We start from the raw sequence: 55,770 nt of genomic DNA, 5'->3' as shown, positions 1-55,770 counted from the left end.
TTTGACGAAGCGTTTCCATAGAAACGTCACGTACCGGCCAGAGACAATAAACAGCTAATGAAATGTCGTTGCCTCTCTAAAGCTCTCCCATTGTTCACCGATTGAGGTCTTCCATGCCACATCTTCAGCCGCACGTTCACTACGCGAGATTTTCTTCCCACGTGTCCCCTGCGTGGGTATCTGGAACGCAGAAAGCCGCCCATGGGGCGGCTGAGTGTATGATATTGATTATTTCGGCTGGTTGCGGGGGCCTGCTTCCCCTGCTGTCATAAGCCGACCTTCCTTTTTGCCGCTGACGTCATTTGCAACGTCGAGAATACCCATCAGCTCGCCGCGTAATGTAATATGAACTTCTCCCCGCTTCTCGCCTGGGGTGAAAACAATTCCTCCGATAAGGGAGCGTAAAGCTTCGGTTGCTTCCTTGCCGCCGTCCGGATCGTCCAGCGCTTCGGTGAAGCGCTCCACGTTCCGCCGATAGTGACTGGCAATATCCGGATGCACATTGGGAACATCAGGCGGAGCTTCACCCAAGCGAGCCATTATGTCCACCTTCTGCCCCTCAAGGCTGACCAGTCGTGCCTTCATCGAAGACTGATACATACCGTCCTCAATTGCCGCCATGATTCCGGCAATGGCTCGCTCGACCTTCCCGAGCGCCTTACGATCAGCAGCACTCTGCACACGCCACGTCTGGTTCAGACGCTTCACTTCCTTTGCAAAAGCCTGAACGGCCTCGGCAACCACCTCGGAAGTCACCAGACGCTCTTGTAGCCCAGAAAGAACCCGAGCCTCGGCTTTCTCACGCATGATCGTCCGGTTATTCTCGCAAGTTCCCCGGCGAGAGTGATTCAAACACCCAAACCGGCCATTTACGATGATCCCAATCTTTCCACCGCAACACCCGCATGAGAGCAACCCTGACAGCAGCGACATCGGCCGGTTTGCCAGATGCAACCGCCGTGCTCGGCCTTCCCGTGTATTCGCAGGGCATAGACCGACTTTGGCAGCAATCTCCTTCTGGCGCGCCCGCACGGCTTGCCACAGATCGTCAGGGACTATCCTGAGTTCTGGCACTTCGGTCCTGATCCACAGATGTTCTGGATTGGGCCTGGAAACGCGTTTTTCGGTAATCGGGTCCTTGATAAATCGTTGCCGATTCCACACCAGTATTCCGGCATATAATTCGTTATTCAGGACCCCGGTTCCACGCGACACATGACCCCGGATGGTCGTGTCACTCCAGGCACGGCCTTTCGGACCAGGAACCCCCTCCCCATTTAATTCCACGGCAATAGACCGAGGGCTTTGTCCTGCCGCGAAAGCTCGAAAAATACGACAAATGACTTCAGATTCTTCAGTTATAATTTCCCGATCACCCCGGACGGGTTCGAAATTAGCATCAACCTTCTTGAGCGCCCGATAGCCATAGCACAGGCCTCCTCCAGACTTGCCTTTCATCACCCGGCCCAAAAGCCCACGGTGCGTGTTCCGGGCGATAGTTTTGATGTACAGAGCATTCATCGTTCCCTTGAGACCAACATGGAGTTCGTTGATTGCCCCCTCCGCCAAAGTGATGATGGCGATGCCTTCGAAGGAAAGACGCTTGAACAATGTTGCGACGTCCGCCTGGTCTCGCGAAATGCGATCCAGCGCCTCAGCCAGTACAACATCGAACGCTCCCGCCTGCGCATCGCGCAAGAGGGCCTGAATGCCGGGCCTTAAAGTCATCCCGGAGCCAGAAATAGCAGCATCATGATAACTACCGATCACCGCCCACTTCTCACGCGTCGCGAATTCCTCGCATAGCCGGAACTGATCTTCGATTGAACTGGCGCTTTGTTTATCAGTCGAATACCGCGCATAGTATACTACACGTGTCATTTTAGGGTTTCCTCGATTTTCTGGGAATTATCGGACAAAGCGCCGTTGTCGTTAGCTGCCCGATAAGAGGCGAAATACTCCCGTGCCATTCTCCGACCGATAAGGCTGGCAACTGCATAGACCGCTGCTTGAGCGGCTTTTTCGACACCTTCTGGTGTCAGATTGTCATTTGCGGATATCAGATCCGGTGTGGGATTTTCATGAGGCTGCGTCACTGTTTTTCCCCTGTCTGGAGCGCATGACGCCACTATTGCACACCGGACTTTGGGAGTTGCCTGAAGGCACGCTACCGCAATCTCATATGCCACGAAAAAGTGATCGAAAATTCTTAATATTTTTTGCATTTATTTTCAGCATATTGCGCGTTTTTTCGCGATCACGAGATGCTGTGAAACAGCCCTTCGAAGAATTGAAATTTAGGGCACACTCCGAACCTCCGCAGAGACGGACCGGCCATCATAGGCTGGCCCGTGTTACCGGATAAACGCTATCCGCTAATGCCTCTTTTTTTCTGTCGGTAATTCATTCTTAAATAAAAACGAGTTATGCATTCTTAGCACGTTCTATAGCCTGACGAACCCGCTCTGTTTGGAGGGACACATCGCAGACTTCATCAATATGGATCACCTCTACAGGTGCGACCCCCATGTAGCGCATCAGACGCTCCTCAATGCCCACCCGGAATTTTTCAGCATTTTTTGAGACCGACTGCCCGGCACTCGTAACTGTTCCGGCGACCTCAATGTACACTGTGGGATGTCCTTTGAAATACAGACCGAAATCCGCAAATCCTCTGTTTCCCAGTTCTCGAATGGGTGGCTGAACCATAATAGTGAGGCCACTCTCCTTTTCTTGCAGCAAACGCCGATAAACAGCCAGTTCCACAATCGAGCCGATCCGGTAGTTATTGACGCGCACCTGCTCCTGCCAGGCGGGGAGGTCCCGGTGATACACTGCCACACGCTGGCGAAAGGCGCGCCATAAGGCCTTGTCGCGGTTATATCGGTCGACCAGTTCGCGACCTCCATCACAGAATTCCAGCATCTGCGGCGTCGGCGTCACCAGCAGATCGTGAGAAAGCTGTGCGTACCGCTCAATGTCGTTCGGACGGAAAAACCCCCCGAACATCCAGCCTGGAAGAGCATTATTAAAACGATCATTATTCGGTAAAGCGAGTGTCATTTGAAGTGTCCGTAAGGTGGACGCACGTTCCCCATTGCTCAGCGAGCATTCTGAGAACATACGTGTATTATGAAAAGGGAAAGTTAAGCTGTAGCGGCTTACTGCTCATTCGCAGCATTGGCTTCAGTCATCGCGGAAAGAGGCATCACTCCCCAGCACCCTGTTGGCAACCAGCCTGACCTTCTGGCCAACCATACGCGTCAGAATGACCGTCCCTTCCAGGACACTGTCATCCACGTTACCAGCAAGAGCCTCACTGACAGCAAAATCAAGCAGCCGGTGCAGGGCGACAATTTGCATGAGGTCCACCTCGGTGGTGGACGAAATCGTAGTACGATCAGACATTGATTTTCTCGTTCAGGTTGTGAAGGAACGAGACGCCCCAACCCAATCCTCGCTCCCCAACGATACAGGGAACAAAATCCTCTGGGGAATTTAGGGTCGTGCGCCTCACAATGCCCACCCCGACAAAATGACACCGTCACACCCGTCATCAGGGCGCACCGCAGGTGCAAGAGCACTGGAAACAGAGAAAAAGAGCGGCTTTGATTTTTTGCGGAGCAAAAATGCCGCGATAGAGGAGAAAAAACGCAGCGATTTCATATGCTTGCACAGCATGCATATGAAATTGCGGTAGCGTGCCCTCACACGAGCAAAAGCCGGGACACGCCGGAAAAAGGAAAAATGGCTGTTTTCTGCCGTTTTTCAGGATTCATGACGCCAATGATACTTTGCATGACACCCGTCATGACGGCAGAGATGGCAGTTCCGGACAGTGTCACTGGATGCGTGACACCTTCCCGACTGATGTCATGACGCTGTCATTCCAGCCTCTCGGGGAGCGCAGGAAGTGCGATAGAAATGACGCCCGAGTGACACCGTCATGACGGTGTCATCACTCCATGAAGAGAAAATTTACGGGAAATTTCATGTACACTAAACACGCCTTGCTCAATGCGGCCTTCATCACCTTTTCCAAAACGCTGCTGCTCAAGGGCAGCGACACCGTCAGCCGCTTTGGCAAGATCATCCACTCCTACACCATGCAGCAGGCTGTCTCGGGCGACAAAGCCCTGCGTGATTTTATTGATTACGTTATCCTGGATGAACGGTGCCATCTGAAGAAGCATAAAATCATAGCCCAGCATTCTGGTCACTTCTGGAACGCGTGATGCCGTAATGAAAGCGCCATAAGGCAAGGCGGCACAGAATGGTGGAAGTGATGCTACAAAAATAGTGCGCTTTGACCGCGATGAGGGGGTAAGCGGAATGGATCCTTCCAGTAGAAGGTGCAGAGAAACGGACCTCCAGAATCTGAGAAATTACACCTGTAGCAGCGTTGCAGCTTGCCGGTTTTTCAGGAAATCGATGAAAACACGTAAAGGCAGGGGCATCTGTCTGCGACTGGGATAATACAGACAGAAGGGCTCTGCTCCGGGCACCGAGAGTGTCCGATCTTCTGTGTATGACTGATCTGGTCCATGCTTTCCCGAAAGGAAGCATGAATGACCATCTCGAGAGAAATCCTGGACGCACTGCTGACGGACGTGGAGCGTCCTGAAGACCTGCTCGGCGATGCCGGTCTGCTGAAGGAGCTGAAAATTCGGCTCATGGAGCGTATGCTGGGTGCGGAGTTGACCGCGCATCTGGGTTATGAGGAAGGCAAGGCTGCCCCGCCGGGCCAGTCGAACCGGCGGAATGGCTCCACGACCAAAGTGCTCAAAGGCCAGGACGGTGCCTTGCCTTTGACGGTGCCGCGCGACCGCGACAGCAGCTTCGAACCAGAGCTTGTAAAGAACGGCCAGACCCGAATTGACGGGATCGATGACAAGATCATCGGTCTCTATGCCGCCGGTCTGACTGTCCGGGACATTCAGACCCATCTGCTTGATCTTTATGGCCTGAAGGTCTCTCCTGACTTGATCAGTCGCGTCACCGATGCCGTGCTGGACGAGGTCCGGGAGTGGCAGGTCCGGGCGCTGGATCGGATGTATCCCATCGTGATCTTCGATGCCCTTCGGGTAAAGATCCGCGATGCTGACAGCCGGACCGTTAAAAACAAGGCGGTTTACGTCGCCCTCGGTGTCACCCGCGAGGGGGTGCGCGAGGTTCTGGGGCTCTGGATCGCCGAGAATGAAGGCGCCAAATTCTGGCTTTCGGTCATGAACGAGTTGAAGAACCGGGGCATCCAGGACATCCTGATCACGGTCGTGGACGGGCTGAAAGGCTTTCCCGAGGCCATCACCGCCGCCTTTCCCGAGGCGATGGTTCAGACCTGCATAGTCCATCTGGTCCGCCACAGCCTGAACTTCTGCTCATGGAAGGATCGCAAGGCCGTGGCTGCCGACCTGCGCCGGATCTACGGGGCCGCAACCGCTGACATGGCAGCCGCAGAGCTCGATGGGTTCGAGGAGAAATGGGCCGGGAAATACGCGTCAATCGCCCCGGCATGGCGCCGGGCATGGGCCGAAGTGATCCCGTTTTTTGGCTTCGATCCGGCGATCCGAAAGATCATATACACCACGAACGCCATCGAGAGCCTGAACCGGGTCATCCGCAAGTCGATCAAGACGCGTGGTTCGTTCCCGACTGACGATGCCGCAGCAAAGCTGATCTACCTGGCGATCCGCAACTTTGAGAAAGACGGGCGGAATGTGCGGGAATGGTTTGCAGCCCGCAACCAGTTCGCCATAATGTTCGGCGAGCGCTTCGCTGCTTGAGTATCTGAAAACCCATGGGCCAGATCAGATACACAGACTTCAGGACACTCCCCGGGCACCCAGTTCTGCAGGAGCGGCTGTAGTCTCTTCTGCCCGATGTCTTGCTCGACAAGGTTTTCATAAACATACGCGCAGCCAACACCCAGAAGGGCCGCTCTGATCATGCTATCGTCATCATCGAGTACGAGAGGCCCGCTGACAGCGACAGTGAACAGGGTCTCTTCATTTTCAAATTCCCAGTTATACCGTCGTCCACTGGGGAAGCGACGACCAATACATGCGTGACGCATCAGATCTTGGGGTTTCTCAGGTATCCTATGAAGAGAAAGATACTCAGGCGATGCGACAACGGCAAAGCGTTGGGGCGCACCGACAGGAACAGACACCATGTCTGCCGCTACGCTGTCACCAAACCGGATACCGGCATCGAAGCCTTCAGCAACGATGTCGACCAGCCGCTCTTCCGTCACGACTTCCAGACTGACCTTTGGATATTGAAGAACGAAGCGAGCCATACGATCAGCCAAGAGACGGGCAGCTGGACGGGGCATATTGATCCGCAGTGAACCCGTTGGTGTGTCTTGCATGGCCCTCAGATCTTGCAGGGCAAGACTGACATCATGGAACGCGGGTTCAAGGGTCTGAAGCAACCGCGCTCCTGCTTCGGTTGGCAGGATGCTCCGGGTCGTGCGGTTGAGCAGACGGACCCCCAGTTTTTCCTCCAGCGCCCGTAAGGCGTGGCTCAAGGCGGAGGGAGAGACGCCCCGTTCTTCTGCAGCCTTCCGAAAGCTCCTGTGCCGGGCAACGGCAGAAAATATTTCAAGATCATGAAAAGAAGGGTTCATTCATGAGTCATATTCAGTAACACATGAACGTATCAAGGTCTTATCGTCCTGAAAGGCGCTCTTCATAATTCCTTCCTGAAAAAGAAGGGAGCGCGTTTCATGAAACGGCATCAACTCGGGACATCAGATCTCGCCATTTCAACCATAGGGCTCGGCACCTGGGCCATTGCCGGTCCTGGCTGGGAGTTTGGCTGGGGCGCACAGGATGATTCCGATAGTCTGGCGACATTAGAATATGCCATTGATCAGGGTGTAAACTGGATCGATACGGCCGCCGTCTACGGCCTCGGCCATGCGGAAACAGTGGTCGGCCAGTTGCTCTGCCGCATCCCGACATCCCGTCGACCTCTGGTTTTTACCAAAGGCAGCCTGGTGTGGGATGAACAAAGTCGGGCAATCACACACTCGCTTGACCCGGCGTCCCTGGTTCGGGAAGTCGAAAGCAGTCTGAGGCGTCTTGGTACGGACGTCATCGATCTCTACCAGATCCACTGGCCGTCTTTTCCGCCCGGTGGTCCCGATAAGGGGCTGGAAGACGCTTTATATGCACTTGATCGTCTCAAGGTAGCCGGAAAGATCCGGGCTATCGGTGTATCGAACTTCAATGTTCCACAACTAAAACGCGCGCTGGCCGTCACGTCCATCGCCTCGCTTCAGCCCCCCTATTCCGCACTCATGCGGGATGTGGAACAGGAAATTTTGCCTTTCTGTCAGGAAAAGGCGATCGGGGTTATTCCTTATTCTGTCCTTCAGTCGGGATTGCTGAGTGGCAGGATGAGTCGCCAGCGTATCCACAATTTGCCAGAGGATGACTGGCGCAAGACACGCAGTCCCGACTTTCAGGAACCACGCCTGTCCGAGTGCCTTGCTCTGGTGGAGGTATTCCGCAAGATTGGAATGGCCCATCAGGTCACACCGGCAGCGATTGCTATTGCGTGGGTGCTGCGCAGACCTGAAATCACTGGAGCGATCCTGGGCGCACGCCATCCCGGACAGGTTGGCGATTTACTCAAGGCAGCGCAAATTCATCTGAATACGGCAGAGATAGAAGAAATCAGACCGTTTCTTCCGGAAGGCAAAGGAACAAACGTGCCAACTGCTGCGGCAAGCTAACAAGGCACCTCCTCGTCAACTCATACGTTTTTGACTGACAGTCAGGGGAGAAAGAGGATGTCTGCTCTTGGAAAATGCACACGAATGGGTTGAATGACCGAGATGTAGGCGGAAGCAGATCCATCACTCTTTGTCGTTCCTGAACGAGAGCCGGAAGGCTTGGAGACGGTCACCAGAGCGTTGTCAGCATCATGCGAATGAACAAAGCCGGTCAACTGCCAACCGGGGTTCATTACCCACCTGACCGGCTGCAATCCAATCTCGCTTGGCGCGCAGATATTTGGCCGCCGTCGCGAGATCCTGGACTTTTTGCTCGATTGCCTGAAGCTGGACGTCCATGATCTCGACGGTTCGCTCGCGCGACAGTCCATCCTCCTGCATCTCGTCATTGACCTTGGCGATATCGGCCAGAGACATTCCAAGCGACTGGCCCAGGCGGACCATGGCGGCGATCTGCACATCGCGTTCGGTGAAATGCGCGTATGGATTTTTTCCGCCCTTTCGTCCCGTTTCCGGTGAGAGCAGCCGCTTGCGGATATAAAACCGGATCGTCGCAATGCTGAGCCCGGTCTGCCGCGAAAACTCTCCAATAAGCATGACCTTGACGTCCTTGACCCTGAACCATGGTTCACACTTATAGACGATAGCTCCCCTTCGTGGAGCTTGCATATGAACAAAATTTCTTTGGTGGAAACACCCCTCGCATTCGTCACCGGTGCTACCGGTTTGCTGGGCAACAACCTTGTCCGCGCCTTGCTCACGGAGGGATTTCGCGTGCGGGCTCTGGTCCGCTCGTCGGAAAAGGCGAAGCGGCAATTTGACGATCTTTCGATCGAGATCGTGACCGGCGATATACTGGACATAGACGGTTTCGCCCCGGCGCTTGAAGGGGTCGACGTGATTTTTCACACGGCCGCCTATTTTCGCGACTCTTACGTCGGCGGCAACCACTGGCCCAAGCTGCATGCGGCCAACGTACTGGGCACCCGAGCACTGCTAGAGCGCGCCCATGCCGCAGGCGTGCGCCGTTTCGTACGCGCCAGCTCGATTGCCGTCCTGCGCGGTAAGCGCGGCGAAGTCGTGGACGAGACCATGCTGCGCAACGAGCGTGATGCCGACGATTATTATCGCAGCAAGATCCTGTCCGATCGCGAAGTGCTGTCATTCCTCGACAGGCATCGGGATTTCTGGGCCACCATGGTACTGCCGGGATGGATGCATGGGCCTGGCGACATGGGCCCGACATCTGCTGGGCAGATAATTCTCGACGTGGCGCGCGGTAAGGTGCCGGGCGTGCCCCCTGGCTCGGCCTCTCTGGTCGATGCGCGGGATGTGGCGGAGGCGATGATTCTGGCCAATCGGCAAGGTCGCCGCGGCGAGCGCTACCTAGCGGCAGGGCGACATTTCAGCATGGCAGACCTCATGCCGCTGATCGGGCGCGCCCTCGGCGTGCAAGTCCCAACCCGCCGTCTTCCTCTGGCGCTTCTCTATGTCATCGCTGCTGTCAGCGAGGCCCAGGCGCGTTTGGCTGGAAAGCCCGTGCTGTTCAGCTGGGCCATGGCGCGTGCGATTTTGACCGAGAACGAGAGGTCCCGTTTCAGTACAGCGAAAAGCAAGACCGAACTCGGACTGACGTTTCGCCCGGTCGAGGACACGTTGCGCGACGAGATCACCTGGTTTCGGTCACAGGGCTGGCTGCCTGATAAAGCGCTATGATGTCTGCTTCGCGGAGATACGGGATAACCGCTGCATGTCCGGTAAGTAGGCGACTGCCGCCTGTCTGCTTGCGCTGCGCTAAGCGGACCTCCTGCTTCCGCCTACATCTCGGACGTAGAGGTGCTACCGCCAATTTTCTGGAAGCAGACATACTGCTTGGCGTCGGCAGATCACGCCATGGGCAGCGCGTACACGCGATCCACAACACTGCTTCCATGAATAGCCGGTTATTCCGGCCTTTGCGGCCAGGATCGCTCGGTTTGTCGCGGCAATGGGGCTCAATAAGCGCCCACTGGGCGTCCGTCAGCACAGAACGTTCCATCCAAGGCTTGAAACATAGGCCAAGCCTCATGTGAATCCTCACGGGCCTTAAAATAATAAGACTGTAGCCCAAAATGCTCGTCAGCGTTTCCAGCTCTCGATTAAGCCAACGAGCCTACTACCAATGGCGTCCGTTACGAACGAGATTGCTTCTTCTGACAGGCCGCTATCGATGCAGTCCTTCGCGATCGGCGCAATGAGCCCCGTCATAAGGTTCACATATGTCTCTACATAGCCTGATAGGCTATCATGCTCCCAACCCATCCGGGCGGCCATATCGTCCCAGTGGCGCAGATGGATGTCCCCAATACTATAATGGCCGCTGACAATCATTGAAAGCTTGCACCTGTTTGGATGCTCCGCATAAGGCAAAAAAGTATTCAAATCATAAAGGGGAGTCAGTGCGGCGGCGTTCTTTTCTCCCAGGAATAGGGAATAATTTTTGGCATGAGCGTCGGTGCCGCCTATGGCCCAGTTAAAAACGCAAGCCATGACAAATGAGAAGACATCCTCCTCAGAGGTGATTGATGTCTTTCTCAGCAGGTTGACTATCTGAATCATGCCTGGACCGCCATCTGACTGATACTTTTCTGTTGGCGGCTTGCCAAGAGCTTGACAGATATCCTCGGTATGCAAACGCAGAAGCTTTCCGCTGGACGTATCTAATCTCCGGTCAAATCGCTCTACGACGATTGCTACCTCGTCACCGAAACGCATGACCCAGCTTCGGGGCGTTTTCAGGCCTGTCGCTCTGGCCAGCGTCAGGCAGAAATGTTCCCCCTCCACTTGACCCGGCATATCTGGGATAGGCGGCTTGAAGATGTGACTGGTGGGCTCAGCGCCTGTAGGTATCGCCCAGATTCCATCCTGCAACATACGCAAGGCGACCTTGGGCTGCGCTCCGGCCAAGCTGAACTTGCCGTTGTCTCCTGTTGGCAGGAAACCCAAAGGACTTCGCCCTGTCCTCAACCCTTGCAGTTTGAGCTCGACTTCTCTGTCGGTAAGGGGAGTCAGGCTTCCAGGCGAGAGCTTGTCCACACTTTCTAGTGGAACCAGTTGCACAGCTCCAGCGCAGTCCTCTCCTATTTTCTCGAGAAGCCGTAGCGGATTGCGCGCACTGCACTTCCCAAAACCTCGGCTTTCGTCCTTGGCCAGCCAATCCAGAGTAATTGCGTTGTCCGGCAGCAGGTTCCATAGCCAGTTGGACACAACGCCTCCGCCATATCCCTCCTGCCTGACCGGCATCGAGAGAGAAATGGTGGCCGGAGGTAGGCCATCCTGGTCGCATTCGACATACTTGAGCCGTTGGGTGCCTCCTGCGTCCGTGACGTAGGCGCAAAGCTTGCCGGCAACTAGGACAGCAAGTTCAGTCATCCTCACCATCTCCTGGCTTGGGTAGTTGCAGCTTCGTAGCGGAAACATCTTCTGTCGTGGCGGCTGATGGCTGGCCCTCGTCTTTGAACGCCTCCGGTAGTCGGGCGGGAAGCAGTTTTGGACCGATGGTTCTTTCGGACAATGATTTCGTCAGTGGGTCCTCGACCATTCCCAGCTTAGACACCCTGTCCAGGGTTTCCTTCATCGAGTTCCCGGCCGTCCCCAGATTGGCCACCCTGTCCAGGGTTTCCTTCATCGAGTTCCCGGCTGTCCCCAGATTGGCCACCCTGTCCAGGGTTTCCTGCATCGAGTTCCCGGCCGTCCCCAGATTGGCCATCCTGTCCAGGGTTTCCTTCATCGAGTTCCCGGCCGTCCCCAGACTGACCATCCTGTCCAGGGTTTCCTTCAACGAGTTCCCGGCCGTCCCCAGATTGGCCACCCTGTCCAGGGTTTCCTTCATCGAGTTCCCGGCCATCCCTAGCTTGGACATACTGCTCACAACTTGCGGCGCCCCACCAAACTGCTCGCGGTAAGCCAGAATTTCCTTATTCTGGGGAGTGACCTCTTTGCTTTCTACGGCTTCAGACTGTCCAACAAAAATCTTGATTCCGAGCACAGTTAAGGCGCGCAGCACGCGACCAATTTCGGCCGTCTCGTTGCCTTGTTCGATGTCAGACACCCACTTCCTAGAGCAGCCTAGCTTTTTGGCCAGAACGGTCTGGTTCATTCCCTGCACCAGCCGTTTCTCTCTAATCTGGCTTCCGATATCCGCTGCGTTGAATATGCCCTGCATAGGTTCAGCTCCGCTTTGACAAGCTTCTATAGGTGATGACACCCATAGATTTCAAGGTAATTATGAAACCCATAGGGGGCAATATCGATATGACACCTACAGGGGTCAATATAGAGATGACACCCATAGAGCGCATCATGCACCTAAAGCCGATAAGGTATTGGAAACGTCCGCTTCGAAGTATTTGCGCCACATAGCGGGCTGACCAAAATGGGGATAGTAGGTTCCGGCATGCCCCGACTTGCCCACAGCCGCATCAGAACGGCGTAAATTGGTCGGTAGCTTTCATGAACATGAACACTACGAATGGCTGCTTTCGGTCATCCCATCCCGGTAACCGACATTCAGTTTATCTGAAGGGTTTCGGGCGCCGCGAGGCGTACGAAAGTCTGGGAAGACCGAACCCGCGACACCGGGACTCAGTTATGGAGAATTTGCAACTGGTGCCACCCCGTGAGAGAGCCTGAGCCAGAGCATACAGGTGCGTTTGTGGAACTGGAACGGGTTTTTGTGACCGGATCTGCATGACGCGATGTCAGAACTGGCGGTGCAGGCAGCGATTTTCCCGATTTTTTCAGTGATGCGTACAGGAGCCTCGGTTTGCCGGCGCGGAGCCACTCCGACATCGGGATCGGTCATGCTGTCGTATCTGCGGGCTGTCATGGTGATCCCTTGGTTGGATCACTCGCCTGTGGCGGCCCTCGAGGGGCTGGCACCATCGGGGAAGGATCGGGATGACGACCATCGGACCACCACAGCATGGGCACGGCGGTGGCGTGACCGGTTCGGTTTCCGGGACTTCTGGCGCTGGTGTGGACATGACATTCAGCAGTTCCCGCACCCGGGCGAGGCTGGCCTTGCGGCTGGAACTGGCCAGCAGGCCATAATGGCGGATGCGATGAAATCCCCGTGGCAGGACATGCAGCATGAAGCGGCGGATGAACTCATCCGTGGCGAGTGTCATGACCTGCTGCTGGTGGGCCGTGTCCCGCCGGTAGTCCTTGTAGCGGAACGTCACACCGTTTTCGTTGAACGCCAGGAGGCGGCGGTTCGATATGGCGACGCGGTGGGTATAGCGCGACAGGTAGGCCAGCACCGCTTTGGGACCGGCAAAAGGCGGTTTGGCGTAGACGACCCAGCGCCTGCTGCGCACAGGAGCCAGAGACCGCAGAAAGGCACGACGCTCTGCCAGAGGGGCAAGATGGCCCCGGAAGACCAGCCGGTCGGCATCGAAAAGTGCGCGCAGCCGGGTCAGGAACAGGCGGCGGAACAGCTTGCCCAGCACGCGAACGGGCAGGAGGAAGGCCGGGCGCGACGAGATCCAGCGCTGGCCATCGGGCGAGAGACCGCCACCCGGCACGATCATGTGCACATGGGGATGGTGGGTCAGCGCCGAACCCCAGCTGTGCAGCACGGCGGTGATGCCGATGCGGGCACCCAGATGCCGGGGATCGGCGGCGATCGTCATCATCGTCTCCGAGGCGGCCTGGAACAGCAGGGCGTAGAGAACGGCCTTGTTCTGGAGCGCGATGTCGGCGATCCGCGCCGGCAAGGTGAAGACGACATGGAAATACCCGACCGGCAGCAGATCGGCCTCGCGTTCGGCCAGCCATGTCCGTGCGGCGTTCCCCTGGCAGCGCGGACAATGGCGGTTGCGACAACTGTTATAGGCAATGCGCCAGTGTCCGCAGTCCCCACAGGCCGCGACATGGCCACCAAGGGCTGCGGTGCGACAATGTTCGATCGCCGACATGACCTTGAGCTGCTGCAGGGGGAGACGGCCGATATGGGCTGCCCGCCAGGCAGGACCGGCAGCCCGGAAGATGTCCCCCAGTGCGAGCGAGGCGGACATGACCGCCCCTGCTCCGGGATCAGCCGTCGGGCCTTGCCTGCGCCGTCGTCAGCATGCCCAGCCTGTCGAGCGGACTGATAACGGCCCGCACGGTCCGTGTCGCAACCTTTGTATAAAGGGCCGTGGTCTCCAGGCGGGAATGACCCAGCAGGACCTGGATCACGCGGACATCGACACCATCCTCAAGCAGGTGCGTGGCAAAGCTATGCCGCAGGGTATGAGGCCCCACACGTCTGGTGATCGAAGCAGCCCGCGCGGCATCGACAACCACGCGATGGAGCTGCCGTGTGCTGATGGGCCTCATGGTGTCCTGCCCGGGAAAAAGCCAGCCACCCGAATGCATCACGCCCTGCTGGCGTCCGGCCTTCCACCACTCCCGCAGCAGGGGCAGAAGGTCTGCCGGAAGCATGGCGTTGCGATATCGTCCCCCTTTGCCCCGTTCGACCCTGAGCAGCATGCGCTCGCTGTCGATATCACTGATCTTGAGAGCGGCGACCTCGGCCACCCGCAGGCCTGCCCCATAGGCGACCGACAGGGCGGCCTGATGTTTGAGGCATACGGTCGCGTTGAGCAGACGGGCAACTTCATCACGGCTCAGCACGACGGGCAGGTTGCGGGGCTGCGCTACCCGGACCAACTTGCGTGCAAGGTCGGGGCGGTCGAGCGTCTGGGTGAAGAAAAACCGCAGCGCCGACACGATGGCGTTCATGGTCGGTGTCGGCATGCCAGCCGCGTTCTGCTCAATCTGGAACTGGCGCACATCCTCGACTGTTGCCGTGTGGGGTGAGCGGCCCAGAAACGTGGCGAAACGGCCGACATCGCGAAGGTAATTGCGCTGCGTCTCCCGGGAGAACCGCCGCACCGCCATGTCATCAAGCAGGCGCTGGCGAAGGGGACTGATTGCAGCAATGCACAGGGACTCTGTCATCATCCGGCTCCTTCTGGTGGGAAGAAGCCAGAGTGCTTGGTCCGATCAGGACAGTTCCAAATAAAACAGATCGCTCACGCCGTGGTGACAGACCTGCACACCGCACCAATCCCGCGCAGCGGGTTCGTTCCTCCGCCTCGTTGCTGACATCACGTATCCATCTTCCAACTCCATAAAGCAGACGTATGGTATGGTTTCGGAAAATCCAAAACCATTGTCTCTCACAGCGTCCACAGCGTAAATTTTTCCACGGCTGAGCCCTTCTTCCGTTTGACTGAAGCGTTTGTTAACTAACATCATCCCTTGGGGATGACTGCCTTATCGAGATCATGTTCAACCGTTTCAAGGACTTGCGACGCATTGCAGTCCGCTATGGCTGATGCACAACCGTCGTCGCAGCCACGTGCTCTGCTGTGAGCACTTTGCTCTAGATGATAAGTCTTGTGTTTCGACCCGCCCACACTTGACTTTTTTCTTTCTTGCGGTATACTTGTATTAAGTATATAATTTCTAATCCGCTTTAGATGCTTAAATTGGTAAATTAAACTGGATAATAAATTCAGAATGACGAATGTAATAACAGAGAGTCTAGCGGATACGTGGGATAATTTTTGCTCGGAAAGCCTTTCTGATCTTTTTGACAGAATTAGCTCGGGTCTTGGTTCGTGGTGCTGTTCCAATTACCGCCCGTACTCTGACGCTATCTTTTTTTCCTGTGAAATTATAGGAACGCCGGAGCCAATAATTGAGATTGAGAGAACTATAAATTTCAAAGATAAATTTATAGTTCATGACGGACTTATCATAAACCCGGAAGGGCGCGGATATGGCCGGAGACTACTTCGAAACAGCTTTAATATCTACAGGGCATTTGGATTTAAAGTAGTAAAAATCAAAGCTGGCATGGATAGCGGGCCTTATGTTTGGGCGCGGTTCGGATTTCTCCCAACGACGGCAAGTTGGGAAAACCTGCGGCAACAAGTGTACAAAAATTTAGAAGAATGCAAAGACGAAATAGATGAAGACGAATACCAGGACATTCTTGAGGATATCGATGTAGAAGGGCCAAGGGCAGTTTGGATCCTCTCCGACAAAGAGGTGAGGGTTGGTAGGGAGAAGCTTGGATACCGATTGCTTAAAGGACAGTGTTGGGAGGGCTTCTTTAATTTTGACGACTCCGATGCGGTTCTTCGCTTTGAAAGTTATGTAGGTGAGTAAGAGATGACTATGGATAACTCATCAGAAACGCGTGATCTAAAAAATTATCTTGATCAACTTGATCACGATGACAAAACGCGCGCGTACGATGCGGCCATCGTTTCTGTGCTTATGTTGCAACGGAGAGGCAAAGCAGATGGCATAATCGAGAAGCGCTTAGGCATTAAATTACGCCCAGAGCACCGCAGAGCGGCAACCTTGGGTGATGCTGCTCATCTTAAGTTTGATCTGACTTGGGACGCAATTCCTCGAATCGGCAATCCTAATGATGATTTAAAAACTGGTCATGCTAGAATTTCTATTAAAAACAAAGATATAAATGATCAAAATTCATTGTGGGAATTTGACTCCATTCAGTTATTGCAGTGGCTTTCAGCTAGCTGGGCTTCACTTGTCCTCAGTGAGCCATTGGAGTATCAGCGGCATTATTCTAATGTTGAATTACCTCAAAAAGAGGTGATCCCAGATCATAATTTTGTGGAAGCATTTAATCGAACAAATATTTCAAGGTTTTCGTTTTTCAAGGTTGGAAACCTTATGCAGGTTTCTATGATAAGCGAGGAATACAGTGAAGATGATGGCGCAAGAAATAATTCAGAGATCTTTACTCTTCCCTTTTCTAATACAAAAGAAGTACTCTCTCAAGTTGGTGATTTAGTCGCATCAAGGCTCATGTGGCTGTCTAAGATTGGTGCTATCAATATTGAAGTCCATAGCCTAGTAAATAGTTGGCGCGGAAAAAACATTCTTCCTATTTCCCGTGTGATCGAATTATCTACGAAGCGCATGCCCGACGATAAAATCGGAGAATGGCTAATCCAGCATGTTGTTTCTGATGTTGCAAATTCGAATACTTCGGTCGATCTAAGTACTATTAATACACGATCTAAAAGGCTTCTTGCCGCTGCGAGAATGATGGGTTCTCTCGCCCCTGATCAAATGCTCGAGGTGCTGGCTGCACTTGATAGCGTCACTTTCGTTCCTCTTGAGCGACAACTCTTGGACGTTAGCACTCGCGCATTGGCAGCATATGAAAAATACAGTTCAGATATCGCTCAGTATAAAAGGCCCGTTCAGTTGGGGTATTATCTTGCGAATTGGCTGCGCGCAGATGCAAAGCTCAATGATCAAACGCCTGGAGACCCTGGTGATCTTTTAGAGAAGTGGAATGTTCGTATCCACGATGTGCATTGGGCGACAAATAAGATAGATGCGATTGCTTGCTGGCAGAAGCACTCTCAACCAACGGTTTTCTTGAATCGAAATGGAATACATTCTCAAAGCCTCGGTGGCAGGCGAGCTAGCCTTGCGCACGAGATTTGTCACATTTTAGTCGATAGGAACCTCTACTTTCCTGTTGTTGAAGTACTTGGGGGAATTCTTCCTAAAACGGTCGAACAAATTGCCCGAGGCTTCCAAGCTGAATTTTTACTCCCCCGTAATACAGCTAGAAATATCGTTGGCAGATTTGCAAATATTTCTGAAGCAATAGATGAAATAACAAATAGTTTCGGCGTAAGCCAGCAATTAGCCGCTAATCAGATACTAAATGCAAACTGCCCGTTAACAATAGAAGACCGCAATCTTTTAAACGATCTTGCGATGCGCCTCCGCTCTCAATGATTTTATAGATAACTTCATTTACTATGTTTGATTTTTTCTGATCCTACCCCCTTGGAGTGGAGAGTCTATCATCAACCGCAATAGCCGAGGATACGGATATGACTAGAAGAATCAGACACGCCAGAGATTTACCGAAGAGTTCACAAAGAGGCGCCTAAGCTCTTCGTCGCACGCGGCAATGCGATCATTTCCGTGTCCAGATGCGCTGCGTGCACAGAAGGTTCGGCGGGAGTAACTACCGTGTAGAATATCGCCCTAGTCGCTGCGGCTCGTCGTGGCAAAACAAGCAAGCCAGCAAAGCTGACTGAACCGTGCCGGGGTTGTCGGCGGCGTCCGATTCCAAATGTTTGCGCCGCGAAGCGGACAGACCGCTCCCCCCCCATTGTCGTCATCCCGACAAAGCATTGTCTCGCAAGTTTCCGCATACCCCCGCCTGAGACCTCGATCTCCCCTTCCCTGTCTCCTGCGCTTGCTCACGCCCTGGTACGCTGAAGCCCGCCCTTGTACGCCCGGGTACAGGAGAGTTGGTTGCGGGTGTCATGGACCCCGATTTGAACCTACCGGCGTTAAATCCTTGAAATGATGAGGAATTTGATAGGCGTGTGGTAATGGGCGCAACAAAAAACCTCGCCAAGTCAGGGACTTAGCGAGGTTTTTTTGGTGTTTCTGGTTGCGGGGGCACGCAACTACCGACACCGACATTCACTACAAGTCGAGGTATGAAAATGGAGAGGCGCGACCGGTCCCGACCGCATGTTCGGGGCCGGTCGCTGTCAGAGCCGGGCGTAGATCGTATCCCTGATCCGGTCGGGCACGGGTCCTGCCATGCCAGCGAAGGCGGTGTTAGTGAGAATTACCACTGACAGCGCGTTTGCCGGGTCGACGAACCAGTGATTGCCGTAGGCGCCACTCCAGAGCCATGTGCCTGCCGCCTGCGGGGTGGCGGCGATGACGGGGTCCTTGAGGACTGCCACGCCAAGTCCGAAGCCCCAGCCGGGACCAAGAAACGAGACGCTCAGATCGCCGATGGCATTGGTGACGAGCAGGCGCATACTGTTCAGCCCGAGCAATGGGGCACCGCCGTTACGCAGCAGTTCAAGAAACCGCACATAGTCGTCGGCGCTGCCGAAAAGTCCCGCACCGCCGGATTCCGCCGTCCCCGGCGTCCATGCCCGCTCGGGGCCGAAGTGCACGATGCCCGTGGGGATGGCGGCAAATGTCTGTGCTTGCATTCGGCGGGGAACGGGGTCGCCATCGAGATAGGGCACGCTGACCCGACTGCGGTCGGTGGGCCGGAAGTCAGTGTCACGCATGCCAGCCGGTTCGGTGATCAGGCGTCGTACCGCAGCCGAAAGCGTTTCGTGCGTGACGTGCTCGATCACGCTGCCCAGGACATCGGTAGCCAGCGAGTATTCCCACTGGGTGCCGGGGGCATAGAACAAGGGCACCTGCCCTAGTCGGCGCAGGTTTTCATCGTTGGAAATGGGCACTGCATCGAGCCCGTCGGAGATGCCCGCGCGACGATAGGGACTGTCCTCGCCCTGAAGAAATCCGTAGGACAGACCCGCCGTATGCGTCAGCAGATGGGTGATGGTGATTTCCGGCTGTTCGCCCGACGGCAATGCCGGCTGGAATTCCGGCAGATAGCGGGTGACAGGCGCCCGCAGATCAATCGTGCCCATCTCCGCCAGCCGCAGTGCGGCAACCGAGACGATGGCTTTGGTCAATGAGGCATAGCGGAAAATCGCGTCGGTCGTCATTCTTCGCCGCGCTTCGCGGTCATGCCACCCCCAGGCCTTGCGGTAGCGCAGCATGCCGTGATGCATAACCGCGATATCGGCACCGACCAGCAGGTTGTTCTCGATGCAATCGGCCATGACGGCGTCCAGTGCGCGCGTCAATGCGTCGCTCATGTCAACGCTCTCCTGCTTGGAAGGCATCATCCAGAAACCGTACGGCGTTGCGCAGGGCCTGATCGGCCTCGGGCAGATTGCCCGCAAGCAAGTGCCAGACGTGGAACATGCCCGGCCAGACTTCAAGCGATGTGCGCACCCGCGCCTCGCCCAGATTGGATGCAAGACGGATCGCATCGCTGAGCATGACCTCGTTTTCGCCGATCTGGATCAGCACCGGCGCCAGATCGTGAACATCGGCGAAGACTGGAGAGGCATCAGGATGTGTCGGCAATTCCCCGGCGAGGAACATGCGCGCCAGCTTGTTCAAAAATTCCACGCTGCAAAGCGGATCAATCCCATCGCGCACCGTGGCTGACCGCCCGCTATGGGTCAGATTGGCCCATGGCGAAAAGGCAGCGCCGGCCGCAGGCAATGCGATCCCCGCATCGCGGGCTTTGCGCATCATGGTGACGACCATAGCGCCGCCAGCGGAATCGCCCGCAAGAACGAGATTTTTCGGATCAACTCCTGATGAAAGGAGTGCGCGATAGACAGCAAACACATCATCGATTGGCGTTGGAAATGGGAATTCCGGTGCCTGACGATAATCGGGTGCATAGACCTTCGCATTCAAGGCCTTTGCTAGCCGCCCGGTCAAACCGCGATAGCCTTCAACGCCGCCATGAACGTATCCGCCACCGTGGATATAGAGCAAAACCCGTTGAGGTTCCGGGCCTTCGGGAACAGCCGTCATCGTCGGCACGGAATCCAGCGTCGTGGTTCCATAGGAAACGTCTTTCAGCGCGGGAAACAGGTGGCCAAGACCGCTCATATACTCGGAGCGGACTTGCGCCCAACTGGCTTCTGACGTGCCGTAAATCTTTTCCACCACCGGGGCGGCGGCCTCGATCCAGCCGTTGAGGGCCGCCTGTGCACTCTCGGGAAGCGTATTCCTGGAGGACATTTAAATACCTTTCATAATCTGTTCGACAATCGGTAATATGGACCTTCAATTGACGAACAGGTTTCCCCGATGCAAAGCCGAAATATCGCCAAACGCTTGCCTCCCGCTTCCGATCTCGATATCGGGGCGCTGCGTATCTTTGTTGCCGTGGCCGAGGCTGGCAGTTTTGTCGGCGGTGGAAAGGCTGTTGGGCTAACCCGCTCCGCGGCCGGAAAGGCGCTGACGCGGCTGGAAAATTATCTTGGGATTCGGCTGTTCCACCGCACCACGCGCAGCCTGTCCCTGACCACCGAAGGCCATGAATTCTACCGCCGTAGCCTGCAACTGCTCGAAGACCTTGCCGAGGCCGAGGCGAGCATTCGTCAGGATCAGCTTCGACCGCACGGGACATTGCGCCTGACCGTCTCCGAAGGCTACGGCAAGGCAAAAATTATCCCCTACCTTGTAACCTATCTCGAAACCGCGCCCGATCTGGCCGTTGAAGTGAGCTTCACCGATCGGTTGGTCGATCTTGTCGAGGAAGGGTTCGATCTTGCGATCCGGGTCGGGGCGACCGCGCCGAACGGGCAGTATATCACGCAGGTGATCGACCGGGCGCGGCTTGGAGTTTACGCTTCGCCCGAATATCTCCTGAAACAGGGCACACCGGCCAGCCTTACGGATCTGGCGCATCACAAGCGGCTGGTCTATGGATTAGGCGCGACATCAACGGTATGGAGCCTGCCCGGCGAAGACGGACAGCCCGTCACGATCCATGGCGGTGCCCATGCTCGCTTTGACAGCGGCGACGCGATCCGTGTGGCCGCGCTCGCGGGCCTTGGGATCGCGCTTCTGCCTTCATTCATCGTTGAAAAAGACATCGAGCACGGCGATCTGGTGGAAATCCTGCCGGAGACCGCAATGAACGAAGTCACCATCCATGCAATTTATCCCAGCCGGCGTCACCTTTCGATCCGCACCCGCAGTTTCATAGAGGGGCTGAGGCGCTCTTTCCGGCAGCCTTGCTGATCGGATTCACGCAAAATTCATCTGCGCGGTTCAAGCATCTGTCGGGCAAGGGTGACTGTCGCAGCGTGAATGCGGTCGCTCCCCGCCGTCTCTCCGGTTATCAACTGGCTGAGTTGCGGAACAGCCCGCGGCCATAATGCCAATCCCAGCAATATTAACGTCAGATATTCCGGTCTTATATCAGAGCGGATGACACCCTTTTCCTGCGCGCTTCGAAACCTTTCGGTCTTGCGTGTATAATGCGCCTGTCGCTCGGGTTCCGCCAAGACATCCGTGTCATCATGCTCCAGCGCTTCCCACATCAAGAGGCGCAGAACATGCGGATGAGAAGTGTGATAGCTGCGCATGGCATCCAGATAACCCGGAATATCGTCGGGGGTGACCTCGATTGTTTCCGCCAACTCCGTCATCGTCTTGTGGATCACCGCATCGAACAAGGCGCGTTTGTCACCAAAATAGCGATAAATCAACTGCTTGTTCGCCCGCGCCTCTAAGGCAATACGATCAAGTCGCGCCGCCTCGATGCCATAGGCAGCGAATTCAGCAATGGCGGCATCGAGCAGCCGCGCTTTGGTTGCGTCAGAATCTCGTTTCATTCAGCGATAATAGCCATGTAACCGGTGGGTTGACAAGAATGTAACTGGAGGGGTACGTAATTTGCAACTCATCAGTTACATGGCTCGCATATCATGGCATCCAAATCTGCTTCCGCCCGCATGGTCGGCGCCTGCGCGCTTTGCGCTGGCGTCACTCTGGGAAACATCTATATCGGTCAACCTCTGTTCACAGTGATTGCAGCCGGCACCGGATCGAGCCTTACGGCAGCGCAAGGCCTCATCACGGTGTCGCTTCTCGGTTATGCAGCAGGACTGTTACTGCTGGTGCCGCTGGCCGATCGACACAATCCGCGCAATCTCGTCCGGATACTCGGCACACTATGCGCGATAACTCTGGCATGTGGCGCGCTTTCAAACGGGCTGACACCGATCATGTTCGCGACCGCTTTGGCCGCCATGTTCTCGATCATTCCGCAAATCCTCATCCCGCTGGTAATGGCGGAAATGCCGCCTGAACAGCGGGCACCAGCGATGTCCGTCATTCTGACTGGCATGATCTGCGGCATCGCCCTGTCACGACCGATTTTTGGCGGCATCGGCGATTACGCTGGTTGGAAAGCCACGTATGTGACCGCTAGCATCGTCACACTCATCGTCAGCTGGATGGCGTCTTTCACCTTACCAAACAGCCCAAAAGTGCATCGCCACAGCTATGCCGAACTGTTCTCATCGATGACACGGTTAGTCCGAACAAGCCCGCTGTTGCGTCAAGTGGCCTTGCGTAATGCCGCAAATTACGCAGCATTCAACGCATTCTGGGTGGGATTGACGCCACTTCTCATATCGCCACCTTTCTCGTTCAGTGCTGGACAGGCCAGCCTTGTCGGTCTGCTCGGAATCGGCGCTACACTGGCCGCGCCATTTGCAGGCAAGCTAACGGCACGAAGCGGACCAAGAACGCCGCTGACGATTGGTCTCATTGCATTGCTGATAGCGATCCTTGGCTTCCTGCTTGGACAGGAAAATCTTGCCGTAGTCTTTGTCGCGGCGTTCCTGCTACCCATCGCGATGCTCTACATACAGATTCCCTCGCAACATGCGGCGCTGTCGATTGATCCGGCCGCCGGTGGACGGCTCAACACGGTTTTCATGTTCACCACTTTCCTCGGCGGCGCCATCGGTAGCCAGATCGCCGGCATGGTTCTACAACGCTGGGGCTGGACGGGGTTGTGCATTGAGGCCGCTATCTTCTGGCTTGCTGCGTTCGCCCTCTCCCGCTCACCGAAAAGAATAAGCTAAGCTGAAACAGCTATTTTTGAAGCCTGAGACGCCAATGGGCGCTTATTCGTTAGCAGCAGAAAGTTTGGGGCCTAACGTCGAAGCAAGCCAGTCGATGAACACGCGGATACGCGGAGAAAGTTGACGATTGCTGGGATAAAGAATGGAGACTGGCACAGGCGGCGGAGTGAATTCGGCCAATACTTCTATGAGCGCCCCTGACGCTAGATCCTGCTTGAAGCGATAGCGCGGGGCTTGGACAAGCCCCAATCCGAGGCGCGCTGCTGCGGCATTCGCATCGGCGCCAGAAACCAGAACACGCGAAGGCAACGCGACTTCTACCGTCTTGTTTTTCACTGTAAATTCCATGGGCATAGCTCGATCGGTACGCGACGATACAAAACCGACCATCATGTGACCATCGAGGTTATCCGGGGATGAAGGGGTTCCATATCTTTTGAGATAGTCCGGACTTGCGCAGGTGATTTCCTGCATGACACCAAGCGATCGAACGATCATGTCGCTGTCCGCGAGCTTCCCAGCGCGAATAACGCAATCGACACCTTCCCGCACCAGATCGACATAGCGCTCGCCTTCCCCGAGATGAACCGTGAGCCCCGGATGCTGCGCGAGAAAATCCGGCAATGCGGGAAGGAGCATTGTACGCGCAAGGTTTCCCGGAACGTCGACACGCAACAGACCGGTCACACCGCCGCCTGCGTTCCGGTCCGCGTCTTCGATATCAGCAAGGATTGACACACAGCGCCGATAATATGCCTCTCCCTCAACCGTCGCCTGAACATGCCGTGTCGTACGCTGCAACAGGCGCGCACCAAGCCGTTGTTCCAGATCCTTGATGGCAGCTGTCGCGACAGGCCGGGAAACACCCAGATCGGCAGCGGCAGCGCTGAAGCTGGCTCGCTCAACAATCCGCACAAACAATTCCAGGGTAGACAGCCTGTCCATATCGATTGTTTTGTATGTCAGAATAGTGATGACGGCAACCGCAATCTAATACTCTGAGAACATTGGGCGTATCTTGGGGCACCTAGCAAGGAGTTGTCCGTATGACAAATATATCTTCCATCGCCCTCGTTACGGGCGGCAGCCGCGGCCTTGGCCGCTCCACTGTCGAGGCTCTCGCCCGGCGGGGTGTCACGCCAATCTTTACCTATAACACAAACAAGTCCGAGGCCGATAAGGTGGTAGCTCTCATAGAGCAAGCGGGCAACAAGGCTGTCGCGCTGCAATTGAACACAGGCGACACCGCCTCCTTCGATCAATTTACTGATACTTTTAACCAGACACTTCGTTCTCTTGGCGCGGAGAAATTCGACTATCTCGTCAACAATGCAGGCAACTCCAGCGGCATGGGTTTTCTGAATGCAAATGAGGACGAATTCGACACGCTGTACAGGATCCACGTCAAGGGCGTCTTCTTCCTGACCCAAAAGCTCGTTCCCTTGATGAACGACGGCGGTCGCATCGTGAACATTTCATCCGGCCTGACCCGGATCATCATGGCGAACCGCGCCGCCTATGCCACGATGAAGTCAGCCGTCGAAACCATGACCAAATATATGGCGTTCGAGCTTGGAGAGCGGCGGATCGCGGTGAATTGCGTCGCACCAGGCGCAATTGCGACCGATTTCAGCGGCGGCGTCGTGCGCGACAATCCCGATGTCGCGAAGGCTATTGCGGGCATGACCGCGCTAGGCCGTCCGGGCCAGCCAGAGGATATCGGCCCGATGATTTCATCGTTACTCTCGGAAGATAATCGCTGGGTAAACGCCCAGCGGATCGAGGTTTCGGGCGGCATGAGGATTTGATGATTGCCTCTAGCCTGTCCGCAAGATGATTTATTCGCCCGCACCGGTGGCACGAGATGTCAACCAACCGTCTGCCGCGCCTGACACGAGCATCTCTCGAACGGCGATAAGGCGCTCGTCAGAAGCAGAGATTGCAGTCAGGGCAACGATGCCTGTATGAGTTTGCCGCATCGCCTCGACAGAATCTGGGCAGGCCCTGCCTGCAAGGCGATTTTGGCAGGTACCCGGTGTCAAAGTAGTCACCAATAAATTGGACGAAGGCTACAACGCGCGGGGATGCCAAACGCCTGGCACTGTACAGAACCCATATCTCGGTCGCTCCGCCCTCCAATTCGCCCAGGCTGAGAAGAGCGCCGGACTGCAAATCTTCCTCGACAATGGAACGTGGCATGGCGGATGCGCCTGCGCCGCTCAGGACAGCGGCATGAATCATGAAATAGGATGGAAGCTGCATCACCAGCTGCGCACCGATGCGCTTGACACCATCTGCCATGGTCACATGCCAGCATGGATCGGCCTTTTGTGACGACAACAAAATCGCGGGCAGGCTTTCGGATGCGCTTCCGCCCCTTTGACGGTACAGGTCGTGCCTGATGACCAGGACCAGTTGATCTGTCCGAAACCGCTTTCCCACCAAGCCATGCACAGAGCGGGGATTGACGCGGATAACAACATCGAACTCTTCTTCGACAAGATCGACCTGCCGGTCTTCGACGTGAGCTTCCAGAAGCACTTTCGGGTATTTCTCCCGAAAAGCAGCGGCCAGTTTCCCGAGATAGAGATGTGAGAACAACAGTGGGGCGCTCAGGCGCAGCCTGCCCTCCGGCTCCCGTCCTTTTCCCTGCATCGCCGCTTCAAGATCGCGAAACTCCGAGAATATGCCCTCAGCCCTTGCCTGAAGGATTTTTCCCTCTGGCGTCAGGCGTAGACGGCTGGTGCCGCGTTCGACTAGTCGTATTCCTAGGCTATCCTCCAGCCGCATGACCTGTCGGGATAACGTTGCCTTCGATCGCGAGCTTGCTCTGGCGGCCGCGCTGAGCCCACCATATCTGGCAACAAGTAGAAAGTCCTCAAGAGCAATCAGATCCATGGCGTTTCATAAATGAAACGAAAGGGTAGCGTCAATGGCGTTACGGACACATGACGATACCACTATATAACTGCCGTCGAACAATGAAGGTAAGAAGAAATGGCAATTATCGAACATAGCCTTCATCCGGCTGACCGCGCCGAAATGGAAAAAATGCGCGCCTATCTCGCGCAGCAGCCCAAGCTGACGATCTCTCCCGAAACGAAGGGCATCTATGATGCCTTTATGGCCTCTATTCTGCCCGCTGTCGGCGTCACATTCGAGCAAGAGGTTATCGGAGACATTCCCGGCTGGTGGTGCAAGCCGGGGAGTGCGGAACCGGAAGCAGCAATCATCCATTTTCACGGAGGAGCCTATGTTGTCGGCTCGGCTGAGGCCTACCGGCCTTTCGTGAGCCATATTGCGGCAGGCACCGGGATGGCCGTCTTCATCCCGGATTATGCTCTCGCCCCCGAGAGGCCTTTCCCCGCCGCCTTCCATGATGCCGGTGCTGTTCTGGATGGGCTGCACCGGCAGGGATTCCGCAAGCTGGCGCTTACGGGGGATTCCGCCGGCGGCGGGCTCGCCCTTGCACTCGCGCAGGATGCGGCGCGGAATAAGACACAAGAAGGCCCGTCGATTCAGCGTGTAGTTGCCATGTCGCCGTGGACCGACCTTACGCTCACAGCGCCAAGCCTTGCTTCACACGCCGATATCGATCCGGTTCTCACATGCGAAGTGCTGGCTGGCGCTGCCGAACTCTACGCGGGGGCATCGATCGATCGGCGCGACCCACGTCTGTCACCTCTGTTCGGCGTCATGTCCGGGATGCCGCCAGTCATGATTCATATCGGCACGGATGAAATCCTGTTCGATGATGCGGTCAACTACGACACGGCAGCACAGAGGCAGGGAGCGACGATTGAAACACACGTCTGGTCCGGTATGACCCATGTCTTTCCTGCAAATATCGCGATGTTCCATGCAGCGCGGGAGGCCATGAACCTGTCTTCTGCGTTTCTGCGTTCTGGACTGCGGAGCCAGCCATGAAAATCCTCGTTATAGGCGCCACCGGCGGTACGGGCCGCCAGATCGTTCAGGAGGCTCTGGCCAAGGGCTATGAGGTGAACGCCCTGGTCCGCTCGGTTGCCAAGGCTGCACCACTGCTTGCCGGGGCCGATCTCATTCAAGGCGACGCCCTTGATCCCGTCGCCACTGCCGATGCGCTGAAGGGATGCGACGGCGTGATCAGTTCGTTGGGTCCCAGACTTAGCCCGTGGCGGGAAGTAACGCTTCTCTCCGCCGCCACCCCCGTCCTGATCGATGAGATGAAGAAGCAGTCGATCAAGCGACTGGTCTGCATTACCGGCATGGGCGCGGGCGACAGCCGCGGCCATGGGGGCTTCTTCTACGATCGGATATTCCAGCCGTTGCTCCTTGGTCCCATCTATCGCGACAAGGACCGGCAGGAGGCCGAGATCCGGGTGAGCGGACTGGACTGGACGATCGTGCGGCCATCCTCACATGTATTTGCGTTGGTAATATCGGCGTAACGGGCTGCTTCACAAGCCGCGAACAGGGTTTTGGCGATCGATTTTCGGCCCTGCCCCAAGGCCTGGACGCCGTTCTTGCCGGTAATTTCGATGCTCGCTTCGAACGAAGGCAGGCCGCTTTTTTCCGCAGCCTGCCGTCTCCCGGCTGACGCCAATACGCCGCCAGGTAGGCATTGCCGGACGGTTTTTCCGTCTGACCGTATTATCAGATGGATTTGTCTGATAATACAAGTGCTTGCACGTTACATCGAAGAGGACAGGCTTTCAGCGAGCGCTATCCAACCGTCCTGGGCCGGGGAAAGAGCTGCTTCAAACGTCACGTCATCAAGTGAGCATTTTCTCGAATCATAGCGTTTGAAAAGGTAATTGCAGGCATCGGAGAAACAGGTCTCATTTTGAGCCCGTCGGCGACCTGACGGAGTTGTACCGCGCATTTCCCGCCGCCATGACCGCCATAGGTGACGATCATCAGGGGTTTTCCTTGCCACTCGAGATAGCAATGGTCGATGGCATTCTTCAACGCGCCCGGATACCCCCAGTTATATTGGGGTGTCACAAAGACGATGCCATCCGCTTGCGCCACCTTCTCGCTCCAGGCTTTTGAATGTGGATGCTTGTAGAGGCCGAGTCCTGGAATGCCGGGCTCGTCGTCCATGGGAAGCGACCACTCCGCGAGATCAATGATTTCGATGGTGAGAGCGGTCTTTTCCCGTCCGACTTCGGAAACCCATTGTGCGATAGAAGGGCAATGACGCCCAGCCCGCACACTGCCCATGATCACCAGAACCCGTTTCGTCATTTTAGCAGCCAAGCCTCCAGATGTGTTCACGCGGTTGCCGTCCATCCTACTTCAAACCGCTCTCCTGCCGCACGCGTTCCAGCAGCACGACGAAATCGCGATCGGCATCTCCGGCACTGACGGCGCTGAGCAGGCGATCGCGGACAACAGAGGCATAAGGCAGCGGAACACCATAGTCGCCGCCGGCGTCCATGAACATCTTGACGTCCTTAAGGCCGAGCGTCACCGGCGCGCCGGGATAGTCGTAATCGTGCTCGACCATGAGCTTGCCGTAGTTCTTGTGGACTGGGGCATTATAAAAGCTGCCCGTCATAACCTCGAAGATCATGCGGGGGTCGGTTCCGGCCTTCTCATTGAGCGCGAACACCTCCGCCATCTGCTCAATAGTCGAATAAATCATGAAATTCAGCGACAGCTTGGCGAGATTAGCCTGTATGGGATCATCGCCTATCCGGAAGACATGGGGTCCGAAGCACTTAAGCACCGGTTCCAGGCGATCCAGTGCGTTACGGCTTCCCGCCGCCATAACAAACAGTTCCCCCGCTTCTGCCGCGGGCGGACGCCCGAGAACGTTGGCGCTGACATAACTCTGCCCACGCTCCGCATGACCGTCGCGCAGACGGCGCGCTTGGGCGAGGGAGACCGTGCTACAGCAGACGTGAATGGCCTTTGACGACAAACCGGCCGCAATTCCGTCCTTGCCGAACGTTGTTTCCTGGGTAGTTGCATCGTCGAACATCATGGAAAAGACGATATCGACTTCCCAGGCGACGGCGGCGGGCGTTTCCACCAGAACCGCTCCCATAGCCACGAGATCGTCTGCTTTGGCTGCTGTTCGATTGTAGACGACGAGATGATGTCCCGCATCGAGAAGGCGTCTTGCCATAGGATGGCCCATGGCACCCAGCCCGATAAATCCGATTTTCATGATGATGTCTCTTTGCTGTGGTTGCGCGAGATCCGCAGGGGCCCCGTGTCGCTTCATGCGAAGTTTTAGGAGAACGGGGCTTGGCGTGCCTCATCACGTAGGCCACATTTCTACTCATGTGCGCCATTTCCTCCCTGATCCCGTCTTGCATGGACAGTCCAGATGCAGATCTTCCCTGGCTGTTAGGTGGGCATATGCAGCAGGAAACCCGCCGGATTGCGGCCCTTCATGAACATTCCCGTGGTCAGATCTTCGGGATCGGGCGTGGGGTGATGGGTATGCGGACGGACGCGGCATACTGGCTGATCGGCCCCGGCCAGGTTTTGTGGTTGCCACCTTATCTGTGTCATACAGCCCGTTCGCACGGCGCCGTGCGCGGATGGAGCCTGTTCATCGATCAGGCACGCTCCACGATGTTATCCGCCCAGCCGTTTCTCGTGCGGGGTACGCCCCTCCTGATCGCGCAAGCCGAACGGTTATCGCATTGTGCGTCGGATCAATCTTGGAGCGATAGTCTCACCCGTCTGGCCGAGAGTTTCTGGGATGAATTTTTATCCTTGCCCCGCGCATCGGTTTCCTTGCCTTTTCCGACGGATGGCCGCCTGCGTCGTGTGGCTGATGCACTGAGTGAAAATCCGGCCGACACGCGCGAGCAGCAGGACTGGGCGATCGAGGCTTCCATGTCAGTGCGTTCCTTCGTCCGGCATTTCGGGGCTGAGACGGGAATGCCGTTTACGGCCTGGCGTCAGCGGCTGCGTATCCTCAATGCACAGGAAAGGCTGGCACGCGGGGAGGCGGTTACAAGCGTCGCCCTTGACGTCGGTTACGAAAGTCCGGGTGCCTTCGCGGCAATATTTCGGAAGATCACGGGGCATAGTCCCGCAGCCTATATGAAAATGTGCAGGTCGAGTGAAAAAGGTTCGTAGAGTTTATTTGCCCGTCTCAGATCAGATCTTGGATAACCCACTGGTTACGGCACAATACCAATGGTGAGAAAGCGGCTTATGTCTGCTCTTGGTAAATCATTCATACGTATCGCATGACTTATATGTAGGCGACTGTCGCCTGTCTGCTCCTGTATCACTAAGCAGATAGGCGGATCAGTAGGGGTAAGCCGAAGGTCTGCTAACGGCTTCATGAATATTATAGCTGACGTCCATGGCGGCGGCATCGTACCGCCCAGATGCGCCGTTGGATTGCTTCCCCTGACTTGCCAACAAAGGATCCTGGCAAACTTCGATGGCATTACAGGTGACGATGTCCGCCAAAACACAGCGACTTCGCGAGTACCCTTGCATGAGAGAAAGCATCCCGCAGGCGATTATCGGGGCGTTTGGCGGTCATCACAGCCCTATCGTTCAGGTTTGACCAGCCCAGCATTCAAATCGATGGATACCAGCAGAAACGGCTGATTACTGTGGGACTTTCCTTGATGAAACATCGGAAGACGATCCAGTTGCGCGACTGGCAGCCAGAGACGGCCATCCGGAGCAAGGCAAGGTGCATCAGCCCAGTGCAGACGTGAATCCGAGATTAGTTTCATGATCTTCCCGGAAACGTCTCTCCGATAGACGCCATTATCCTTCAGACTGGTGAAATAGAGATTTCCTGCAGTATCCATGGCGCTGCCCCCGATCGGAGGTAAATCTGCCCAGGGTTTCACAGCCGCAGACAGATCGGTTGACGACACATTGGGATCATCGAGCAGAGCTGTCGGAACTTGAGACCACGGCCCTTCAAGCGGCCCGAAATACAGCCATTTCCCGTCCGGACTGACTTCCAATGGATCAACATTCACCAGAAGCGGTTGATGCGGACCTTTCTCCACGACGCGTCCATCCATGATAATCGGTCGATCTGTCCGTGCGCGTGTGGAAACATCGTTGTCCAGAACACGACGTGTATGACCTGTTTCGACATCAAGAACGATCAGCGCGGCCTTGCCCGCATCCGTAAGATAGGCATGCCTCCCGTTAAAACGGATATCGTCGATATAACTGCCTGCCTGCGCGATCTCTGGACCCAGAGGATAGATCCGCAGCACATGACCTGTTGCCGGATCAATGCGGACCAGTTTGGCTCCCCCGGGTACGGATGGCCCCCCAAAAGACGGAGTTCCAGTATCAACAACCCAGAGCGTGCCGTCAGGAGCGACATGGACGGCGTTGACGCTGACAAACCGATGCGTCGCATTCCGTCCGGGTTTCCAGCCATTCCAGTCAGCATCCGGAAACGGCTCTATCTCTTTGCTTTTCGTCAGAAGACCCACGGCCGGTCCGGAAAACCCGGTCCAGTGAGGGCCTGAGACAAACACATGACCGCCAGCAAGCGCTACGGCGTTCCAGTCCATGCCTGTACTGGTTGCCTCAATCCTGATGGGCTGGGCATGGGAAGAAACAGGATACGCGCATACCCCAACGTATCCCGTGAAAACGGCGATGGCGATCCTGCGCAGGCCTCTTTTTGTGAAAGCATGCGGCTGATTCTGTTTCATGACTCCCATGATGTCAGATCCCTGCAATAAAACCGGACGGCGTACCGTCGGCAGGATCCACGAACACCACGTCATCCGGGGCCCGTCGCGGCGTATCGATGGCCAGAAAAACGACTGGATGGCTCAGAATGCGGGGCACGGCATGCACGGCCCGACGGGGGAACACCAGAAGATGGCCGGGGGCAAACGGCGCCTCTTCCTTTGGATCATCAATCCAGAACGTGCCTGTCCCGGAGAGGACATGAAGCACTTCATCGCACTGGGTATGGTAATGCGGCGGCACATCCCGATAAATCCGGAAGACCCGGATACTGGCTTCCGGCTTGTCGGTCAGATAGGTGTCCAGCAGCATCGTGTCCGCCGTTTCGGGGAATGTTGCTGCAACTTTATTGAGATCGAAGCGACCTCCCGTTCGGTTCAGGGGCGTAAGATGCTCTTCGTCATTCATGAGGTCTTGTTCCTCTCAAGCGCTTTGACTGCTTTCGTCATGGCTCTCTCCGTTCAGGCAGGGAAACCCTCGAGAACAATTTTACCTTTGGCCTGACCACTCTCGATCAGAGCATGAGCCTCCCGCAAATTAGCGGCGGTGATCGCGCCAAGATTTTTGCCGAGCGTCGTGCGAAGGCGACCTTCATCTATTAGACGCGACACATCGTTCAGGAGTTTCCCCTGTGCGCTGATGTCTACCGTTCCGAACAGTGAGCGGGTAAACATCAGTTCCCAGTGCAGGGAGAGGCTTTTGCGCTTGAGTGATACGGCATTGAGTTCAGCCGGATCATCAATCAGGCCGAAATGTCCCTGAGGGGCCAGAAGTTCGACGATCTCTGCCAGATGCCGATCTGTCTGCGTCGTCGAAAAGACAAAACCGGGAGCGCCCGTAGGAAGGCTAGCAACCTGTGCCGCAAGAGGCTTGCTGTGATCGATCACGTAATCTGCCCCGAGAGATGTGACCCAGTCCTGGGTTTCGAGGCGCGAAGCCGTAGCAATGACTGTGATATTAGTCAGAACCTTGGCCAGCTGGATCGCGATTGAACTGACCCCGCCTGCGCCTCCAATGATCAGGATGGAGGACGTCGTTCCCGGTACAGACCGACGAATATCCAGACGATCGAAAAGCATTTCCCAAGCCGTGATTGCGGTCAGCGGTAAGGCTGCGGCTTCGGCCCAGGTCAGAGAGTGGGGTTTGCGACCGACAATCCGTTCATCGACCAGATGAAATTCGGCATTGGTCCCCGGACGATTTATCGCGCCGGCATAAAAGACCTCATCGCCGACAGAAAAATCCGTGACGTCCGGTCCGGTTCCTACAACAACGCCTGCAGCATCCCAGCCCAGAACGCGCCACTGACCCGCCTCCGGTGTCGCGCTGCGACGGACTTTGGTATCAACCGGATTGACCGACACGGCCCTGATTTCCACCAGAAGATCCCGGCCCAAAGGGGTGGGTTTTGGCAGATCGATGTCCTGAAGGGACGCCGGATTTTCGATGGGAAGCGGCGTCTGATAACCGATGGCCCGCATGATGTCTGCTCCTCTGTTGAATGAGGAGAAGAGTGAGCACTATGCTGCTTGCAGACAAGAACGCACTTTTAACGCCCATAGTGTCGGAAATGATACCGTTATGACCCGTATCCGCCATCAGTCGCTCGATTGCAGCCCCGGCTGCGCTGTTGAGGCAACGCTTCAGCTCATCGATGGAAAATGGAAAGGCGTGATCCTCTACCACCTGCTTCAGGGGACCCTACGCTTCAACGCCATCCGTAAGCGCCTGCCCAATATCACACAGAGAATGCTGACGACCCAGCTTCGCGAACTGGAGCGTGACGGGTTCGTGTTGCGAACGGTTTATCCTGAAGTTCCGCCAAAGGTGGAGTACAGCCTCACTCCACGCGAGCGGACCCTTGAGCCTGTCATCATGGCTCTCAAGGCCTGGGGCGATGAGCACACAGAGTTCAGGCATGGTCCTGAGATCTGTGCCGATCATGATGGAATATTCTCGCCTGCCGCTAAAGGGATTGAATGATTGCTCAGTAGTCATTTGGCTAGGTGTTTAGTCCCGGGATTTGATGGGTTGGATTAATGATGAATCTTTCTGGCTCTGAAGTCCAGATTTTGCAGACGTATTCGTAAGGGGTAAGGCCACTGAGGGTCTTGAGTCTTCGCCCGAAATTATAGGCTGCCATGAAGTCGCTGAGGTGTGTCCTCAACTGCTCATGACTGTCGTAATGGAAGCGTTTGACAGTTGCTTCCTTGATTGTCCGGTTCATCCGTTCAACCTGACCGTTCGTCCAGGGATGGTTGGGTTTTGAATTACCCCGGGTTTTGTGGAGACGTTTTTTATCTGATTTAAGCGGCTAAAGCATGTGATTTCTGTTGTGCATAAAAGCGTGCTTCAGCTTCTGCTGGCGGGATGTTTCCAATGGAGGACAGGATCCGTCGATTGTTGAACCAGTCGACCCATTTAAGTGTTGCCAGTTCAACCCCTTCCCTGTTTTTCCATGGCCCCTGCCGATAGATGAGTTCGGTTTTGTAGAGACCGTTTATGGTCTCAGCCAGCGCGTTATCATAGGAATCTCCAACGCTTCCGACAGAAGCAACGAGACCCGCTTCAGCCAGTCTTTGCGTGTAGCGAATGGACACATACTGACAGCCGCGGTCGGAATGGTGGGTCACTTTTCCCTCAGGCTGCCTCTGGCACAGAGCCTGCTCGAGGGCATCCAGCACGAAGTCGGTATGGGCAGTGGACGAGACACGCCAGCCCACAATGACCCGGGCAAAGACGTCAATGATGAAGGCCACATAAACAAAGCCCTGCCAGGTGGAAACATACGTAAAATCCGAAACCCACAGTCTGTTGGGGGCTGGTGCATGAAACTGTCGCTGTACCAGATCCTGTGGGCAGGGACGTTGTGGATCGGGCCGTGTGGTTCTGATCCCCTTGCCACGAATGACGCCTTTCAGTCCCATCTGGCGCATCAGCCGCTCTACCGTGCAGCGGGCGACAGTCCTGCCTTCGCGTCTGAGATGATGCCAGACCTTGCGCGCTCCATAGACGCAGAAATTCTCGTTCCAAACCCTGCGGATTTCATGACACAGCTCTTTGTCTTTCTGGCTGCGCACGCAGGGATTTTTCTGTCTCGCCCGATAAGCATAATAGACAGATGGTGCAATCGGCAGGATCTTGCAGATTGACCCGACACCATATGTCTGCCGGTGCTCATCAATGAAGCGCGTCATGGCCTGAACCAGATGGGGTGGACGGCCTCCCTGCGGCATCAATGTGCCATGATGGAGGTTCACTGACCATCAGGAGGAGACCGCCCGTATGAAAGCTAGCATAATTGGCCTTGATATTGCCAAATCCGTTTTTCAGGCTCATGGAGCTGACGCAAATGGAAAGTGCGTTTTCAAGCGCAAGCTTGGTCGCAGTGAAATTTCAGCATTTTTTGCAAAACTTGACCCATGTGAAGTTGTTCTGGAAGCCTGCGGGTCAGCGCATTACTGGGCACGGGTGATCAGCAGGATTGGTCATGATGTCAGACTGGTTCCTCCTGATCGGGTCAAATCATTTGTCAAAAAAGGCAAGAAAAACGACGCTGTTGATGCGGCTGCGATCTGCATGGCGGCGACTCATCCTGATACGATGTGTGTTCCGATCAAGAGCGAAGAGCAGCAAGGCGTGTTGTCACTGCATTCTACCCGCGCTCTTCTGGTCAAACAGCAGACCATGCTGAGTAATGCGTTACGGGCTCTTGCTTCCGAGTTCGGGCTGATAGCCCCTCTGGGCACACGCCATCTGCCAGAACTGATGGCAAAAATAGAGACATCAGCCGACCTGCCGGCTACCATGAAGCAGAGTGCCATGTTGTTATTTGAGCATTACGAAAAGGTCGCTCAGAGCATTGATGCTTTGGAAGTGCATATCCGGGCGCGTGCAAAAAGCGATGAGGATGCGCGTCGGCTGATGACCATCCCTGGGGTCGGTCCCATAACGGCTTCTCTGATTGTCGCCTCGGTCGCGGATATTGGCTCCTTCGCCTCTGCGCGCCATTTTGCCGCCTGGCTTGGGCTTGTGCCTCGTCAGCATTCTACCGGCGGTAAAACCCGTCTGGGAAGGATTACCAAAACGGGCAACCGGCAGATAAGAACGTTGCTGGTTCTTGGTGCGACGGCCATGCTTCATCGTGCCCATAAGTGGGATAGCGCTGCGGGTCAGTGGCTATGCGAACTCATGGCGCGTCGTCCAAGGCGTCTGGCAACAGTTGCACTTGCCAATAAAATGGCTCGTATCATCTGGGCGTTGTTGTCACGTAAAGAGATCTATCGTCCGGCTGGTGTCAGTGTTTCAGCAGGCTGACCTGCACCAGCAGAACGATGGACACCGGAGCTTGCTCCGGTAAATCCGGCAGTATGTATGAACCGACGTGATGGGAAGACTGTCATTCAGCAACAGTTCAGGCCATACCGTTCGACCGTCTGTGCCCCTGAGCACGCGATACGAGATTGGTGCCTGACACGTGAGCGCACACCCATGATGGCCAGCGCATAAAGTCGCATAAACAGGCCGGACATAAGAGCGCATCTGACCGGGTCTTCACGTTAAATCGGTATGCATCATCCGCCAGTAGAATAATACGTTTTGGAAATTGCATGGGAAAGACAATGTGAAGCATTGCCTTTAAACGGCCGTCCACATAGGCGGTCGAGTTCCGCCTGGGCAAAATATGCCGACGCCTTGCGCAGGATTTCGTTAGCCTGCCGCAATTCGCGGTTCTCTCGCTCCAGTTGCCTGATCTTCTCTCGATCAGGCAGGTCACTCACCGCAGGCGCATTGGTCCGCTCATGCAGACGGGTCCATTTTGACAGCGTGTCAGGATGAATATCCAGCTTTGGCGCTATCATCATCACTGCAGACCACCGCGAAGGATGGTTCTTCTCTTCCTCCAGAACCATGCGGGCTGCACGTTCGCGAAATTCAGGCGGAAAACGCTTCGATTTATTGCTCATGAATTCTTATTACCTCTCGGGTCGTTCTGTCTCCACAAAACCCGGGGTAATTCAACGCGACTGATCAAGTCAGGAGAGACCTTCAGGCCATAAAGATCAAGCAGATGGGTCTGAATGTCCCGGACAGTCAGACCGGCGGCATAGAGACCGATGATCTTGTCATCGATCCCGTCAATTCGGGTCTGGCCGTTCTTTACAAGCTCTGGTTCGAAGCTGCTGTCGCGGTCGCGCGGCACCGTCAAAGGCAAGGCACCGTCCTGGCCTTTGAGCACTTTGGTCGTGGAGCCATTCCGCCGGTTCGACTGGCCCGGCGGGGCAGCCTTGCCTTCCTCATAACCCAGATGCGCGGTCAACTCCGCACCCAGCATACGCTCCATGAGCCGAATTTTCAGCTCCTTCAGCAGACCGGCATCGCCGAGCAGGTCTTCAGGACGCTCCACGTCCGTCAGCAGTGCGTCCAGGATTTCTCTCGAGATGGTCATTCATGCTTCCTTTCGGGAAAGCATGGACCAGATCAGTCATACACAAAAGATCGGACACTCTCGAGTCATGTGTCACCGTTACATCAAGTTCTCTCTGTTAACCAGTCCATACCGATCGCTTCAATCCTACCATTCAATGACGACATCTCTGATCTTTGAGCAGCATTGCATGTCTGATTCCGGATAGAAGGAGCAGAAAGCTGTCAGCTGATTTTACAGTTTGAAAGATGCCCCTAACAGATTTCATCTCCACTCAAAGCCAGAAAATTCCGGATCCAAAAAACTCACAATCTATTCATCGTAGTTTACTCACGAAATATCTGAGATGATCTGCAATAAAACTGGCTACAAAATAATAGCTGTGATCGTAATCAGGACGAAGATTCAGGATAAGTTCCTGCCCTGCATTCCGTGCGGCTTCCTGGAGCAGTTCTGGCCTGAGCTGTTCTTTCAGAAACTGGTCCGCCAGACCCTGATCTATCAGAACAGGTAGTCTTTCCTTCGCTGTCCGCACAAGTTCAAGCGGGTCATAGGCTACCCAACTGGCACGATCCGGACCCAGATAAGCACTGAATGCTTTTTCACCCCATGGTACCTGCGTTGGCGCCACAATGGGTGAAAAGGCTGACACAGAACGATAGCGGCCAGGATTACGCAGTGCGATCATGATGGCGCCAAATCCACCCATCGAATGTCCCGCAATGCCTCGCTGCTGCGTAACCGGAAAGCTCGCCTCAATCAGCGCAGGAAGTTCCGTGACGACGTAATCATACATCCGATAATGCGCAGCCCACGGCTCCTGCGTCGCATTGAGGTAAAATCCGGCACCCTGTCCAAGATCGTACGCATCGTCATCAGCCACACCCACGCCCCGTGGACTGGTATCCGGCGCGACAATGGCGATGCCCAGTTCTGCGGCCACGCGTTGCGCGCCAGCCTTGCCAATGAAATTCTGCTCCGTACATGTCAGACCGGAGAGCCAGTAAAGAACGGGAACCTTTTCAGTTTTTGCCTGCGGCGGCAGGTAGATCGCGAAGTTTGCTTCCACACCCAACGACACGGACTTGTGTCGCCAGACTTCCTGCACGCCCCCAAAAGAGGCGTGTGTTTCCTTGCGTTCCATGGCTCTCACTGCCTTTTGCGCATGTCAGTTACCGTCCGTGAAGGTATAACTGCAGATCTTGTTCCCTGCCGGATCCCGGAGATAGGCAGCGTAAGCGCCCGGTAAGTGGCTTCGCGGGCCGGGTGCGCCTTCATCGGTTCCCCCATTGGCAAGACCTGCGGCATGAAAAGCCTCCACTTCGGCGGGTGTCGCTGCTGCAAAACCGATGGTGACACCGTTGCTTGAGGGCGCTTCACCGTTGCCAGGACGTGCAATGATGAAGGCTGGCTTTTCGCGGCCATACAGAATCCACCCATGCCCGAACGGCCCCAGGTTTTTTATGCCCAGAGCCGCAAGCGCGGCGTCATAGAATTTCGCGGATACCGCAGTATCCACTGCCCCAAGAAAAACGTGAGAGAAAACACCGTCACCGGAAATAACTGCCATGATCGTTCTCCTGTAATTTCCAACCATTGGAAATGATGTTGCGCGGTGAGACGTAGACCTTAGAAATGAATGACGGAACGGATGGATTTTCCTTCATGCATCAGATCGAAGGCCGTATTGATGTCTTCGAGCGGCATGGTGTGGGTTACGAAAGGCGCAAGTTCGATATCGCCACGCATGGCATCTTCGACCATGCCGGGAAGCTGGCTGCGTCCCTTGACCCCACCGAAAGCCGAGCCGCGCCACGAACGCCCCGTCACAAGCTGGAAGGGACGGGTCGAAATTTCCTGACCGGCCCCTGCCACCCCGATGACGATCGACTGCCCCCACCCACGATGCGCGGCTTCTAACGCCGCGCGCATGACGTTGACGTTTCCGATACATTCAAATGTATGATCAATACCCCAGCCGGTCATTTCCACAAGAACCTGCTGAATCGGTTTGTCATAATCCTTGGGGTTGAGGAATTCCGTGGCGCCGAATGCTTTGGCAAGTTCAAACTTTTCCGGGTTGGTATCAATAGCGAAAATCCGGCCAGCCTTTGCCTGTCGCGCTCCCTGAATGACCGCCAGACCGATCCCGCCCAGACCGAAGACGGCAACCGTATCTCCCGGCTGCACCTTGGCCGTGTTGTGTACCGCACCAATCCCTGTGGTGACGCCACATCCCAACAGACAGACATGCCCTGGATTGGATGCGGGATTGATTTTTGCCAGAGAAACCTCGGCGACAACCGTGTATTCGCTGAACGTCGAACACCCCATGTAATGATGGATCGGCTGACCTTTGTAGGAGAAGCGTGTCGTGCCATCCGGCATCACACCTTTACCCTGTGTGGCGCGCACTGAAATGCAGAGATTGGTTTTTCCCGACTTACAGAACAGACATTCACCGCATTCCGCCGTGTAAAGCGGAATGACATGGTCGCCGGGGGCAACGCTGGTGACCCCTTCTCCGACCTCGATGACAATTCCCGCGCCTTCGTGACCCAAAACGGCTGGGAACAGTCCCTCGGGATCATCCCCTGACAGGGTAAACGCATCAGTGTGGCACACACCCGTATGCGTGATCTGCACGAGCACCTCACCAGCACGAGGAGGCGCTACATCGATCTCGACAATCTCAAGGGGCTTACCCGCCTCGAAAGCAACTGCGGCCCGTGATTTCATGATTTTTTCTCCAAATAACCTATCAGCCAGCATCGAGGGCATTACCGGAGATAGGATCGAACGAGTGACACCACATTCTCGATCGAACCACTGGCAGCATCACGATCACCGGCACACTCAACAAATTCTTCCCGCAGGTGGCTTTCGAGAACACCGGCCATTAATCCGTTGATCGCTCCCCGGATAGCCGCCACCTGTTGCAGCACCGGACCGCAATCAGTTCCCTTCTCCAAAGCCTGTTCCAGCGCATCAAGTTGCCCGCGAATACGGCGCACGCGGGTCAGAACGCGCTTTTTCTCAGCTGGTGTGTGCGGCACGAAACGCTTACTCCGAATATACTGCCCTTGAGTATCATTCCATACTATGGGGTAGTATGAAAGGATATAAGGACGCGCTTGTCATATGCTCCGATCACAATTCCGTATCGCTGAAATTTTCACCGTAACGTCCATGGGTTGCCTGTCTGTGTCTTGGGATCATTCAAGAGGTACTATTAGAGCGTGTCGTCAGTTAAGTAGGATAATGATTGAAGCGAACTGCACGGCTGCGAGGAAGGTCGATTTCAGCTTGTCGTAGCGTGTTGCGATAGCACGGAACTGCTTGAGTTTATTGAAGAACCGCTCGACAAGGTTCCGTTCGCGGTAGAGAGCGAAGTCGGTTTCCCGTTGGGTTGTTCTATTGCGTTTCGGCGGGATGACCGGAGTAATCCCGCGCTGTGTCAGCCGATCAATCAGTCTGTCCGCGTCATACGCCCTGTCGGCGAGGAAGGCATCCGGATCGATGTTTTCCAGCATCGGTTCCGCCTGGCTGATATCCGCATCCTGCCCCGGTGTGATGCCGAGTTCCACCGGATTGCCCAGAGCGTCGCAGATGGCATGGATCTTTGTCGTCAACCCGCCTCGTGATCGTCCGATGGCCTGATCCGCGCCCCTTTTTTGAGGGCTCCGGCACTATGCTGATGTGCCCGGACAATGGTGCTGTCGATCATCATGTATTCATTGTCGTGATCCGCGGCTAGATGGCGAAAGATCCTCTCAATAACACCGCTTTCACACCAGCGGCGCAGACGCCGATGCACGTTTTTCCAGTCTCCGAAACGGGCAGGAAGATCACGCCATGGAATGCCTGCGCGATAGCGATACAGCACGGCCTCCACGAACAGGCGGTTGTCCGCTGCTGTGCCGCCGACATGACCTTCACGACCGGGGAGAAGGTCTTTTATCCGTTCCCACTGATCGTTGCGTAAACCGTAGCGCCGCATCTGTTGCTCTCCCACAAAATCGGGAAAACAGTCAGCACAGGACGCCACAAAGTACAACCCTCACGTGCCATACTCAGCGCTTAACTGACGACACGCCGTAGGGTGTGTCGTCAGTTAATTCCAATGATGGCGGAGACGAATTGCACGGCTGCGAGGAAAGTTGACTTCAGCTTGTCATATCGTGTTGCAATACCTCTGAACTGTTTAAGTCTGGCGAAGAAGCGTTCGATGATGTTTCGTTTTTTATAAAGCGAAAAGAGGATTTTCCGTGGATTGCGTCGGTTTTTCTTTGACGGAATAACCGGTGTGATCCCCCGCTCTTCAAGCTTTTCGATGAGGGGATCGGCATCATAAGCCTTGTCGGCGATGAAGACCTCGGGATCGACTTCATCGAGCAATGGCTCTGCTTCTGTGATGTCGGCCCTTTGTCCGGGCGTCAGGGAAAGAGCCACAGCCTTTCCCGCGGCATCGACAATGGCATGGATTTTCGTGGTCAGTCCGCCACGGGACCGCCCGGTGGCCTGATCCATCCCCCTTTTTTACGGGCGCCCGCGCTATGCTGGTGAGCACGGACAATGGTGCTGTCGATCATCATGTATTCGTTGTCATGGTCAGCAGCCAGATGCCGGAAAATCCGCTCGATCACGCCGCCTTCGCACCAGCGACGCAGCCGCCGGTGCACGTTCTTCCAGTCCCCGAACCGGGCAGGCAGATCACGCCAGGGAATGCCTGCACGGTAACGATACAGCACGGCTTCGATAAACAGACGGTTATCCGCAGCCGTCCCACCGACATGACCTTCGCGACCCGGGAGAAGATCTTTTATCCGTTCCCACTGACCATCGCTCAGACCATACCGTCGCATTCACACTCTCCCCGTTCCAGAAACAGGAAGAAAACATCACAGATCAAACGGGAGTACAAGCTTCATAAGCCCCCCGTTTAACTGACGACACGCCCTAACATCCTTAACACGCGAAGATCGCCTGTCCGCATTAATGGACAAGCGTGGAACGAAGGAGCAGACGATGAAAACCCGCGCCGCCGTGGCCCTTGATGCCGGCAAACCGCTGGAAGTCATGGAGGTCAATCTTGAAGGCCCCAAGGCCGGCGAGGTGATGGTCGAAATCAAAGCCACCGGCATCTGCCACACGGACGAATTCACCCGCTCCGGCGCGGACCCGGAAGGCATCTTTCCGGCCATTCTGGGCCATGAAGGCGCCGGTATCGTGGTCGAGGTCGGCCCGGGCGTCACCTCGGTCAAGCCGGGCGACCATGTGATTCCGCTCTATACCCCCGAATGCCGCGAATGCGCGTCCTGCCTGTCGGGCAAGACCAACCTCTGCACCCGGATCCGCGCCACGCAGGGTCAGGGCCTGATGCCCGACGGCACCTCGCGCTTTTCGCTGCCCGACGGCACGCCGATCCATAAATCGCCGTGGCGAAGGTCCGCGAGGACGCGCCCTTCGACAAGATCTGCTATATCGGCTGCGGCGTGACCACCGGCATCGGTGCCGTCATCAACACCGCCAAGGTGGAAATCGGCGCCAAGGCCGTCGTTTTCGGTCTGGGCGGCATCGGGCTGAACGTCATTCAGGGCCTGCGCCTGTCGAAGTCGGATGCGCAGCGTATCGAAACGATCCTGCGCAACGGCGAAGCGTAGCAGGCTGCACAAGCCATCCAATGCCGTGCAAGAGCGTGTGTCGTCCTCTGCCTGATCGGAGGCAGGGCGACGATACCCGGAATGGATGTGGCGCGCGGGTTGCAATCCGGCTGCCACGTTCCGGTTCTACTCGCCTTGGCGTGGCAGTTTGTGGTTTGCAGCGACAAATCAGCCGCTGGTCGTTTCCGTCGCCAGCACGGAACGGCCGAGAGTCCCGCACCTCCGCCAGACGCGGATCGGCCTGGCTACTGCTGGCGCGGGAAGGTCATCAAAATGACCGGGCACGACATCCTGATGACAGGTGACGTTCCCGGTCTTGCCAGTCTGACAGGTCAGTCGAAGATGTTGATTCCCGGCATCAGCTTGAAGCGCGGAAGATTGACAAACCTGCGTATCCAGCGTTGGATCGCTGGGTAGTAGAACAGCTCGATGCCGCCGTCCCCTGCCAGCGCCACATAGGGGAAGCACGCGATATCCGCCACCGTGGGGCGTGATCCCGCGATCCAGTTGAACCCTTGCAGCTCCTGATTGGCCAGATGATCATCCAGGACACGGAACAGCTTGTGAGCGCCGGCCCTTGCCTGCGCCACGTCGAGATCGTAGCCCAGCACATCATGAAGCCGCGCGGCCGAGGCCGTGGACGTGATGCTGTCCGCGAAGGCCAGCCATTGCGCGACCCGACCCAGTTGGGACGGATCGTTGACCGGCCACCACGTTCCTGTCGGATCGTAGCGCGAGGCGAGATGCACGAGAATGGCCTGCGCATCCCGGATATAGGCTCCGTCGTCCTCCAGCACCGGGATCTGTCCCAGCGGATTTATCTGGAGGAATGCATCGGACTTGTGTTCACGACCCGGAAAGAAGTCCACGGCTTGCTTTTCATGAGAAAGCTCAAGAAAATCCAGCAACAACCGTATCTTGTAGCAATTTCCGGACAGGACATAGTCGAACAGCTTCATCTCATGCCGCCTCGTTGAAGAGGGCGACCCCCCACTGAAGTTCATTGGCCTTCAGCCAGCGGCGGTAGGCGATCGAGGACGCGTCCGCGCGGGTCGGCAATTCCCAACGGGGATCGAGCGGCAGCTTCCGGGGAACCTGGTTCTCGAGGATCATCCGGTCCTGCAGGAAGATGTTCTGCTGGAAGTGGAGAAGGCCAGTGTCGGTGTTTTCCTCGTCAAAGACCAGAATGAACGAGTGGACGATACACTCGTCCTCTTCCACGGGCTGGATGAACAGCCCGACCAGATCCCAGACATCCTCTCGGATCGGGCAGGTCTTGTACAGGATCGTCGAATAGGGATGCGGGACGCGATACTTGTATTCGGTCATCTGGCCGCCCGATGCCGCCGCCGAAGCCATGGGCTGGAAGAATTTGCATTTGGTCGCCCAGATTTCATCCTTTTCCGCATCCATGCTGACGTCGTAGCTCTCGACGCTCGGATGCTCTTCCACGCCGAGGATGTCGGTGTGGACGAAGGGAAAATGCGCCATGTCGAGGAAGTTTTCCACGCAGCGCAGTCCCGAGCAGCGAACGCCCACGCCGCCAGCGGTCACAAGACGCCGGTCCGGCTCGTCGAACTCCGGCACGTCGTAAAGCGGGCGCGGCGTATCGCTCAGCGTGGTCCAGAGATGGCCGTAGCGGATCTGCGTCAGAAGGCTGCGCCCATCGGCATCGTTCACCGAAAGAACGCCAGCTGCGTCGCTCACGGTCAGATCCTGCGAAAGCAGTCGGACGGGTTTCGCTTCCGCACCTTCGAAATCGGGAAGGCGGCCGATTGCATACCATTGCGAACGGGTGAAAGTGTCGGGTGTCATAGTGTTTCTCCTCGCTTGTCGAAGTGAGACGATCAACTTGCTAGGCTGCGATGCCTATTAAGCGGCGCTTGACGCCTTGAATACCTGTCGCAGACGGGTGGACAGCTTGCTGACGGCGATCGCGACATTCTCCGATGCACTGGCCGGAACCGAGGTGTGGATCATCGCCCCGTGTTCCTTCATGTCCAGGAACGCCAAAAGGACTTTTCCCTTCACTTCGGGAACGCGGACGATCGCGGCGTGATCGGTGATCTTCGACACCAGTTCGGCGCCAATGCCTTCGGCAAGCTCATTCAGGCTGGTCGGGGCAAGGTCGATATGGACCGAGCGGTTGGGAACCCAGTCGCCGTCGATCGATGGCGCCGCCGTCGTCTCGCCCGGGTTTGCAACCCAGATGAACCCGCCGGAATCCGCCGCGCGATAGGCCTTGGCGCGGATCGTCTTGGGTGGGGTCAGTTCGGGATGCGCCGGGATGCCCGCGCAGGCGCCAGCTCCGTCGTATGACCAGCCGTGATACAGACAGGTCAGCGTGTTGCCGCGGACGATGCCGTAGGACAGGCGCATGCCCCGGTGGGGACACCTGTTTTCCCATGCGCGGATCTGGCCGTCCTCGCCGCGCCACAGAGCGATGTCGTTGTCGGCGATTACGACACGTCCTGCCGTCTTCGGAAGGACATAGTTCTGAAGCCCGGCAGGGAACCACCCGGCTTCCAGTTCTGATGGTTTCATTCTACTCCCCATTTCTGTGTTTTCAGCCCTGGACACTGGTTGGTTGGGCTATAATCCAGCCCGTCCATTTCAGCGTCCTTCGCGGTGCCGGGCTTCGGTTCTGTACCGCGTCAAACGGTCTCAAGCGTAATTGTGTCGATGTTCACGTCGTCCGGCCCCAGCCAGCAGGCAATCTCGAACATGTCGATAAGGCGTTCATCCCCGGTCAGAATCAGCGTGATGTAACTGGGGGTCGCGCTTGTGACCGTGCTCGACAACGAAAGGCGCCGAGCAAAGTGGCTAACCATGGCAAGGCAGGACTCGGTCTTGAGTGCTCCCTCAAGAGATACGCGCCGCGTTACCATGTCATAGGTCCAGCACCAGCTTCTTGCCCTTGCAACGCGACACGCAAGGCAGGATCAGCGTCCCGGATTCCTTCTCGGTCGGATTGAGGTAGAAATCGCGGTGATCTGGTTCGCCCTCAAGAACGGTTGTCAGGCAGGTGCCGCAAACCCCCTGTTCGCAGGATGTCATCGGCTCCAGCCCGGCAGCCTCCATCGCGCCGATGATGGTCTGGTCTTCCTCGACTGTCAGGGTGACGCCCGATTTCTGCAGCACCACCTCGAAGCTGTCGCCGTCGAGTTCCAGCGTGGCCGCATCGACGCTGAACCGTTCCAGGTGGACGCGGTCGCTTTTCCAGCCGCAGTTCTTCGCCAGTTGCTCGATCAGGTCCATAAAGGGTCCGGGTCCGCAGAAATACAGGCGAGCATCGGCGGGCGGATTGGACAGGATCCCGGTCAGAACTGCGTTGAGCGTCGGCGGAACAAGGCCAAGATAGACCGGAGCCTCGTCCAGAGCTGTGAGTTCGCTTTTGAACGGCACATGTTCGGCGCTTCGGGCGAACAGGTGCAAGACGCATTTGCGGTTCACGGACTGAAGATGGCGCGCCATCGCCAGCACCGGGGTGATGCCGATGCCCCCGGCGATCAGGATCACCGGACCCTCGTCCGACCGAAGCTCGAAGTTGTTCCGTGGCAGGCCCACCTCGATCTCGTCGCCCTCGTTCAGCGCGTGCATCGCAGCCGATCCGCCCCGGCCGTTTGTTTCGCGCTTGACGCCGATGTGATAGGCATCGCAGTCCTTGGGGGCGTTCCAGAGCGAGTACTGGCGGACGATGCCGTCGCCGACGCAGACGTCGATATGGTCGCCTGGTGTGAACTTGACGGACGATCCATCGCAGGGGACCAGTTCGTATGAACGGATTTCCGGCGTCTGCTCTACAATCCGCCTGATCTTTACCCGTTGAGTGTTCATGGCGTTTCCTTCGGCATTTGAAGAGGCATCATGCCGGGCATTGGCTTGAAATTCTCGAGTCTCATGAAGCGCTCCATCCACCGCGAGACGGAGAAAAACGGAGCCAAGTCGATGCCACCTTCTTCGGCAAGTGCAATGTAGGGAAGGCACGCGACATCCGCGATGGTCGGATGCGGCAACGGCAGCAGCCAGTCATGGCCGTCTTTTTCGGCGAACCAGAGATGCTCGTCGATGATCCGCAGCAGCTTGATGCCTTCGGTCCGGGCCTTGCTCACGTCCAGCCGATAGAACATCGCATCATGTAGCCGTGCAGCCGAAATGGAGCCCGTCAGCTGGTCCGCGAAGGCGAGCCATTGATAGACCTCGCCCTGGTGGTCGCGCGGAAACCATTTGCCGGACTTGTCGTAAGCGGCGGCAAGGTAGACCAGGATGGCCTGCGCATCGCGAACCGCTCGACCTTTATCCATGATGGCCGGAAGCTGTCCCAGCGGGTTTATGTTAAGGAAACGCGGCGACTTGTGCTCGTATCCCGGATAAAAGTCGACAAGGATCGACTGGTATTCCAGGCCAAGCTGCTCCAGTAGGAACCGGACCTTGAAGCAGTTCCCAGAAAGTGGATAGTCATGGAACTGTATCATGACTCCTCCAATCTGCGCCTGATCGCTGACAATTCCGCGCGCCTTTGCGCCGGATCGCCTGTCGGGTAAACCATCGACCCATCGACGCCCCAAGGGGTAAGATGATCGACGCTGGAATCGACATGCAGCCTGACCTGATCGACCGGCGCCGCGATGTGGACTGGATAGCACGGCTCGCCTGCACTGCCCGAGGGAGAGCATTCTTCCTCGCTCGCCCAGACAAAGCCGCCCGCCACGGCCGTGGAATAGACGGTCGCACTTATGTCGTGGGCCGGGCGTCCCTGCATCGCGGGAACCAGCATCACCTTGCCTGATTCCTCGAACTGCCAGCCGTGATACACGCCTTCGAGGTATCCACCCATGTTCCGTCCGGCGCTGAGCCTTACGAAGCGGTGGGGGCAGCGATCCAGCCAGACGTTGATCGCGCCGCTGGCGCCCCGCCAGATGACCAGGGGCTTGTCGCCCATCATCGACCTGACGATCGAATAGTCGCGGACGTCTTTTTCAAGTGCAACAACATACGAGGTCATGTCATCGCTCCATAGGTTACATGGTTGGCCCGCAACCATTCGCGGTAGCTCAGCGAAGAGCTGTCCACCTCGATGGAGGTTTCCGCGCCGTTGAGCGGCAGCTTCTTGTGGACATGCCGCTCGAGAACATACTTGTCCTGCGCCGAGATGCTCTGCTGGTCAGCTTTCAACTGGCGCTCGTCCATCCAGTCTTCCCTTATCCAGGCAAGCAACTTGTGCGCGATGAAGTTTTCTTCATCCAAAGGCTGTGCGAAGATGCCGAGATAGTCGTATCGACCCGGTGTCGTTGGGCGATGGATGAAAAGAACCACCGAATACGGGTCCGAAATCCGGTAGGTGTATTCTGCGACCGAGTTCGTCAGCGGCAGCCAGGCCTTCTGCGACTTCAGCCACAACGCCCCTGCTGCATCGACGCTGGCCTCTCCCGGAACCAAATCCAGGTGATTCTCGTCGCCCAGGATGTTGGGATGCAGGAAGGGGAAATGCGCGTTGTCGATCACGTTGTCCACGATCCGCAGGCCCGAACACTTTATGGGCGTGGACCAGATGTTCATGACCAAGCGATCAACCTCGTAATATTCCAGCAGCTGCTGTGGAGGTCCGTCGGGCTTGCCAAGGCTTGTCCAGACATATCCCAGCCGCTCCGTCACTGGCAAAGGGCGGGAGTCGCTCGACGCGGAAATCCAAGTCTTGTGGATTTCCAGGTCGATGTCATGGCCCAGAAGCCGGGTCCTTGTCGCATTCCTCCGCCGGATGTCCGTTGGCGACCCGAGTGGGTACCAACGGTTCCAAACCACAGCGTCTTCACGTGCGCTCATGTCGGTCACTTGCTTTCGGTGACGTCGGTGAACAGGGCCGCTTTGAACGCTTCTTCGCCCTTTGCCGCGGCAGTGGATAGTTCGCGCAGCCATTTCCGGTACTGGTTCGAGATCTTGTCCGTCGGCAGCGAAACCTCGTCCAGGTAGATCGGGCCAGGCTGCGTCTCGATGACCGGCTGGTCTTCCGCCAAGACGAGCTTCTGGAAGTCGAGCGGCTGGCTATCGGGCAAGTCGTCCTCGGTATGCGCGATGATCATGAAGTTGCGGCACGAGTTCTGTGAGGTCGGGCTGGAGGTGGTCCAGAGAAGGAAAGGCTTGTCGTTCTTGTACAACCTGATCGACAGGTTGACGCTGAACGGCATGGAGTTCCGGTAGTTCCAGCTTCCCAGCGGGCTATCGTCCGGCAGCGTGTCCAGCATGTCGCGGCCCGGCTCCATGAAGAAGCGAAGTTCGCCGCCCACGCGGTCAACGGGCACGATCGCCGGTTCCGAATATGCCGGGTCATAGAGGGTGCCCGGATGCACATAGGCGAAGTGCGAAAAATCGGTGAAGTTTTCCCAGCGGCGTTCGGCCGAGCTGTCCCAGTTGTAGGGCTCCGCGATGATTTGACGCTTGAATTCGGGGTTTTCCCAAGCTTCGCAGTAAGGGATGTTCGTGCAATCCCACGAGCTGTCGAGGCGGACCCAGATGATTCCGTACCGCTCTTCGCAGGCATATGCGGGCGTAAACGCCTTTTTCGGGATCGCGTCGCTGGGACAGGCCGGCATAAGTTCGCAGCGGCCGCTGGCACCATATTCCCAGCCGTGATACGGGCATTGGATACGGTTGTTCTCAAGCACCTTCCCGACGGACAGTTTCGCGTAGCGATGCGCGCAGCGGTCTCGCATGGCGACGTATTTTCCGTTCAGCTTCGCGATGACCAGCGGTTCGTCAAGAAGCGTCCTACCGATCGGACCGTTGCCTGCCGGATCTGCAGCCTCGAGTTCGTTCACGGTTGCGACAGGATGCCAGAAATGGCGCAGATAGCTTTGATCTGCGGTGAGTGGAGTCAAAGCGTTCATTATTCCCCCCGGTTAGCTACCGTTGTAATAGTTGCTTCATAAAAGCCTAACAGAAGGCGGCGCGTTTCAAAAAGTGCATTAAATTGTACTTTTCGTTTCGGATTTTGAACGACAATTCGGAAACGCTGGGTAGCACTGCCGAACAGGCGACGATTCGCAATCCGGCAGTCAACCTTTGCCCGTCGCTGAATGCGACTTTTTACCGAGAACATGCCCCTGCTTCCGTGTACTCTTCGACCCAGATTTTCAAAGCGATTGCAGGTGCTTTCGCGCTTCGGCTTGCATAATCTGGGCTGTCCAAAGGCCTTTCGCCCGACCGGATGCCTGTACATCCGATCGACCCAAAGCACGGACCGCTTCAGGGCAGCTCGAAAACATTTCTCGGCCTGGGCGCAGGCACGATCCTAGTTGAGAAGGGCTCATGGGGGACGCATCTTTGCGCGCTCCTTGCATGCTGGCAGACCGGATCATCGACGCGGATATCTCACACGAGAGTTGTACATCGGGTTAGATTATGAGAAAGTCTATTTTGTAGAAAAGAAGTTCTCATAAGCAATAAACGAACCCGATGCAGACAGAGTGTAGCGTGAGCGCATATGAATTTCCAGCCTCCTGTGGACGGCGTGTTGTGACCCGTTTTGACGGGGGTCGGATGAGTTCGGATGGGGGTGCCATTCTGCTAAAGCAGGTTGATGATCGTCTGGGGTTCAGCCGCCGTTTTGCTGCATGTTTTCGCGATGAGCGGCATCCTGCCTTTGTGGAATACCGGGTTGAAGACCTTGTCCGTCAGCGGATCATGGGGCTGGCTCTGGGTTACGAAGACCTTAATGACCATGATGCTTTGCGTCATGATCCTGTCATGGGCCTGGTGTCTGGACGTCTGTCGGGTGGCCGGGCGAACTGCGCAGCATTGGCCGGAAAATCCACGCTGAACCGCCTGGAGTGCAGTGGGCAGCAGGCCGATCGTTACTGTCGGATCATTGCGGATCATGATGCGCTCGCAGCCCTGTTTGTGAGCGTGTTCATGGATCAGCATGAGCGCGCACCCACCCGGATCATTCTGGATGTGGACGCCACGGATGACCGTATCCATGGCCATCAGGAAGGCCGGGCCTTTCATGGGTATTACGGCCATACCTGCTATCTGCCGTTATACATCTTCTGCGGGGATCACCTCCTCAGCGCGACCCTGCGCACGGCAGACACCCGCTCCCCTTTTTGTTATCCCGCCAGTTCAGGTCGCCATGTTTTCTGCGGATTACGCCAGTCGATCCCTTCGAGCAGACAACTTAATTGTGACGCACTCAGATGGATGGCCCCGTCCTTTGCCGAGGGCCAGATGAAATACCCACGTTCAATCCGTTTTGCATAGAGGGACACTCCAATCCCGTCATGCCAGATCAGTTTCACCAGATCGCCGCGTCGGCCACGAAAGACAAAAACATCACCAGCATAGGGGTCTCTCCCCAGAAACTGTTGAACCCTCAGCGCCAGACCGGGCATGCCAAGGCGCATGTCTGTCGCACCTGCCGCCAGCCATATCTTCAGACCAGAGGGAAGAGGGATCATGAGCGTAAAACCTGAAGGAGTTTCCTCAGATCTTCAATCGCGATCCGGCTGTCAACCATCAGCTTCTCGCCACCAGGAAAAAGAATGCTGGCTTCATGTCCACTCCCGCAGGACTGGTCTCCTCCCAGCCCTTCAACAGGGGATGTCATATGAACCGGCACAAAAGAAAGCTGCTCTTTCGCAGACGGGTTTACGAAATCCAGTCTCTGACGCCATCGGTAAACGACGCTGACGTGGACACCAAACTGGCGCGCAACAGCACGGACTGACTGACCAGTTTCATAAGAAGCCAGCACAACCCGACGTCTGAACGCGTCATCATAGGCCCGGCGCCGTTCGCCAACAATTTCAATAACCGGATGAAGGGCTCGCGATGCTTGTGTCGCAGCGAATGTCGCTGCGACACAAGCATCATTCTGTTCTGATCGCTCTGTCATGAACAGAACACATCACCACACCATAAAATCCACAAGGCGTCTCACACCGGAAGCTTACACCGTATCGGCTTATTTGGAATCTTTGGTTGGCGTTGAAGAGGGCGGGCGCACAGGATTGGTGGGGGTGACAGTCGCCCTTCTTTTTGCGATTTCCTCATTATTTTGGCCATTGATCACAAGCGTGCCCGCAGTTGCAACTGCCCCCGTTCTGATTTTGGTAGGCCTTGGGATGCTAAGTGGCCTGACTGACCTGAAAGACATGAAGGGGATTGATCAGACAGTCCCGTTATTGATGGTCTTGGTGACTGTCATGACAGGAGATTTCATGATCAGCCTTGCCTTGGGGTTATTGCTCTACACACTGATCGCCTTTGTTTCTAGGCGATGGAGCGAGATTACCATGATGCTAATTGGATTAGATGTAGTATTTGTTACGTATCTAGTTCTTTCGTCAGGTATTGGGTGAAGAAATACAGATGCACAATGCAATCACTATTAGTGGTGACAACGAAAAATCCCATTAATAGTGAAAAATATAAATTACGTTACGTAATAAATCAAAATGTTTATTTTTGATTTATTTTAGATTCAGCGTAACAAATTTAGCAATTAACAAGACTGATTTTTATAGATGGTAAGAGGCTTGCGTCTAGGCTTTCTTGTATGCAAGATTGTAATTCATCCGTAACAAGATGAAAACGACCACCGGAGTAATGATCCAATGCCCTCTCCAGACAGCTTTTCTTCTGAACCAGCATGTTCAGAACCGTGTGGAGGAACACGGGCTGTCACAAGATGTGACATATTGGGTAAAGGTCAGTTTTCAGAAGAACCGAACTCTTTGTTTCGTCCTTATCTAAGTGCCGCTTATCGGGAAACAGTAAGACAGGTTGCGGCCTGGATAGAGCAGGGGGGATTGTCTGCAAGGCAAGATTCTGCCGGAAATATCGTTGGCCGCTACGAGGGGACTTTGGCCGAAGCACCTGCGCTTCTTATCGGCTCTCATCTGGATAGTGTTCGCAATGCCGGCAAATATGATGGTCCGCTGGGGGTGATGCTAGGCATTGAAGTTGTTGAGCATTTTGCCCGTAAGGGAATACGTTTTCCTTTTGCATTAGAAGTTATTGGCTTTGGTGACGAAGAAGGATCGCGCTTTCCTGTTTCCATGCTGACATCACGCGCTGTTGCAGGTCTCTTGCCAGAAGCACCTGCAACCATGGAAGATAACGACGGTATCACATTGCAGGATGCTTTGGGGGCAGAAGGTTTTGTGTTGGAGCAGTTCCCGAAAGCGGCCCGTAAGCAGGGTGAAGTCATTGCTTATTTCGAGCCTCATATTGAGCAAGGGCCTGTTCTGGAGTTTGAAAACAAACCTGTCGGGGTTGTAAGCGCCATAGCGGCTCAATTTCGTTTTCTGGTAACACTTAAAGGCGTTGCCGGTCATGCCGGAACAATGCCAATGACCCTTCGACAGGATGCGCTGGCCGCCGCAGCCGAAGCTATTCTTGAAATTGAAAAAATTGGTAAAGCTGACAGCGATCATCTGGTTGCGACTGTCGGGCGGATTCAGGTTTCGCCCGGTGCGCCCAATGTTGTGCCGGGGGATGTCGCTTTTACGGTTGATATCCGCTCCGGCACAGAAAGCATCAGGAACGAGGCGGCAACACAAATTCAGTGCGCTTTGCAAGACCTTTGTGAACGCCGATCTGTTTCGTTTTCTATGGTTTTGCAACAGGATTTGCCCGCAACACCTTGTGACAGTGAGCTGACACATGTTTTGTCCCGCTCTGTTCAGACTGTTACGGGAAAACAGGCCCGGGTGCTTGTGAGTGGGGCAGGGCATGATGCAATGGTCATGGCGGCTTTAGCCCCTGTCTGCATGTTGTTTATTCGGTGTGAAAAAGGGATCAGCCATAATCCTGCCGAAGCTGTCGAGGCGAGCGATGTCGAAACAGCTTTTCAGGTCATGGTAAATTTTATTGAAAGCTATGCAGATAATTTTTCTGCGCAACAGGAGAAAATTGCGTAATGGCACAGAATCTGTTCGGTCAGATTGATCCGCCCCAGCGGCTGTTAATGGGGCCTGGGCCTGTTAATGCGCATCCTCGGGTTTTGCGCGCCATGGCTGCGGATATGTTGGGGCAATTTGACCCCGAAATGACCGCGTATATGAATGAAACAATGGCGTTGTATCGCCGTGTTTTTATGACAGAAAACCAGTGGACTTTTCTTATCGACGGCACTGCGCGGGCAGGGATTGAAGCCGCACTTGTCTCTTTGGTTGAACCAGGCGCAAAACTGCTGATTATTCGGGCTGGTCGGTTCGGTTTACTTCTGTCTGAAATTGCGCAGCGTATTGGCGCTGAAATCTGCACACTCGACTTACCGTGGGGTGAGGTCGCAACGCTGGAGCAGATTGAGAGCGCGCTTATCGAGCATAAACCTCAGGTCATGGCTTGTATTCATGGTGACACCTCGACCACCATGGCTCAACCCCTGGAAGGTGTAGGGGCGCTTTGTCGTAAATATGGTGTTCTCTCCTATGCCGATGCTACGGCAACGCTTGGAGGAATGGCTGTCGCGACAGACGCTTGGGGTATTGATGTTGTTTCTGGCGGGCTACAGAAATGTATGGGTGGGCCACCGGGCTCTGCCCCCATTACTATTTCTGACCATGCTGCAAAATATATTATGTCCCGCAGACATGTAGAGGCTGGCATAAGGGCGAGCGATACACTTGATGGAAGCCGTCCAAGGATTTCTTCCAATTATTTTGATCTGGCCATGGTGATGGATTACTGGTCAGAAAAACGGTTGAACCATCATACAGAAGCAACAACAATGCTCTACGGCGCACGAGAAGCTGCGCGCATTATGCTGGAAGAGGGGCTGGAAGCGCGTTTTGATCGCCATAAAGCAGCGAGCAACGCCGTTGTGGCCGGGGTCCGTGCCCTTGGATTGAACGTATTTGGTTCAGACGCTTACCGTATGACCAATGTTACAGGTATTTGGATACCAGAAGGTATAAACGGCGAAAACGTCAGAACGCGCATGCGTGAAGATTTTGGAATAGAAATTGGGACCGCTTTTGGGCCGCTTGCAGGCAAGGTCTGGCGCATAGGCGCGATGGGCTACAATGCTGTTAAGCATAAGGTGCTGCTGACCTTGGGGGCTCTTGAAGCTTGTCTGGCCGCTGAAGGATATAAAGTCTCTCGTGGTGCTGGAGTGGATGCAGCTTTGGCTGAGTATTCCTGACTAAAAAGCCATTAAAAATAATAGGAGCATCCATGCCTGAAAATGAAATGACAGTGAAAGACATTATGGTGATAGCTCGCCAGATTGGACTTTCTATTCCCGAACAGTCTGTAGCTGGGGTGCTTTCTAATAGTCAGCTTTTACGGGGTTATTGTGATTTAATTTGTAGCATGGATCTTCCTGACAATTGTCTGCCCGCTTACGAGTATCGGCCATAAGAAATGTCTATTTCTAACCTTGTACGTAAAATTCGGGATGGCGAGCTATCTGCCGAAAAGCATTGCCTTGAGACCATTCAGAATTTGAAAGCGCGAGACAGTATGTATCATGCTGTTACGCGCGTTCTCGAAGACCGTGCCATTACGGCGGCAAAGCAGTTAGATCAGAAAATTGCGTCCGGAAGAGCTGTCGGCTCTTTGGCCGGTGTTCCTTTTGGTGTGAAGGATCTTTTTGACGTTCAGGGATTGGTTACAACGGCTGGCTCAATCACCTTGAACAATAATGCTCCAGCGTCCAATGACGCCGAGGTTGTCCGCCGCCTGTGCGCGGAAGAT

At 55.7% G+C, this 55,770-nt stretch carries 56 protein-coding genes, 7 pseudogenes and 1 other annotated feature (1 of these 64 cut by a window edge); of the genes and pseudogenes, 21 read left to right on the top strand and 42 right to left on the bottom strand.

Features of this window, described 5'->3' with window-relative positions:
* Positions 1-228: 228 nt before the first annotated feature.
* The 4 genes from ASN_RS11430 to ASN_RS11415 all read right to left on the bottom strand — a co-directional run bounded on the left by ASN_RS11430 (position 229) and on the right by ASN_RS11415 (position 3,408).
* Positions 229-1,881 (bottom strand): recombinase family protein, encoded by a 1,653-nt coding sequence (locus ASN_RS11430; RefSeq protein WP_058988244.1) that lies wholly within the window; start codon positions 1,879-1,881, stop codon positions 229-231.
* Positions 1,878-2,096, bottom strand: a complete 219-nt coding sequence (locus ASN_RS11425) for a hypothetical protein (protein WP_058988243.1) — start codon at positions 2,094-2,096, stop codon at positions 1,878-1,880. Before ASN_RS11425 ends, ASN_RS11430 begins: the two co-directional genes overlap by 4 nt.
* Before the next feature lie 328 nt (positions 2,097-2,424).
* Entirely contained in the window at positions 2,425-3,063 is a 639-nt protein-coding gene (locus ASN_RS11420) for a hypothetical protein (RefSeq protein ID WP_058988242.1), read from the bottom strand.
* Positions 3,064-3,186: 123 nt separating this feature from the next.
* Positions 3,187-3,408, bottom strand: coding sequence for a hypothetical protein (locus tag ASN_RS11415; protein WP_058988241.1), 222 nt, complete (start codon positions 3,406-3,408; stop codon positions 3,187-3,189).
* Positions 3,409-3,986: 578 nt separating this feature from the next.
* Here ASN_RS11415 and ASN_RS19685 point away from each other — a divergent pair.
* Together ASN_RS19685 and ASN_RS11405 are read left to right on the top strand one after the other, a co-directional pair.
* A pseudogene (locus tag ASN_RS19685) lies at positions 3,987-4,235 on the top strand (hypothetical protein); the annotation flags it as partial.
* 333 nt (positions 4,236-4,568) lie between these two features.
* On the top strand, positions 4,569-5,783 hold the full coding sequence (locus ASN_RS11405) for an IS256 family transposase (RefSeq protein WP_058988239.1): 1,215 nt from the start codon (positions 4,569-4,571) through the stop codon (positions 5,781-5,783).
* Here the strand turns inward: ASN_RS11405 and ASN_RS11400 are convergent.
* On the bottom strand, positions 5,678-6,628 hold the full coding sequence (locus ASN_RS11400) for a LysR family transcriptional regulator (protein ID WP_058988238.1): 951 nt from the start codon (positions 6,626-6,628) through the stop codon (positions 5,678-5,680). The genes ASN_RS11405 and ASN_RS11400 overlap by 106 nt on opposite strands.
* 99 nt (positions 6,629-6,727) lie before the next feature.
* On the opposite strand from ASN_RS11400, the gene ASN_RS11395 reads away from it, so the two are divergent.
* Positions 6,728-7,741, top strand: a complete 1,014-nt coding sequence (locus ASN_RS11395) for an aldo/keto reductase (protein ID WP_058988237.1) — start codon at positions 6,728-6,730, stop codon at positions 7,739-7,741.
* 189 nt (positions 7,742-7,930) lie between these two features.
* Here the strand turns inward: ASN_RS11395 and ASN_RS11390 are convergent, their stop codons facing one another.
* Positions 7,931-8,338, bottom strand: a complete 408-nt coding sequence (locus tag ASN_RS11390) for a helix-turn-helix domain-containing protein (protein ID WP_058989294.1) — start codon at positions 8,336-8,338, stop codon at positions 7,931-7,933.
* Between the two features lie 72 nt (positions 8,339-8,410).
* Here ASN_RS11390 and ASN_RS11385 point away from each other — a divergent pair, with 72 nt between their 5' ends.
* The gene (locus ASN_RS11385; RefSeq protein ID WP_058988236.1) at positions 8,411-9,457 is read left to right on the top strand and encodes an SDR family oxidoreductase; all 1,047 of its coding nucleotides are present in this window, start codon (positions 8,411-8,413) and stop codon (positions 9,455-9,457) included.
* On the opposite strand, the gene ASN_RS20580 is transcribed toward ASN_RS11385, so the two are convergent.
* The 5 genes and pseudogenes from ASN_RS20580 to ASN_RS11365 all read right to left on the bottom strand — a co-directional run bounded on the left by ASN_RS20580 (position 9,411) and on the right by ASN_RS11365 (position 14,728).
* Positions 9,411-9,779 carry a transposase gene (locus ASN_RS20580; protein WP_407922312.1) on the bottom strand — a complete coding sequence of 123 codons (369 nt, stop codon included), beginning with the start codon at positions 9,777-9,779 and terminating at the stop codon, positions 9,411-9,413. The genes ASN_RS11385 and ASN_RS20580 overlap by 47 nt on opposite strands.
* Before the next feature lie 80 nt (positions 9,780-9,859).
* Complete coding sequence (locus ASN_RS11380; protein ID WP_058988235.1) at positions 9,860-11,152, bottom strand: type II toxin-antitoxin system HipA family toxin; 1,293 nt, start codon at positions 11,150-11,152, stop codon at positions 9,860-9,862.
* Positions 11,145-11,945 carry a helix-turn-helix domain-containing protein gene (locus ASN_RS11375; RefSeq protein WP_058988234.1) on the bottom strand — a complete coding sequence of 267 codons (801 nt, stop codon included), beginning with the start codon at positions 11,943-11,945 and terminating at the stop codon, positions 11,145-11,147. The genes ASN_RS11380 and ASN_RS11375 overlap by 8 nt, the downstream gene beginning before the upstream one ends.
* A 659-nt stretch (positions 11,946-12,604) precedes the next feature.
* Positions 12,605-13,797 (bottom strand): annotated as a pseudogene (locus ASN_RS11370) (IS91 family transposase).
* A gap of 19 nt (positions 13,798-13,816) precedes the next feature.
* Positions 13,817-14,728 (bottom strand): tyrosine-type recombinase/integrase, encoded by a 912-nt coding sequence (locus tag ASN_RS11365; RefSeq protein ID WP_058988233.1) that lies wholly within the window; start codon positions 14,726-14,728, stop codon positions 13,817-13,819.
* 561 nt (positions 14,729-15,289) lie between these two features.
* Here ASN_RS11365 and ASN_RS11355 point away from each other — a divergent pair.
* Positions 15,290-15,943 carry a hypothetical protein gene (locus ASN_RS11355; protein WP_058988231.1) on the top strand — a complete coding sequence of 218 codons (654 nt, stop codon included), beginning with the start codon at positions 15,290-15,292 and terminating at the stop codon, positions 15,941-15,943.
* Between the two features lie 3 nt (positions 15,944-15,946).
* Complete coding sequence (locus ASN_RS11350) at positions 15,947-17,566, top strand: ImmA/IrrE family metallo-endopeptidase (protein WP_082666654.1); 1,620 nt, start codon at positions 15,947-15,949, stop codon at positions 17,564-17,566.
* 773 nt (positions 17,567-18,339) lie between these two features.
* On the opposite strand, the gene ASN_RS11345 is transcribed toward ASN_RS11350, so the two are convergent.
* Together ASN_RS11345 and ASN_RS11340 are read right to left on the bottom strand one after the other, a co-directional pair.
* Complete coding sequence (locus ASN_RS11345; RefSeq protein WP_058988229.1) at positions 18,340-19,479, bottom strand: serine hydrolase domain-containing protein; 1,140 nt, start codon at positions 19,477-19,479, stop codon at positions 18,340-18,342.
* 1 nt (position 19,480) lies between these two features.
* Positions 19,481-20,425 carry an alpha/beta hydrolase gene (locus tag ASN_RS11340; RefSeq protein ID WP_058988228.1) on the bottom strand — a complete coding sequence of 315 codons (945 nt, stop codon included), beginning with the start codon at positions 20,423-20,425 and terminating at the stop codon, positions 19,481-19,483.
* A gap of 69 nt (positions 20,426-20,494) precedes the next feature.
* Between ASN_RS11340 and ASN_RS11335 the strand changes: the two genes are divergently transcribed.
* The gene (locus tag ASN_RS11335) at positions 20,495-21,433 is read left to right on the top strand and encodes a LysR family transcriptional regulator (RefSeq protein WP_058988227.1); all 939 of its coding nucleotides are present in this window, start codon (positions 20,495-20,497) and stop codon (positions 21,431-21,433) included.
* 17 nt (positions 21,434-21,450) lie between these two features.
* On the opposite strand, the gene ASN_RS11330 is transcribed toward ASN_RS11335, so the two are convergent.
* Positions 21,451-22,029, bottom strand: coding sequence for a TetR/AcrR family transcriptional regulator (locus ASN_RS11330; protein WP_058988226.1), 579 nt, complete (start codon positions 22,027-22,029; stop codon positions 21,451-21,453).
* A gap of 93 nt (positions 22,030-22,122) precedes the next feature.
* Here ASN_RS11330 and ASN_RS11325 point away from each other — a divergent pair, with 93 nt between their 5' ends.
* The gene (locus ASN_RS11325) at positions 22,123-23,289 is read left to right on the top strand and encodes an MFS transporter (protein WP_082666652.1); all 1,167 of its coding nucleotides are present in this window, start codon (positions 22,123-22,125) and stop codon (positions 23,287-23,289) included.
* A 42-nt stretch (positions 23,290-23,331) separates the two neighbouring features.
* Here the strand turns inward: ASN_RS11325 and ASN_RS11320 are convergent, their stop codons facing one another.
* Positions 23,332-24,234 carry a LysR family transcriptional regulator gene (locus ASN_RS11320; RefSeq protein WP_058988224.1) on the bottom strand — a complete coding sequence of 301 codons (903 nt, stop codon included), beginning with the start codon at positions 24,232-24,234 and terminating at the stop codon, positions 23,332-23,334.
* Between the two features lie 101 nt (positions 24,235-24,335).
* On the opposite strand from ASN_RS11320, the gene ASN_RS11315 reads away from it, so the two are divergent.
* Entirely contained in the window at positions 24,336-25,097 is a 762-nt protein-coding gene (locus ASN_RS11315; RefSeq protein ID WP_058988223.1) for an SDR family NAD(P)-dependent oxidoreductase, read from the top strand.
* 118 nt (positions 25,098-25,215) lie between these two features.
* On the opposite strand, the gene ASN_RS11310 is transcribed toward ASN_RS11315, so the two are convergent.
* On the bottom strand, positions 25,216-26,187 hold the full coding sequence (locus tag ASN_RS11310) for a LysR family transcriptional regulator (RefSeq protein WP_058988222.1): 972 nt from the start codon (positions 26,185-26,187) through the stop codon (positions 25,216-25,218).
* 99 nt (positions 26,188-26,286) lie between these two features.
* On the opposite strand from ASN_RS11310, the gene ASN_RS11305 reads away from it, so the two are divergent.
* Both ASN_RS11305 and ASN_RS11300 read left to right on the top strand, forming a co-directional pair.
* Positions 26,287-27,216 (top strand): alpha/beta hydrolase fold domain-containing protein, encoded by a 930-nt coding sequence (locus tag ASN_RS11305; RefSeq protein ID WP_058988221.1) that lies wholly within the window; start codon positions 26,287-26,289, stop codon positions 27,214-27,216.
* Complete coding sequence (locus ASN_RS11300) at positions 27,213-27,719, top strand: NAD(P)-dependent oxidoreductase (protein ID WP_058988220.1); 507 nt, start codon at positions 27,213-27,215, stop codon at positions 27,717-27,719. Before ASN_RS11305 ends, ASN_RS11300 begins: the two co-directional genes overlap by 4 nt.
* A 316-nt stretch (positions 27,720-28,035) precedes the next feature.
* Here the strand turns inward: ASN_RS11300 and ASN_RS11295 are convergent, their stop codons facing one another.
* Both ASN_RS11295 and ASN_RS11290 read right to left on the bottom strand, forming a co-directional pair.
* Positions 28,036-28,563, bottom strand: coding sequence for an NADPH-dependent FMN reductase (locus ASN_RS11295; RefSeq protein ID WP_058988219.1), 528 nt, complete (start codon positions 28,561-28,563; stop codon positions 28,036-28,038).
* Position 28,564: 1 nt separating this feature from the next.
* Complete coding sequence (locus ASN_RS11290) at positions 28,565-29,446, bottom strand: NAD(P)-dependent oxidoreductase (protein WP_058989293.1); 882 nt, start codon at positions 29,444-29,446, stop codon at positions 28,565-28,567.
* A 194-nt stretch (positions 29,447-29,640) separates the two neighbouring features.
* Between ASN_RS11290 and ASN_RS11285 the strand changes: the two genes are divergently transcribed.
* Positions 29,641-30,372, top strand: a complete 732-nt coding sequence (locus tag ASN_RS11285) for an AraC family transcriptional regulator (protein ID WP_231948188.1) — start codon at positions 29,641-29,643, stop codon at positions 30,370-30,372.
* Between the two features lie 425 nt (positions 30,373-30,797).
* Here the strand turns inward: ASN_RS11285 and ASN_RS11280 are convergent, their stop codons facing one another.
* Genes ASN_RS11280 through ASN_RS11270 form a run of 3 tightly spaced genes read right to left on the bottom strand, consistent with a single transcriptional unit; the run spans position 30,798 to position 33,461 of the window.
* Positions 30,798-31,940, bottom strand: coding sequence for a major royal jelly family protein (locus ASN_RS11280; RefSeq protein WP_231948187.1), 1,143 nt, complete (start codon positions 31,938-31,940; stop codon positions 30,798-30,800).
* Between the two features lie 13 nt (positions 31,941-31,953).
* On the bottom strand, positions 31,954-32,388 hold the full coding sequence (locus ASN_RS11275; RefSeq protein ID WP_058988217.1) for a cupin domain-containing protein: 435 nt from the start codon (positions 32,386-32,388) through the stop codon (positions 31,954-31,956).
* A 53-nt stretch (positions 32,389-32,441) separates the two neighbouring features.
* The gene (locus tag ASN_RS11270) at positions 32,442-33,461 is read right to left on the bottom strand and encodes a zinc-binding alcohol dehydrogenase family protein (protein WP_058988216.1); all 1,020 of its coding nucleotides are present in this window, start codon (positions 33,459-33,461) and stop codon (positions 32,442-32,444) included.
* A 100-nt stretch (positions 33,462-33,561) separates the two neighbouring features.
* Between ASN_RS11270 and ASN_RS11265 the strand changes: the two genes are divergently transcribed.
* Positions 33,562-33,963, top strand: coding sequence for a winged helix-turn-helix transcriptional regulator (locus tag ASN_RS11265; protein ID WP_197603281.1), 402 nt, complete (start codon positions 33,562-33,564; stop codon positions 33,961-33,963).
* A gap of 19 nt (positions 33,964-33,982) precedes the next feature.
* On the opposite strand, the pseudogene ASN_RS18895 reads toward ASN_RS11265, so the two are convergent.
* Positions 33,983-34,249 (bottom strand): annotated as a pseudogene (locus ASN_RS18895) (integrase core domain-containing protein); the annotation flags it as partial.
* Positions 34,250-34,286: 37 nt separating this feature from the next.
* Positions 34,287-35,213 (bottom strand): annotated as a pseudogene (locus ASN_RS11260) (IS3 family transposase); the annotation flags it as partial.
* Positions 35,103-35,225 (bottom strand) — a sequence feature (AL1L pseudoknot). Its footprint overlaps the pseudogene before it by 111 nt.
* 40 nt (positions 35,226-35,265) lie before the next feature.
* On the opposite strand from ASN_RS11260, the gene ASN_RS11255 reads away from it, so the two are divergent.
* Complete coding sequence (locus ASN_RS11255; RefSeq protein WP_006560347.1) at positions 35,266-36,297, top strand: IS110 family RNA-guided transposase; 1,032 nt, start codon at positions 35,266-35,268, stop codon at positions 36,295-36,297.
* Between the two features lie 257 nt (positions 36,298-36,554).
* Here ASN_RS11255 and ASN_RS11250 read toward each other — a convergent pair whose 3' ends face one another.
* The 8 genes from ASN_RS11250 to ASN_RS18880 form a co-directional block, all read right to left on the bottom strand.
* Positions 36,555-36,947 (bottom strand): transposase, encoded by a 393-nt coding sequence (locus ASN_RS11250; RefSeq protein WP_058988214.1) that lies wholly within the window; start codon positions 36,945-36,947, stop codon positions 36,555-36,557.
* Positions 36,944-37,429 (bottom strand): transposase, encoded by a 486-nt coding sequence (locus ASN_RS11245; protein WP_231948186.1) that lies wholly within the window; start codon positions 37,427-37,429, stop codon positions 36,944-36,946. Before ASN_RS11245 ends, ASN_RS11250 begins: the two co-directional genes overlap by 4 nt.
* 295 nt (positions 37,430-37,724) lie before the next feature.
* A complete protein-coding gene (gene fghA / locus ASN_RS11240; RefSeq protein WP_025829447.1) occupies positions 37,725-38,552 on the bottom strand; it encodes an S-formylglutathione hydrolase in 828 nt (275 codons plus the stop codon).
* A gap of 24 nt (positions 38,553-38,576) precedes the next feature.
* Positions 38,577-38,978, bottom strand: a complete 402-nt coding sequence (locus ASN_RS11235; protein ID WP_003618982.1) for a VOC family protein — start codon at positions 38,976-38,978, stop codon at positions 38,577-38,579.
* Between the two features lie 59 nt (positions 38,979-39,037).
* A complete protein-coding gene (locus tag ASN_RS11230) occupies positions 39,038-40,147 on the bottom strand; it encodes an S-(hydroxymethyl)glutathione dehydrogenase/class III alcohol dehydrogenase (protein WP_003618980.1) in 1,110 nt (369 codons plus the stop codon).
* Between the two features lie 41 nt (positions 40,148-40,188).
* Positions 40,189-40,464 (bottom strand): formaldehyde-responsive transcriptional repressor FrmR, encoded by a 276-nt coding sequence (gene frmR / locus ASN_RS11225; protein ID WP_025829448.1) that lies wholly within the window; start codon positions 40,462-40,464, stop codon positions 40,189-40,191.
* Positions 40,465-40,653: 189 nt separating this feature from the next.
* Positions 40,654-41,408, bottom strand: a protein-coding gene (locus tag ASN_RS18885; protein ID WP_099048343.1) for an IS5 family transposase whose coding sequence is annotated in 2 segments (ribosomal slippage) — positions 40,654-41,078 and positions 41,078-41,408 — 756 coding nt in all. Because the reading frame shifts where the segments join, the coding sequence is not laid out codon by codon here.
* Positions 41,409-41,518: 110 nt separating this feature from the next.
* Positions 41,519-42,273, bottom strand: a protein-coding gene (locus ASN_RS18880) for an IS5 family transposase (RefSeq protein WP_085948960.1) whose coding sequence is annotated in 2 segments (ribosomal slippage) — positions 41,519-41,937 and positions 41,937-42,273 — 756 coding nt in all. Because the reading frame shifts where the segments join, the coding sequence is not laid out codon by codon here.
* 163 nt (positions 42,274-42,436) lie between these two features.
* Between ASN_RS18880 and ASN_RS11200 the strand changes: the two are divergent.
* A pseudogene (locus ASN_RS11200) lies at positions 42,437-43,017 on the top strand (alcohol dehydrogenase catalytic domain-containing protein); the annotation flags it as partial.
* 386 nt (positions 43,018-43,403) lie between these two features.
* Here ASN_RS11200 and ASN_RS11195 read toward each other — a convergent pair.
* The 9 genes from ASN_RS11195 to ASN_RS11155 form a co-directional block, all read right to left on the bottom strand.
* Positions 43,404-44,030 (bottom strand): glutathione S-transferase family protein, encoded by a 627-nt coding sequence (locus ASN_RS11195; protein ID WP_007396216.1) that lies wholly within the window; start codon positions 44,028-44,030, stop codon positions 43,404-43,406.
* A gap of 1 nt (position 44,031) precedes the next feature.
* A complete protein-coding gene (locus ASN_RS11190) occupies positions 44,032-44,886 on the bottom strand; it encodes an aromatic ring-hydroxylating oxygenase subunit alpha (RefSeq protein ID WP_007396217.1) in 855 nt (284 codons plus the stop codon).
* A gap of 57 nt (positions 44,887-44,943) precedes the next feature.
* Complete coding sequence (locus ASN_RS11185; protein ID WP_007396218.1) at positions 44,944-45,615, bottom strand: Rieske (2Fe-2S) protein; 672 nt, start codon at positions 45,613-45,615, stop codon at positions 44,944-44,946.
* Positions 45,616-45,725: 110 nt separating this feature from the next.
* Complete coding sequence (locus ASN_RS19970; RefSeq protein WP_007396219.1) at positions 45,726-45,872, bottom strand: hypothetical protein; 147 nt, start codon at positions 45,870-45,872, stop codon at positions 45,726-45,728.
* A gap of 88 nt (positions 45,873-45,960) precedes the next feature.
* Positions 45,961-46,908, bottom strand: coding sequence for a PDR/VanB family oxidoreductase (locus tag ASN_RS11175; protein ID WP_007396220.1), 948 nt, complete (start codon positions 46,906-46,908; stop codon positions 45,961-45,963).
* Positions 46,905-47,546, bottom strand: coding sequence for a glutathione S-transferase family protein (locus ASN_RS11170; protein ID WP_007396221.1), 642 nt, complete (start codon positions 47,544-47,546; stop codon positions 46,905-46,907). The genes ASN_RS11175 and ASN_RS11170 overlap by 4 nt, the downstream gene beginning before the upstream one ends.
* Complete coding sequence (locus ASN_RS11165) at positions 47,543-48,076, bottom strand: Rieske 2Fe-2S domain-containing protein (protein WP_007396222.1); 534 nt, start codon at positions 48,074-48,076, stop codon at positions 47,543-47,545. Before ASN_RS11165 ends, ASN_RS11170 begins: the two co-directional genes overlap by 4 nt.
* Positions 48,073-48,894, bottom strand: coding sequence for a hypothetical protein (locus ASN_RS11160; protein ID WP_197603280.1), 822 nt, complete (start codon positions 48,892-48,894; stop codon positions 48,073-48,075). Before ASN_RS11160 ends, ASN_RS11165 begins: the two co-directional genes overlap by 4 nt.
* Positions 48,895-48,899: 5 nt before the next feature.
* The gene (locus ASN_RS11155) at positions 48,900-49,955 is read right to left on the bottom strand and encodes an aromatic ring-hydroxylating oxygenase subunit alpha (RefSeq protein ID WP_039998265.1); all 1,056 of its coding nucleotides are present in this window, start codon (positions 49,953-49,955) and stop codon (positions 48,900-48,902) included.
* Positions 49,956-50,523: 568 nt separating this feature from the next.
* Here ASN_RS11155 and ASN_RS18875 point away from each other — a divergent pair.
* Positions 50,524-51,172, top strand: a pseudogene (locus ASN_RS18875) (IS1380 family transposase); the annotation flags it as partial.
* 4 nt (positions 51,173-51,176) lie between these two features.
* Here ASN_RS18875 and tnpB read toward each other — a convergent pair.
* Entirely contained in the window at positions 51,177-51,458 is a 282-nt protein-coding gene (tnpB, locus tag ASN_RS11140; RefSeq protein ID WP_407922311.1) for an IS66 family insertion sequence element accessory protein TnpB, read from the bottom strand.
* Between the two features lie 62 nt (positions 51,459-51,520).
* Positions 51,521-51,961 carry an IS66-like element accessory protein TnpA gene (gene tnpA, locus ASN_RS11135; protein WP_010515588.1) on the bottom strand — a complete coding sequence of 147 codons (441 nt, stop codon included), beginning with the start codon at positions 51,959-51,961 and terminating at the stop codon, positions 51,521-51,523.
* Positions 51,962-52,019: 58 nt separating this feature from the next.
* Between tnpA and ASN_RS11130 the strand changes: the two are divergent.
* The 5 genes and pseudogenes from ASN_RS11130 to ASN_RS11115 form a co-directional block, all read left to right on the top strand.
* A pseudogene (locus ASN_RS11130) lies at positions 52,020-52,427 on the top strand (SulP family inorganic anion transporter); the annotation flags it as partial.
* Positions 52,428-52,682: 255 nt separating this feature from the next.
* A complete protein-coding gene (locus ASN_RS11125; protein ID WP_058988212.1) occupies positions 52,683-53,990 on the top strand; it encodes an allantoate amidohydrolase in 1,308 nt (435 codons plus the stop codon).
* Positions 53,990-55,216, top strand: a complete 1,227-nt coding sequence (locus tag ASN_RS11120) for a pyridoxal-phosphate-dependent aminotransferase family protein (RefSeq protein WP_048847018.1) — start codon at positions 53,990-53,992, stop codon at positions 55,214-55,216. The genes ASN_RS11125 and ASN_RS11120 overlap by 1 nt, the downstream gene beginning before the upstream one ends.
* A 32-nt stretch (positions 55,217-55,248) precedes the next feature.
* Complete coding sequence (locus ASN_RS18870) at positions 55,249-55,434, top strand: DUF4089 domain-containing protein (RefSeq protein WP_082666651.1); 186 nt, start codon at positions 55,249-55,251, stop codon at positions 55,432-55,434.
* Between the two features lie 3 nt (positions 55,435-55,437).
* Positions 55,438-55,770 carry the 5' end (the start) of an AtzE family amidohydrolase gene (locus ASN_RS11115; RefSeq protein ID WP_058988211.1) on the top strand. The gene runs 1,011 nt beyond the window's last position, so the window shows 333 of its 1,344 coding nt (coding positions 1-333); its start codon is at positions 55,438-55,440; the stop codon falls past the right edge of the window.

Origin of the sequence: Acetobacter senegalensis (assembly GCF_001499615.1) — a bacterium.
In the GTDB taxonomy this organism is placed as follows: domain Bacteria; phylum Pseudomonadota; class Alphaproteobacteria; order Acetobacterales; family Acetobacteraceae; genus Acetobacter; species Acetobacter senegalensis.
Note: the sequence above shows the minus strand (reverse complement) of the source record. Positions and strands in the feature narration are given on the sequence as shown.

Coding starts and splice junctions, on each gene's coding strand:
- ASN_RS11380 (WP_058988235.1), bottom strand. CDS start 11,152: ATGACTGAACTTGCTGTCCTAGTTGCCGGCAAGCTTTGCGCCTACGTC.
- ASN_RS11350 (WP_082666654.1), top strand. CDS start 15,947: ATGACTATGGATAACTCATCAGAAACGCGTGATCTAAAAAATTATCTT.
- ASN_RS11340 (WP_058988228.1), bottom strand. CDS start 20,425: ATGTCCTCCAGGAATACGCTTCCCGAGAGTGCACAGGCGGCCCTCAAC.
- ASN_RS11250 (WP_058988214.1), bottom strand. CDS start 36,947: ATGAGCAATAAATCGAAGCGTTTTCCGCCTGAATTTCGCGAACGTGCA.
- ASN_RS11265 (WP_197603281.1), top strand. CDS start 33,562: ATGACCCGTATCCGCCATCAGTCGCTCGATTGCAGCCCCGGCTGCGCT.
- ASN_RS11330 (WP_058988226.1), bottom strand. CDS start 22,029: ATGAAACGAGATTCTGACGCAACCAAAGCGCGGCTGCTCGATGCCGCC.
- ASN_RS18870 (WP_082666651.1), top strand. CDS start 55,249: ATGCCTGAAAATGAAATGACAGTGAAAGACATTATGGTGATAGCTCGC.
- ASN_RS11185 (WP_007396218.1), bottom strand. CDS start 45,615: ATGAAACCATCAGAACTGGAAGCCGGGTGGTTCCCTGCCGGGCTTCAG.
- ASN_RS11375 (WP_058988234.1), bottom strand. CDS start 11,945: ATGCAGGGCATATTCAACGCAGCGGATATCGGAAGCCAGATTAGAGAG.
- ASN_RS11355 (WP_058988231.1), top strand. CDS start 15,290: ATGACGAATGTAATAACAGAGAGTCTAGCGGATACGTGGGATAATTTT.
- ASN_RS11325 (WP_082666652.1), top strand. CDS start 22,123: ATGGCATCCAAATCTGCTTCCGCCCGCATGGTCGGCGCCTGCGCGCTT.
- tnpA (WP_010515588.1), bottom strand. CDS start 51,961: ATGACAGAGCGATCAGAACAGAATGATGCTTGTGTCGCAGCGACATTC.
- ASN_RS11320 (WP_058988224.1), bottom strand. CDS start 24,234: ATGGACAGGCTGTCTACCCTGGAATTGTTTGTGCGGATTGTTGAGCGA.
- ASN_RS11160 (WP_197603280.1), bottom strand. CDS start 48,894: ATGAGCGCACGTGAAGACGCTGTGGTTTGGAACCGTTGGTACCCACTC.
- ASN_RS11165 (WP_007396222.1), bottom strand. CDS start 48,076: ATGACCTCGTATGTTGTTGCACTTGAAAAAGACGTCCGCGACTATTCG.
- ASN_RS11310 (WP_058988222.1), bottom strand. CDS start 26,187: ATGGATCTGATTGCTCTTGAGGACTTTCTACTTGTTGCCAGATATGGT.
- ASN_RS11390 (WP_058989294.1), bottom strand. CDS start 8,338: ATGCTTATTGGAGAGTTTTCGCGGCAGACCGGGCTCAGCATTGCGACG.
- ASN_RS11270 (WP_058988216.1), bottom strand. CDS start 33,461: ATGCGGGCCATCGGTTATCAGACGCCGCTTCCCATCGAAAATCCGGCG.
- ASN_RS11315 (WP_058988223.1), top strand. CDS start 24,336: ATGACAAATATATCTTCCATCGCCCTCGTTACGGGCGGCAGCCGCGGC.
- tnpB (WP_407922311.1), bottom strand. CDS start 51,458: ATGCCCGGTCTGGCGCTGAGGGTTCAACAGTTTCTGGGGAGAGACCCC.
- ASN_RS11300 (WP_058988220.1), top strand. CDS start 27,213: ATGAAAATCCTCGTTATAGGCGCCACCGGCGGTACGGGCCGCCAGATC.
- ASN_RS11175 (WP_007396220.1), bottom strand. CDS start 46,908: ATGAACACTCAACGGGTAAAGATCAGGCGGATTGTAGAGCAGACGCCG.
- ASN_RS11430 (WP_058988244.1), bottom strand. CDS start 1,881: ATGACACGTGTAGTATACTATGCGCGGTATTCGACTGATAAACAAAGC.
- ASN_RS11395 (WP_058988237.1), top strand. CDS start 6,728: ATGAAACGGCATCAACTCGGGACATCAGATCTCGCCATTTCAACCATA.
- ASN_RS11125 (WP_058988212.1), top strand. CDS start 52,683: ATGCCCTCTCCAGACAGCTTTTCTTCTGAACCAGCATGTTCAGAACCG.
- ASN_RS11405 (WP_058988239.1), top strand. CDS start 4,569: ATGACCATCTCGAGAGAAATCCTGGACGCACTGCTGACGGACGTGGAG.
- ASN_RS11345 (WP_058988229.1), bottom strand. CDS start 19,479: ATGAGCGACGCATTGACGCGCGCACTGGACGCCGTCATGGCCGATTGC.
- ASN_RS11230 (WP_003618980.1), bottom strand. CDS start 40,147: ATGAAATCACGGGCCGCAGTTGCTTTCGAGGCGGGTAAGCCCCTTGAG.
- ASN_RS11420 (WP_058988242.1), bottom strand. CDS start 3,063: ATGACACTCGCTTTACCGAATAATGATCGTTTTAATAATGCTCTTCCA.
- fghA (WP_025829447.1), bottom strand. CDS start 38,552: ATGGAACGCAAGGAAACACACGCCTCTTTTGGGGGCGTGCAGGAAGTC.
- ASN_RS11155 (WP_039998265.1), bottom strand. CDS start 49,955: ATGAACGCTTTGACTCCACTCACCGCAGATCAAAGCTATCTGCGCCAT.
- ASN_RS11275 (WP_058988217.1), bottom strand. CDS start 32,388: ATGAATGACGAAGAGCATCTTACGCCCCTGAACCGAACGGGAGGTCGC.
- ASN_RS11295 (WP_058988219.1), bottom strand. CDS start 28,563: ATGGACGGCAACCGCGTGAACACATCTGGAGGCTTGGCTGCTAAAATG.
- ASN_RS11280 (WP_231948187.1), bottom strand. CDS start 31,940: ATGAAACAGAATCAGCCGCATGCTTTCACAAAAAGAGGCCTGCGCAGG.
- ASN_RS11305 (WP_058988221.1), top strand. CDS start 26,287: ATGGCAATTATCGAACATAGCCTTCATCCGGCTGACCGCGCCGAAATG.
- ASN_RS11290 (WP_058989293.1), bottom strand. CDS start 29,446: ATGAAAATCGGATTTATCGGGCTGGGTGCCATGGGCCATCCTATGGCA.
- ASN_RS11285 (WP_231948188.1), top strand. CDS start 29,641: ATGCAGCAGGAAACCCGCCGGATTGCGGCCCTTCATGAACATTCCCGT.
- ASN_RS11335 (WP_058988227.1), top strand. CDS start 20,495: ATGCAAAGCCGAAATATCGCCAAACGCTTGCCTCCCGCTTCCGATCTC.
- ASN_RS11385 (WP_058988236.1), top strand. CDS start 8,411: ATGAACAAAATTTCTTTGGTGGAAACACCCCTCGCATTCGTCACCGGT.
- ASN_RS11170 (WP_007396221.1), bottom strand. CDS start 47,546: ATGATACAGTTCCATGACTATCCACTTTCTGGGAACTGCTTCAAGGTC.
- ASN_RS11400 (WP_058988238.1), bottom strand. CDS start 6,628: ATGAACCCTTCTTTTCATGATCTTGAAATATTTTCTGCCGTTGCCCGG.
- ASN_RS11195 (WP_007396216.1), bottom strand. CDS start 44,030: ATGAAGCTGTTCGACTATGTCCTGTCCGGAAATTGCTACAAGATACGG.
- ASN_RS11365 (WP_058988233.1), bottom strand. CDS start 14,728: ATGATGACAGAGTCCCTGTGCATTGCTGCAATCAGTCCCCTTCGCCAG.
- ASN_RS11235 (WP_003618982.1), bottom strand. CDS start 38,978: ATGGCAGTTATTTCCGGTGACGGTGTTTTCTCTCACGTTTTTCTTGGG.
- ASN_RS11415 (WP_058988241.1), bottom strand. CDS start 3,408: ATGTCTGATCGTACTACGATTTCGTCCACCACCGAGGTGGACCTCATG.
- ASN_RS11120 (WP_048847018.1), top strand. CDS start 53,990: ATGGCACAGAATCTGTTCGGTCAGATTGATCCGCCCCAGCGGCTGTTA.
- ASN_RS11245 (WP_231948186.1), bottom strand. CDS start 37,429: ATGACCATCTCGAGAGAAATCCTGGACGCACTGCTGACGGACGTGGAG.
- ASN_RS11255 (WP_006560347.1), top strand. CDS start 35,266: ATGAAAGCTAGCATAATTGGCCTTGATATTGCCAAATCCGTTTTTCAG.
- ASN_RS11190 (WP_007396217.1), bottom strand. CDS start 44,886: ATGACACCCGACACTTTCACCCGTTCGCAATGGTATGCAATCGGCCGC.
- ASN_RS20580 (WP_407922312.1), bottom strand. CDS start 9,779: ATGGAACGTTCTGTGCTGACGGACGCCCAGTGGGCGCTTATTGAGCCC.